Origin of the sequence: Streptomyces sp. NBC_00647 (assembly GCF_045207245.1) — a bacterium.
Taxonomy (GTDB): domain Bacteria; phylum Actinomycetota; class Actinomycetes; order Streptomycetales; family Streptomycetaceae; genus Streptomyces.
The window spans coordinates 7,044,862-7,102,532 of record NZ_CP109040.1 but is presented as its reverse complement, the minus strand read 5'-3'; the positions used below and the strand labels follow the sequence as shown (position 1 = coordinate 7,102,532).

General features: G+C 71.2%; 44 protein-coding genes (2 of these 44 only partly in view). 16 read left to right on the top strand and 28 right to left on the bottom strand.

Annotated features, from left to right (window positions below; translation table 11 throughout):
• Together OG788_RS31355 and OG788_RS31350 are read right to left on the bottom strand one after the other, a co-directional pair.
• Positions 1-166, bottom strand: the start of a protein-coding gene (locus tag OG788_RS31355; RefSeq protein ID WP_351545095.1) for an acyl-CoA carboxylase subunit beta. 1,442 nt of this gene lie to the left of the window's left edge; the window shows 166 of its 1,608 coding nt (coding positions 1-166); its start codon is at positions 164-166; its stop codon lies off the left edge, out of view.
• A gap of 250 nt (positions 167-416) precedes the next feature.
• Positions 417-914, bottom strand: coding sequence for a hypothetical protein (locus OG788_RS31350; protein ID WP_356751615.1), 498 nt, complete (start codon positions 912-914; stop codon positions 417-419).
• Between the two features lie 291 nt (positions 915-1,205).
• Between OG788_RS31350 and OG788_RS31345 the strand changes: the two genes are divergently transcribed.
• Positions 1,206-1,826, top strand: a complete 621-nt coding sequence (locus OG788_RS31345) for a YceI family protein (RefSeq protein ID WP_406374631.1) — start codon at positions 1,206-1,208, stop codon at positions 1,824-1,826.
• Between the two features lie 170 nt (positions 1,827-1,996).
• On the opposite strand, the gene OG788_RS31340 is transcribed toward OG788_RS31345, so the two are convergent.
• The gene (locus tag OG788_RS31340) at positions 1,997-2,587 is read right to left on the bottom strand and encodes a YdeI family protein (protein WP_406374630.1); all 591 of its coding nucleotides are present in this window, start codon (positions 2,585-2,587) and stop codon (positions 1,997-1,999) included.
• Between the two features lie 260 nt (positions 2,588-2,847).
• Between OG788_RS31340 and OG788_RS31335 the strand changes: the two genes are divergently transcribed.
• Together OG788_RS31335 and OG788_RS31330 are read left to right on the top strand one after the other, a co-directional pair.
• Positions 2,848-4,455, top strand: a complete 1,608-nt coding sequence (locus OG788_RS31335; protein WP_406376896.1) for a subtype B tannase — start codon at positions 2,848-2,850, stop codon at positions 4,453-4,455.
• 128 nt (positions 4,456-4,583) lie between these two features.
• On the top strand, positions 4,584-5,075 hold the full coding sequence (locus OG788_RS31330) for an N-acetyltransferase (RefSeq protein ID WP_406374629.1): 492 nt from the start codon (positions 4,584-4,586) through the stop codon (positions 5,073-5,075).
• Between the two features lie 253 nt (positions 5,076-5,328).
• On the opposite strand, the gene OG788_RS31325 is transcribed toward OG788_RS31330, so the two are convergent.
• A complete protein-coding gene (locus OG788_RS31325; protein WP_406374628.1) occupies positions 5,329-6,681 on the bottom strand; it encodes a hypothetical protein in 1,353 nt (450 codons plus the stop codon).
• Positions 6,682-6,798: 117 nt separating this feature from the next.
• Positions 6,799-9,840, bottom strand: coding sequence for a glycoside hydrolase family 3 protein (locus tag OG788_RS31320; RefSeq protein ID WP_406374627.1), 3,042 nt, complete (start codon positions 9,838-9,840; stop codon positions 6,799-6,801).
• 256 nt (positions 9,841-10,096) lie between these two features.
• Between OG788_RS31320 and OG788_RS31315 the strand changes: the two genes are divergently transcribed.
• Together OG788_RS31315 and OG788_RS31310 are read left to right on the top strand one after the other, a co-directional pair.
• Entirely contained in the window at positions 10,097-11,971 is a 1,875-nt protein-coding gene (locus OG788_RS31315; protein ID WP_406374626.1) for a lectin, read from the top strand.
• Between the two features lie 37 nt (positions 11,972-12,008).
• Entirely contained in the window at positions 12,009-12,497 is a 489-nt protein-coding gene (locus tag OG788_RS31310) for a hypothetical protein (protein ID WP_406374625.1), read from the top strand.
• A gap of 7 nt (positions 12,498-12,504) precedes the next feature.
• Here the strand turns inward: OG788_RS31310 and cimA are convergent, their stop codons facing one another.
• From cimA to ureA, 5 genes are all read right to left on the bottom strand, one after another.
• Positions 12,505-14,109, bottom strand: coding sequence for a citramalate synthase (cimA, locus tag OG788_RS31305; protein WP_351541732.1), 1,605 nt, complete (start codon positions 14,107-14,109; stop codon positions 12,505-12,507).
• A 482-nt stretch (positions 14,110-14,591) separates the two neighbouring features.
• Entirely contained in the window at positions 14,592-15,182 is a 591-nt protein-coding gene (locus OG788_RS31300; RefSeq protein ID WP_351541733.1) for a TetR/AcrR family transcriptional regulator, read from the bottom strand.
• Between the two features lie 15 nt (positions 15,183-15,197).
• Positions 15,198-16,235, bottom strand: a complete 1,038-nt coding sequence (locus OG788_RS31295; RefSeq protein ID WP_406374624.1) for an agmatine/peptidylarginine deiminase — start codon at positions 16,233-16,235, stop codon at positions 15,198-15,200.
• Positions 16,236-16,260: 25 nt separating this feature from the next.
• On the bottom strand, positions 16,261-17,937 hold the full coding sequence (locus OG788_RS31290) for an urease subunit alpha (RefSeq protein ID WP_406374623.1): 1,677 nt from the start codon (positions 17,935-17,937) through the stop codon (positions 16,261-16,263).
• Positions 17,934-18,623, bottom strand: coding sequence for an urease subunit gamma (ureA, locus tag OG788_RS31285; RefSeq protein ID WP_351541736.1), 690 nt, complete (start codon positions 18,621-18,623; stop codon positions 17,934-17,936). The genes OG788_RS31290 and ureA overlap by 4 nt, the downstream gene beginning before the upstream one ends.
• 165 nt (positions 18,624-18,788) lie before the next feature.
• Between ureA and OG788_RS31280 the strand changes: the two genes are divergently transcribed.
• Positions 18,789-20,222, top strand: a complete 1,434-nt coding sequence (locus OG788_RS31280; RefSeq protein WP_406374622.1) for a cytosine permease — start codon at positions 18,789-18,791, stop codon at positions 20,220-20,222.
• Here the strand turns inward: OG788_RS31280 and OG788_RS31275 are convergent.
• The 4 genes from OG788_RS31275 to OG788_RS31260 all read right to left on the bottom strand — a co-directional run bounded on the left by OG788_RS31275 (position 20,169) and on the right by OG788_RS31260 (position 25,149).
• The gene (locus tag OG788_RS31275; RefSeq protein WP_406374621.1) at positions 20,169-21,479 is read right to left on the bottom strand and encodes a KamA family radical SAM protein; all 1,311 of its coding nucleotides are present in this window, start codon (positions 21,477-21,479) and stop codon (positions 20,169-20,171) included. The two genes, OG788_RS31280 and OG788_RS31275, sit on opposite strands and share 54 nt — an antisense overlap.
• A 45-nt stretch (positions 21,480-21,524) precedes the next feature.
• Positions 21,525-22,595 (bottom strand): hypothetical protein, encoded by a 1,071-nt coding sequence (locus OG788_RS31270; RefSeq protein WP_406374620.1) that lies wholly within the window; start codon positions 22,593-22,595, stop codon positions 21,525-21,527.
• A 155-nt stretch (positions 22,596-22,750) separates the two neighbouring features.
• Positions 22,751-23,839 (bottom strand): branched-chain amino acid aminotransferase, encoded by a 1,089-nt coding sequence (locus tag OG788_RS31265; RefSeq protein ID WP_351541740.1) that lies wholly within the window; start codon positions 23,837-23,839, stop codon positions 22,751-22,753.
• 266 nt (positions 23,840-24,105) lie between these two features.
• On the bottom strand, positions 24,106-25,149 hold the full coding sequence (locus tag OG788_RS31260; protein WP_406374619.1) for a 3-isopropylmalate dehydrogenase: 1,044 nt from the start codon (positions 25,147-25,149) through the stop codon (positions 24,106-24,108).
• Positions 25,150-25,291: 142 nt separating this feature from the next.
• Here OG788_RS31260 and OG788_RS31255 point away from each other — a divergent pair, with 142 nt between their 5' ends.
• A complete protein-coding gene (locus tag OG788_RS31255) occupies positions 25,292-26,905 on the top strand; it encodes a purple acid phosphatase family protein (protein WP_406374618.1) in 1,614 nt (537 codons plus the stop codon).
• Between the two features lie 96 nt (positions 26,906-27,001).
• Here the strand turns inward: OG788_RS31255 and OG788_RS31250 are convergent, their stop codons facing one another.
• Together OG788_RS31250 and OG788_RS31245 are read right to left on the bottom strand one after the other, a co-directional pair.
• Entirely contained in the window at positions 27,002-27,133 is a 132-nt protein-coding gene (locus OG788_RS31250) for a hypothetical protein (protein WP_103550476.1), read from the bottom strand.
• Between the two features lie 204 nt (positions 27,134-27,337).
• Complete coding sequence (locus tag OG788_RS31245; protein ID WP_406374617.1) at positions 27,338-28,771, bottom strand: MFS transporter; 1,434 nt, start codon at positions 28,769-28,771, stop codon at positions 27,338-27,340.
• Between the two features lie 124 nt (positions 28,772-28,895).
• On the opposite strand from OG788_RS31245, the gene OG788_RS31240 reads away from it, so the two are divergent.
• Positions 28,896-29,810, top strand: coding sequence for a LysR family transcriptional regulator (locus OG788_RS31240; RefSeq protein ID WP_406374616.1), 915 nt, complete (start codon positions 28,896-28,898; stop codon positions 29,808-29,810).
• A 139-nt stretch (positions 29,811-29,949) separates the two neighbouring features.
• Here OG788_RS31240 and OG788_RS31235 read toward each other — a convergent pair whose 3' ends face one another.
• Positions 29,950-30,492 (bottom strand): GNAT family N-acetyltransferase, encoded by a 543-nt coding sequence (locus OG788_RS31235; protein ID WP_351541745.1) that lies wholly within the window; start codon positions 30,490-30,492, stop codon positions 29,950-29,952.
• Between the two features lie 175 nt (positions 30,493-30,667).
• Here OG788_RS31235 and OG788_RS31230 point away from each other — a divergent pair, with 175 nt between their 5' ends.
• Complete coding sequence (locus tag OG788_RS31230; protein ID WP_406374615.1) at positions 30,668-31,573, top strand: alpha/beta fold hydrolase; 906 nt, start codon at positions 30,668-30,670, stop codon at positions 31,571-31,573.
• Between the two features lie 52 nt (positions 31,574-31,625).
• Entirely contained in the window at positions 31,626-31,832 is a 207-nt protein-coding gene (locus OG788_RS31225) for a DUF5988 family protein (RefSeq protein ID WP_351541747.1), read from the top strand.
• 115 nt (positions 31,833-31,947) lie between these two features.
• Here the strand turns inward: OG788_RS31225 and pruA are convergent, their stop codons facing one another.
• Positions 31,948-33,579, bottom strand: a complete 1,632-nt coding sequence (gene pruA, locus OG788_RS31220; RefSeq protein ID WP_351541748.1) for an L-glutamate gamma-semialdehyde dehydrogenase — start codon at positions 33,577-33,579, stop codon at positions 31,948-31,950.
• 39 nt (positions 33,580-33,618) lie between these two features.
• Positions 33,619-34,545 carry a proline dehydrogenase family protein gene (locus OG788_RS31215; protein WP_351541749.1) on the bottom strand — a complete coding sequence of 309 codons (927 nt, stop codon included), beginning with the start codon at positions 34,543-34,545 and terminating at the stop codon, positions 33,619-33,621.
• Between the two features lie 164 nt (positions 34,546-34,709).
• On the opposite strand from OG788_RS31215, the gene OG788_RS31210 reads away from it, so the two are divergent.
• A complete protein-coding gene (locus tag OG788_RS31210) occupies positions 34,710-36,113 on the top strand; it encodes a PucR family transcriptional regulator (protein WP_406374614.1) in 1,404 nt (467 codons plus the stop codon).
• Between the two features lie 54 nt (positions 36,114-36,167).
• Here OG788_RS31210 and OG788_RS31205 read toward each other — a convergent pair whose 3' ends face one another.
• Positions 36,168-37,595, bottom strand: a complete 1,428-nt coding sequence (locus OG788_RS31205; RefSeq protein ID WP_406374613.1) for a PLP-dependent aminotransferase family protein — start codon at positions 37,593-37,595, stop codon at positions 36,168-36,170.
• A gap of 443 nt (positions 37,596-38,038) precedes the next feature.
• Between OG788_RS31205 and OG788_RS31200 the strand changes: the two genes are divergently transcribed.
• A complete protein-coding gene (locus OG788_RS31200; RefSeq protein ID WP_406376895.1) occupies positions 38,039-39,148 on the top strand; it encodes an MFS transporter in 1,110 nt (369 codons plus the stop codon).
• 240 nt (positions 39,149-39,388) lie between these two features.
• Here the strand turns inward: OG788_RS31200 and OG788_RS31195 are convergent, their stop codons facing one another.
• Complete coding sequence (locus OG788_RS31195; protein ID WP_351541753.1) at positions 39,389-39,973, bottom strand: TetR/AcrR family transcriptional regulator; 585 nt, start codon at positions 39,971-39,973, stop codon at positions 39,389-39,391.
• Positions 39,974-40,083: 110 nt separating this feature from the next.
• Here OG788_RS31195 and OG788_RS31190 point away from each other — a divergent pair, with 110 nt between their 5' ends.
• Together OG788_RS31190 and OG788_RS31185 are read left to right on the top strand one after the other, a co-directional pair.
• Positions 40,084-41,652 carry an MFS transporter gene (locus OG788_RS31190; RefSeq protein ID WP_406374612.1) on the top strand — a complete coding sequence of 523 codons (1,569 nt, stop codon included), beginning with the start codon at positions 40,084-40,086 and terminating at the stop codon, positions 41,650-41,652.
• A gap of 312 nt (positions 41,653-41,964) precedes the next feature.
• On the top strand, positions 41,965-44,937 hold the full coding sequence (locus OG788_RS31185; protein ID WP_406374611.1) for an AAA family ATPase: 2,973 nt from the start codon (positions 41,965-41,967) through the stop codon (positions 44,935-44,937).
• 83 nt (positions 44,938-45,020) lie between these two features.
• Here the strand turns inward: OG788_RS31185 and serA are convergent, their stop codons facing one another.
• The 6 genes from serA to OG788_RS31155 all read right to left on the bottom strand — a co-directional run bounded on the left by serA (position 45,021) and on the right by OG788_RS31155 (position 55,126).
• Entirely contained in the window at positions 45,021-46,610 is a 1,590-nt protein-coding gene (gene serA, locus OG788_RS31180) for a phosphoglycerate dehydrogenase (protein WP_406374610.1), read from the bottom strand.
• Between the two features lie 310 nt (positions 46,611-46,920).
• A complete protein-coding gene (gene ilvC, locus OG788_RS31175; protein WP_326785360.1) occupies positions 46,921-47,922 on the bottom strand; it encodes a ketol-acid reductoisomerase in 1,002 nt (333 codons plus the stop codon).
• Positions 47,923-48,057: 135 nt separating this feature from the next.
• The gene (ilvN, locus tag OG788_RS31170; protein ID WP_261705560.1) at positions 48,058-48,585 is read right to left on the bottom strand and encodes an acetolactate synthase small subunit; all 528 of its coding nucleotides are present in this window, start codon (positions 48,583-48,585) and stop codon (positions 48,058-48,060) included.
• Positions 48,586-48,605: 20 nt separating this feature from the next.
• A complete protein-coding gene (locus OG788_RS31165) occupies positions 48,606-50,462 on the bottom strand; it encodes an acetolactate synthase large subunit (protein WP_406374609.1) in 1,857 nt (618 codons plus the stop codon).
• A gap of 227 nt (positions 50,463-50,689) precedes the next feature.
• Positions 50,690-53,794: an EAL domain-containing protein gene (locus OG788_RS31160; RefSeq protein WP_406374608.1), complete on the bottom strand. Its 3,105-nt coding sequence runs from the start codon at positions 53,792-53,794 to the stop codon at positions 50,690-50,692.
• Positions 53,795-54,184: 390 nt separating this feature from the next.
• Positions 54,185-55,126, bottom strand: coding sequence for a 2-hydroxyacid dehydrogenase (locus OG788_RS31155; RefSeq protein ID WP_351541758.1), 942 nt, complete (start codon positions 55,124-55,126; stop codon positions 54,185-54,187).
• A gap of 76 nt (positions 55,127-55,202) precedes the next feature.
• Between OG788_RS31155 and OG788_RS31150 the strand changes: the two genes are divergently transcribed.
• On the top strand, positions 55,203-56,210 hold the full coding sequence (locus OG788_RS31150; protein ID WP_266763059.1) for an aldo/keto reductase: 1,008 nt from the start codon (positions 55,203-55,205) through the stop codon (positions 56,208-56,210).
• Positions 56,211-56,327: 117 nt separating this feature from the next.
• Entirely contained in the window at positions 56,328-57,500 is a 1,173-nt protein-coding gene (locus OG788_RS31145) for a PQQ-dependent sugar dehydrogenase (RefSeq protein ID WP_406374607.1), read from the top strand.
• A 95-nt stretch (positions 57,501-57,595) separates the two neighbouring features.
• Here OG788_RS31145 and OG788_RS31140 read toward each other — a convergent pair whose 3' ends face one another.
• A protein-coding gene (locus OG788_RS31140; protein WP_406376893.1) for a DUF6191 domain-containing protein crosses the window boundary here: on the bottom strand, positions 57,596-57,671 show its 3' end. 230 nt of this gene lie beyond the right edge of the window; 76 of the gene's 306 nt are visible here — the last part of the coding sequence; its start codon lies off the right edge, out of view — the gene reads right to left on this strand; the stop codon is at positions 57,596-57,598.

The following is a 57,671-nucleotide window of genomic DNA, read 5'->3' as shown; positions in this document are numbered from 1 at the left end:
CGGTCAGCTTGCCCTTGGCGTGCTGCGCCGCGGTCGCCTTCTCGCTGGGGCCCCGCAGCGCTTCCGCACGGATGGCGTGCAGTTCCGCCACACGTCCGCGCGCGTCCGTCGGTTCGCCTGTGGGGCTCGTGGAGGTTGCGGTGTCGGCCTCGTCCAAAACGGTCATGTAGTGACCTTACGAAGTCCACCAAGGAAAGAGGCCCGTCGACTCTGCACAGTCTCCGGACCGTTTTCCTGGTACCCCTGAACAGAACCGCCACCACATGCAGGCGATCTGACTGCTCAGAGGGGCCTGAGCTTGTAGAGATCACACAAACTCCTCGGCCGAGAGCCACCTCACATTCACGTGAGGCACATGCCATCGCCAGGGTGACGCGGACCTCCGTTCGAGGGTCCGCGCACCCCGTGGCGACGGATCAGCAGCCGCCGCAGTTGTAGTAGAGGACGTCCCAGTGGTTGCCCTCGTCGGCGTAGATGTTGCCGGCGCCGGACTTGTACTGCGGGGCGCCGTCGCCGCGCAGGCCAATGTAGGTGAAGTTGTTCTTGATGTAGGCGGTGACGCAGGTGTTCTTGCCGTAGTCGAGCTTGTAGCCGTTCCAGTGCGAGTACGTACCGCCGGCGTGGCCGGTCTCGGTGCCGCCGGTGATGTTGAGCGCGCAGCCGCTGGACCCCTTGAGCGTCTGGGCGCCCTGCGCGGTGGCGAGGTTGAGCTGCTCGAACGACGTACAGGTGGAGTTGTTGCGGTCGGAGCAGCCACCGGAGGAGGACCAGGTGACGCCGACCTGGCGGAACATCGAGGTCGCGGTGGCGTGACTGATCTTGGTGACGGCGAAGGCGTCGGTGGCGGTGCCGACGACGGCGACACCGGGGGCCACGACGAGGGCGAGAGCGGTCAGCGCGGACCTGAACTTCATATGGGGGGACCTTTCCTGCGGAGGACCGTCGGGCGGCCGTACGGACGTACGGCCGTGCTTCCTGTGGGGCGGCTGTGCAGGGGGTGCACGCAGATGGTGCCCGAGTTCTACGCGCGTCCGCCAGAGGGCGGACAGAGGTGACCCACCGTGACGCAGGAAGCACGCTCCGGATGATGTTGAAACTTGAACGGAATAGGTCTACGGTTGCCCTTGTTGAGCTCGTTGAACATTCAACAGATTGACGCCGTGGCTCGGAACCGGACCGCGGCCCGTCCCCCCAAGGAGCACGTCATGGGCATCTTCGGCCGCAAGACCACCGACACCGCCGAGTCCTCGGCCACCGCGACGGCCACCGCCGTCAACCCGGACCTGGCCGCGCTGACCGGCGACTACACCATCGACCCGGCGCACTCGACGATCGGCTTCGTGGCGCGGCACGCGATGGTCACGAACGTCAAGGGCAAGTTCAACGACTTCGAGGGCACGCTGCACCTGGACGGCGGCGACCCGGCCAGGTCGACGGCCACCCTCGACGTCAAGATGGACAGCATCGACACCGGGTCCGCGGACCGCGACGGTCACCTGAAGAGCGCCGACTTCTTCAAGACCGACGAGTTCCCGGCGATGACCTTCCGCTCCGTCAAGGCGGAGGCCCTGGGCGGCGACGACTACCGGATCACCGGCGACCTGGAGATCCTCGGCACCACCAAGCAGATCTCCATCGACCTGGAGTTCAACGGCGCCGCGAAGGACCCGTTCGGCAACGAGCGCGTGGGCTTCGAGGGCAAGGCCGAGATCCTGCGCTCCGAGTGGGGCCTCACCTGGAACGCGGCCCTGGAGACCGGTGGCGTCCTCGTCTCCGACAAGATCAAGCTGAACTTCGACATCTCGGCGATCAAGAACGCCGGCTGAGCCGTCGGCTCCCGTCGGCGCCCGCGCCGGCCGAACCGTTCGCTCCGGCGACACCCCGAGCGCGCCCGCCCTCCTGCTCCCCTTACGGAGAGGGCGGGCGCTCCGGCGTCCCGGCACGCGAGGGCGGGTGTCCGCGGCCCCGCGGCCGGCGCTCCGCCGTCCACGTGCCGTCACGTCACCCGACGCCCCGCCTCCAGTTCACCGATCACCGCCCGCAGGCGCGCGGCTCTGGTCTCCGGCGTGCGTGCCCTCAGCAGGCCCACCACGGCCAGGTACCGATCGGTCCTGCCGAGGCCGTCGAAGAACCGCCGGGCCCGCGGGTTCTCCCGCAGCGCCGCGGCGAGATCGTCCGGCACCGTGGCCTCGCTCTGCGACGCGTACGCGGCCGCCCTTCTGCCGTCCGCCCGCGCGGCCTCGACCTCCGCCAGGCCGCCGGGCCGCATGCGCCCGGCCGCGGTGAGCTCCTCGACCCGCCGCACGTTCACCGACGACCACAGGCTGCCCGGCCGGCGTGGGGTGATCCGCTGGAGGAAGTACGCGTCGTCGAACCCCTTGCGGTGACCGGTGATCCAGCCGTGGCAGAGCGCCACGTCGTTGACGTCCGCCGCGCTCACGGAGACCAGGCCGGTCCCCTTCTTCGCGATCTTCACCCACACGGCGGAGCGGTGTCCCGCGTGGACCGTCAGCCACGCGTCCAGCCGGTCCGCGTCCGCGAAGGTCTCGATCCCTGACGCGCTCTCTGTCCCCTCGATGTCGGCCATGGAGGAACGCTAGGACTTCTTCAGGTCGATTCCTGTCCTCAAGGAGCCCGAATTCCGCCGCGTTCTCTGTGAGTCCGCTGAGAATCATGAGTGTTCACAATGAACTCAACAGAATTGTTGACACTTTTGCGGACAGCGAATTACGTTCGCGGAACAAGAGCGAACAGGGCGCCGGCAGATCGAATGTGCCGCGAAGACGAAGATGCGCGAAGGGGAGAAATCTCAGTGAAGCACAGGGCAGTGAAGCGCAGGACCGTGGTCTGGGCATCGGAGCGACCGCTGGAATCGCGGCGGCCGGCGGCTTCGCCCTGAACGCGAACGCGACCGGCACGTCCACCGCGAAATCGGCGGGCACCCTGGTCTTCGACAAGGACGCCTACACCGAACTGACGACGACCATCACGGATGCCGGCGGCAAGGACCGCGAGGTGGTCTACCACTTCTGGAAGGCCCTCACCTATGTCGCGAACCCGGTGGACGCGAAGTACCAGAGCCTGAACGTCAGCGTCCCCGTCTCGATCGACGGCACCGCCGTGGACGCGACCGACGCGCCCATCGTCTTCGCCAACTCGGTCGGCGGCTACATGCCCTCGTCCGTGGCGGACGCCACCGGCGTGGGCGGCGCGGGCATGACCGGCGGACCCGGCGGCGGTACCGGCGGCCCTTCCGCGTCCGCGAGCGCCTCGGCGTCCGCGAGCGGCGGGACCGGCGAGGTCCAGTCCGGCGGCAACGCGATGGTGAACGCCCAGGGCGGCATGGTCAACCTCGGCAAGCTGGGCCTCGCGGCGGGCTACGTCGTCGTGGAACCGGGCGCACGCGGCCGTACGCTCACCGACGCGGACCATGTCTACTACGGCACCGCGCCCGCCGCGATCGTCGACCTCAAGGCCGCGGTGCGCTACGTCCGCGCCAACAAGGGCGTCATCCCCGGCGACACCGACCGGATCGTGTCCACCGGCACCAGCGCGGGCGGCGCGCTGTCGTCGCTGCTGGGCGCGTCCGGCGACAGCCGCATCTACGACTCCTACCTGAAGGAGCTCGGCGCCGCCGACGCGAGCGACGCGATCTTCGCGACCGGTGCCTGGTGCCCGATCACCGACCTGGAGCACGCCGACGGCGCCTACGAGTGGAACTGGGGCACCAACGTCACCGCGAGCACCGGCAAGGTCGTCGACCAGACCGTCTCCAAGGCGCTCCGGTCGCAGTTCGCCGAGTACCAGGCCGGCCTGAAACTGCGCGGTCCGAACGGCTTCGGCCCGCTGAACGCCCGCAACCTCGACGCCTACCTGGTCACGACGTATCTGGAGCCCTCGGCCGGCAAGTACCTCACGGACCTTTCGGACGCGGACCGCGCGACCTATCTGGCCGCCAACCCCTTCATCACCTGGTCCGGCGGCAAAGCGACGTTCACGTGGGAGGACTTCCTGACCCACGTGGGCGCCCGCAAGAAGACGACGCCGGCCTTCGACGCCTTCGACCTCTCCGCGGGCGAGAACAACGAGTTCGGCAAGGACCAGGTGGAGGCCCGTCATTTCACGGCGTACGGCCTGAAGAACGACACCACCGGCGTGACCGGCAAGCGGCTCGAGAGCGACATCCCCGAGAAGCTGAACCTGATGAACCCGATGTACCACCTCCAGCGGCACAACCCGGGCCGCTCCAGGCACTGGTGGATCCGTCTCGGTACCAAGGACTCCGACACCTCGCTGACGGTCTCGGCGAACCTCGCGGCCGCGGCGCGGAATCTGGGCGACGACGTGGACCACTTCTACTACTGGGACGAGGGCCACGGCTCGAACGTCGACCCGGGCGATTTCCTCACCTGGATCGCCAAGGTCACGGGCCACCGGCAGGGCACCGCCAAGTAGCGCCACCGCACGGCCAAGTACCTTTCCCCGGCGCCGAGTTCCCCGCACACAGGAACTCGGCGCCGCGGCGGTCCACGGGCCGCGATTAACCCGGTGCGCGGCGACGGTCCGGTCGTTAACCTCCGGGTATGAGCTGGCTTCCCACCGATTTCGTCCATCCGTCACGCGTCGAGGTGCCCGGCGGATGCCATCTGCGTCCGATCACCGGGGCCGACGCCGCCGTCGACTATCCGACCGTCATGGGGTCGCGGGAGCGGCTGTGGTCGATCTTCGGCGAGGCGTGGGGCTGGCCCTCGGCGACGATGACGTACGAGGCGAATCTGAAGGACCTGGAGCGGCACGAGGCGGAGATCGCCGCCCACCAGTCCTTCAACTACGTGCTGTTCGACACCGCCGGCACCACCGAGTACGGCTGTGTCTACATCGACCCGCCGGAGAAGGCGGGCGCCGACGCCGAGATCTCGTGGTGGGTGGTGGACGAGCGGGTCGGTACGGCGCTGGAGCGGGACCTGGATCTGCTCGTGCCGCGGTGGATCGCCGAGGCCTGGCCCTTCCAGCGGCCTCGGTTCATCGGCCGCGATCTGTCCTGGCACGACTGGCTGGCGCTGCCGGACGCGTAGAGCCGAGGTCTTGAGCCATGGACGCGTAGGGCCGAGGCCTGGAGCCGGAGGTCCGGAGCCGGAGGCCCTGAGCCGGAGGCCCTGAGCCGGAGGCCCTGAGCCGGAGGCCCTGAGCCGGAGGCCCTGAGCCGGAGGCCCTGAGCCGGAGGTCCTGAGCCGGAGGTCCTGAGCCTGGCGCCTCCCCGGGGACCGGAGCGGACGCCTCCCCGGGGACCGGGGCGGGCTCCCCGCCTCCTCGGAAGCTCAAGCTCCCTCAGAAGCCCCCGCCGAAGTCTCCGCCGCCACCGAAGTCGCCTCCCCCGCCGCCCCCGAAGCCGCCGCCGAAGTCGCCCGCGTCGAAGTCGGCACCGGAGACGTCGCCGCCGTCGTAACCGCCGCCGAAGTCGCCGTACCCGGTGCCGTAGGCGGCCCCGTACGAGGGGCTCGCCATCATGCTGCCGAGCACGGTGCCGACGAGAAGGCCGGGCAGCAGGCCGCCGCCGAAGTAGCCGCCCGCCCAGGGGCCGTACGCCGGGCCCGCGTCCCAGTACGGGCGGCGGCCGTACTCCGTCTCGACCTCGCGGACCGCCGGGTCCTCGCCGTCGGCGAGACGGATCCAGTCCGCCTTGCAGACCGGGACCTCACGGGACGCGCCCCCGGCGGGCGTCCACGCCGCGTCGGCGACCGACGGGCCGTGCCGGGGGTCGAAGAAGCAGGGCGCGCGGCGCTCGGGGACCGGGCGGCCCTCGCGGCGCGCGGCCAGCACGGCGAGGGAGAAGCGGCCCTCCTCCAGGGACTGCGTGACACCGCGTACGTCCTCGGGGCGCTGGGCCGCGGCCATGAAGGACTTCGCCTGCTCGTAGGCGTCCAGGGCGCGTTCGTAGTCGGCGCGCATCGCGTCGTCGGCGCCCGCCTCCGCGGGGTGGAAGTCGAGACGGTCCAGTTCCTCGCCGAAGGCGGTGATGTCCTCGTCCACGACCACGCGGAGCCTGTCGAGCGCGGCCCGCTGCTCCTCCTCCTTGCGGCGCCGGTTGCGGCGTACGACCGTGTACGCGCCCGCGCCGCCGACGAGGGCCACCACGCCGACCGCGACCAGCGCGCCCGTGGAGACGCCTCCGTCGCCCGTGCCGCCGCCCCAGCTCGCGGGGGCCGAACCGCGGATGTTGGTGAGGGCGCGGTCCGTGAAGTCGTTCAGCTGGGTGTTCGCGTCCTTCACGCCCTGGACGCTGGTGACGAGGTTCTGCACCGCGGAGCGGGACATCACCGCGGAGTCGGCGCGGGCGTCGAAGCGGTCACCGAGCCTGACCTCGTAGAGGCCGGTGATCCCGGTGGCGGTGCGCAGGTTCTGGAAGAGGTTCTGGGTGGGGAAGTCCGCGGGGAGCACGGCGACGAAGACGGGCTTGTCCGCCTTCTTGATCTTGGCGGCGAGAGCGTCGGCCTCCGGCGCCGAGAGCTGGGCGGAGGCGGCCGGGTCCACGTAGACAGGGCTCTCGCGAAGGGCCGCCGCGACGGTGGAGACGTCGGTGGCCGCGTGGGCCCGGGGCGCCGGGAACCACAGCGCCGCCAGGGCCGCGAGCGCCAGTGCGACCAACAGGCCCGGAAGTCCTCGGGTGCGTGCGACCCTCATGCCTTCGAAGCTACCTGAAACAGAACAAAACTGGGCATCGGGAAGGTGGCGGCTTACCACGCGCGCCGGCCGGGGCTGATGCTCAGCCCCGGCCGGCGCTTCACTGTCCCGGGTGCCTCACCCGGCTCGGTACGCCTCCGTCAGCTTGGCCACCGCCTGCGCGTAGTGGCCGGTCAGCAGGAGATGGTCCGCGTCCGCGAAGGGCTTCGCCGAGGCCGCGGTGACCGACGAGCCGATCTTCTGCTGGACGAGCAGACGGGCCTTCGTCACGGCCGTGCGGGCGACCTCGTCGGCGCCGGACCGCTCCGCCGCCGAGGCGACCAGGGCGAGCGTCCGCAGGGTGGCGGTGCCACCGCCCGGTGTCTTCGTGAGCGTCGTCAGACCCCACCCGTACGGGAACTGCGGGTCGTAGGACGCGTCACCGACGTTGATCGGCAGCTGCGACTCCGTCTTGGGCCAGGTGACCGGAAGCTGCCCGGTGAAGGCGCGCCGCCCGTAGAGGACGTCCGCGACGCCGTCGCCCTCCGTGCCCGGCAGCCAGGAGGCGACGAGCGCGTCGACGGCGCCGAGGCGGTCGCCGATGAGCTGCGGACGGCCCGAGACGATCAGCACCGCGCACTTCATGGCCGCGCACACCTTGTCGACGGCCGCCCTGTCGGCCGCGGTCAGCTCCAGGTCGTTGCCGTTGCCGACATCTCCGACGCCCTCCGCGTACGGGGTCTCGCCGACGACGACCACACCGACGTCGTAGCCGCCGGTCGGGGCGGAGGCGTCCTTCGAGTACGTGACGTCACCGCCGGCCTTGCGCATGCCCTGGAGGATCGTCGTGCCCTGGGTGATGTTCCCGGACGAGCCCTGCCAGGTGATGGTCCAGCCGCCGGTCTGGTTGCCGATGTCGTCGGCGTTGGAACCCGCGACGTACACCTTCTGCGACTTCCTCAGCGGCAGTACACCGTCCGCGTTCTTCAGCAGGACCTGGGACTCGGCCGCCGCCTGCCGCGCCACGGCCCGGTGCGCGGCCGAGCCGATCTCCGAAGCGCCGCTCGTGTCCGCGTACGGCTTCTCGAAGAGGCCCAGCTTGAACTTCTGCGTGAGGATGCGCGCCACGGCGTCGTCGATCCGCCGCTCGCTGACGCGACCGGCCTTCGCCTCGTCCATGAGCGTCGTGCGGAAGTCCTTGTACGAGTACGGCACCATCATCATGTCCACACCCGCGTTGACCGAGCTGCGGACGTGGGACGCGTAGTCGCCGGGGAGCTGGTCGATGGCGTTCCAGTCACTGATCACGAAGCCGTCGAAGCCCATCCGGCCCTTGAGCACGCCGTTGATCATGTCGGCGCGGGCATGCATCTTCACCGGGCCCTGGCCGTCGCCGACGATGTCCAGCGAGGAGTAGGACGGCATGACCGAGCCGACGCCGCGGTCGACCGCCGACTGGTACGGGGCCAGGTGCACGGCCTCCAGCTGCTGCCGGGTGACCTTGGTGACGCCCTGGTCGATGGTGTACGAGCCCGTCGTGGACGTGCCGTACCCGGTGCCGCCGTCGCCGACGAAGTGCTTGGCGGTGGCGAGGACCTTGTCGTCGTCCTTCAGGTCCTTGCCGTCGGCGGCGCCCTGGAGACCCCGGACGACCGTCTCCATGGACTCGACGAGCGCCGGGTCCTCGCCGAAGGACTCGTAGGAACGGCCCCAGCGCTCGTCGCGGGTCACGCACAGGCAGGGCGCGAAGTCCCAGGGGATGCCGGTGGCGCGGACCTCGGCGGCGGTCACCGCGCCGGTCCGCTCCGCGAGCCGGGGGTCACGGGTGGCGCCGATGCCGATGTTGTGGGGCATGACCGTGGCACCGGTGAGGTTGTTGTGGCCGTGCACCGCGTCCACGCCGTAGATCAGCGGGATCTGGAACCGCGTCGCCTGCGACCGGAGTTGGTAGCCGTCGATCATCTTCGCCCAGGCGGCGGCGGTGTTGGGGGTCGGCGTGGAGCCGCCGCCGGAGAGCAGTGAGCCGAGGTCGTAGGCGGCGATGTCACCGCCCGTGCCGATCGCTCCGCGCTCCGCCTGGGTCATCTGCCCGGCCTTCTCCTCCAGGGACATCCGGGAGACGAGGTCGGCGACCCGCTTCTTCACGGGCAGTTTCGGATCGAGGTACGGGAGTCCGTGGGCGTCGATGACGACCTGCGGGGTCTCGGTGGGAGCCTTGGCGCCGGTCACCGTGAGCTTGAGGGGGATCGTCTCGGCCGCTTCGGCGGACCGGTCGCGCAGGGTCGGGATCTTGATGGTGCGGCTCGTGCCGGACGCCGTGCCCGCGGGGAAGGTGATCTCGCCCTTGACCGGGGTGTAGTCCTTGCCCGGCTCGGCGGAGCCGCCCGCGCTCTCGTATCCGACGGTCACGGGCTCGTCGATCGGGGCGGCGCCGGTGGTTGCCACGGAGACCTTCACGGCGGCCGCGGAGCCCTCCTTCACCGTGTGGACGGCGGCGTCGGTGGTGACGGAGGCGCGCAGGGACTGGTCGGCCCTGCCGTACAGCTCGACGTCGTCCATGGCGAACCGCCCCTGGACGCCGACCGGGAGGGTGAGGGCGTATCCCCACATCTGGTTCAGGCCGAGGACCTGGTCGATGCCGCCGACGGGCTGGTAGTCCGTGCGATAGACGAAGTCGGTGAAGGGGATCTCGATCTGTTTCCAGCCGGTGAAGTCGTCGGTGAAGGAGGTCGTCCACAGCTCGGAGGCCTCGCCGTTGGCGCCGCCGTCCTTGATCTCGAAAGCGATCTTCTTGGCGTTGTCGCGGCCGTCCCACCAGAAGCGGATGCCCTTGTGCGCGGACCAGTCGTGGGCCGGCTGGTCCGCCGCGTAGTCGTGGGTGAAGCCTCCGTAGCCGCTGATGTCGTAGTCGCCGGTGAGGACCTTGGCCCCCTCGGGCGCGTCGGTCCTTTCGGTCAGGGCCAGTCGGGGCGGGTCGTCACTGTCGCCGCCCCAGGTGAAGATGCCCTCGGCGGGCTGGCTCGCGAAGGGCACCTCGCCCTCGAAGCGGTCGACCGGGACGGGTGCGGGATCGTCGGCCGCCGCCGTTCCCGCCGACGCGAGCGGAAGCAGTCCGGCGATCAGCGCGGCACCGGCCAGCAGAGCGGTTCTTCGTACGGAATTCCGATCGAGCCTGGTCATGGGGTCCCCCCTCGACTCTCACGCGACTTCTGACGGCTCTTGACGTCTTACGACTTAGATCACGGCGTGAGTTAACTGGCGCCCCGGCAACCCGTCAAGACTTCACGTCAGAACCGGTACACACCCAAGTCACGGCCGGATCAGTGCAGTTGTTCCTTCAGCCTGTGAACGCGCGACCCCTTGACGCGGGTCCGTGGCCGTCATTTACTCACGCCTCGCACGCCTCCCACCCCCACCTCCAGAAGGGCGGCGCTCCATGAGGAGATCCACCAGGAGATCCACTCGGGCGGTCCGGCTGATCGTCGCCGGGCTGCTCACCACCGCGGGATTCACGGCGGCCGCGCCCGCGCACGCCGCGGGCGAACAGGTCACCGCCTATCTGACGACGACGGACGACGCCGGCGGACGCCATGTCGTCCGCGGCCTCCAGGCCCAGGCTCCGTTCGCCTTCCAGTCGGGCAGCGGCGGCAGCGGCGAGAACATCACCGTCGACGAGAACACCCGGTACCAGACCTTCACCGGCGGCGGCGCGTCCTTCACGGACACCGCGGCGTGGCTGATGAACAGCAGCGGCGCCCTGTCGCAGAGCACCCGCGACGCGACGATGCGCAAGCTGTTCTCCCCGACGGACGGGATCGGACTGTCCTTCCTGCGCAATCCGATGGGCGCCTCGGACCTCGCGCGCTTCGGCTACACCTACGACGACGTGCCGGCCGGGCAGAGCGACCCGAACCTCACGCAGTTCTCCATCGCGCACGACCTGGCCGACGTGGTGCCGCTGACCAGACAGGCACTCCAGCTCAACCCCTCCCTGACGGTGATGGCATCCCCCTGGACGGCCCCCGCCTGGATGAAGGACAGCGGGCAGCTCAACGGCGGCTGGCTGAAGGCGGAGAACTACGGCGCGTACGCCGCGTACTTCGTGAAGTACCTTCAGGCGTACCGGGATCAGGGCGTCCCCGTCTCGTACGTCACCGCGCAGAACGAGCCGACCTGCTGTTCGGGCTACCCGTCGATGAGCTGGAACGGCTCGGGGCTCGCCTACTTCACGAAGAGCGAGCTGCTGCCCAGACTCCAGGCGGCCGGCCTGTCCACCAAGGTGCTCGCCCACGACTGGAACTGGGACGTGTACGACTCCTACGCCGCGGGGACCGTCGACGACGCGGCGGTCCGCTCGCACCCGAACTTCGGCGGGATCGCCTGGCACGGGTACGGCGGTGACATCGCCAAGCAGACGAGCGTGCACAACCAGTACCCGGGCCTCGACGCCTTCGGCACCGAGCACTCCGGCGGCACCTGGATCGCGAACCAGCAGCGCGAGGACATGCTCAACATCGTCGACTACACCCGCAACTGGGCGAAGTCGGTGACCAAGTGGTCGCTCGCCGTGGACCAGAACAAGGGCCCTCACAACGGGGGTTGCGGCACCTGCACCGGGCTGATCACCGTGCACAACGGGGACGGGGCGAGCGGGACGGTCGACTACACGGTCGAGTACTACACGATGGGGCACCTGACGAAGTTCGTCCGGCCCGGGGCACAGCGGATCGCCTCCACGGCGTCGTCGGCCGTCCCGAACGTCGCCTGGCGCAACCCGGACGGGTCGAAGGCGCTGATCGCCTACAACGACGGCTCGGCCGCGAAGACCATCACCGTCAACTGGGGCTCCCAGCACGCCACTTACTCCCTGCCGGGCAAGACCTCGGCGACGTTCACCTGGTCCGGGACGCAGTCGGGCGGGGGCAGCCAGTCGGGGGCGTTCGTCGGGCTGGCCGGCAAGTGCCTGGACGTGGCGGGCGGTTCGACCGCCAACGGCGCGGCGGTGCAGCTCTACGACTGCAACGGGTCCGCCGCGCAGTCCTGGACCGTCCAGACAGACGGATCGGTGCGCTCGCTCGGGAAGTGCCTCGACGTCACGTCGGGGTCGACGGCCGACGGCGCGAAGGTGCAGTTGTACGACTGCAACGGAACCGCCGCACAGCGGTGGTCGTACAACTCCGCCACCGGTGATGTGGTGAATACGGCGGCGAACAAGTGCCTGGACGTCACGGACAACTCGTCGGCGAACGGCGCACGGGCACAGATCTGGTCGTGCACGGGGGCCGCAAACCAGAAGTGGCACTTGCAGTAGGGCGGGTCGTGTCCCGCCCTCGACCGGGGGGCGGGACATGAAACGTGCCGTAGTGGCGGTTGTGGGTGTGGTGGCCGGGTGTCTGCTGCTCGGCGGGTGCGGGCCGGAGATACGGCCGCTGGCCGCCGTACGCCTGGATACGGAAGGGGCACCGCGGGCGGTCCTGCGGCCCTGCGGTGACGACCTGATCCGGGGGCTCTCGCTCGTCGGGGCGCCGGCCGGCACGGACTCCGGCCGGAACCGTTCCGGCTGGAAGGTGCCGGGCAAGCGGCACGGCACCCGCGCCGAGTTCCCGCTCTTCTCACCGCTGTCCGCGTGGCGGGCCCGCGCCTCGGGACAGCAGCGGCTGGTGCCGGACTACACGTACCGACTCGGCTTCGGGAAAGCCGAGTTCAACAACGAGTACACCGGCACCGTCACCTTCCGCGCGGCGGACCTCGCCACGCTGAAGCCCGGCCAGGTGTGGGCCGACGACCGGGCGAGGAGCCTCGGCGAGTTCGAGAGGCTCGCCGAGGACTCCTGCTGAGGCGGGCCTACGCGGCCGGCTCGACGCCCGCGCGCAGCAGCCCGAAGGTGTACGCGTCCTCCAGGGCCTGCCAGGACGCGGCGATGACGTTCTCCGCCACGCCGACCGTGGACCACTCCCCCGTGCCGTCGGAGGTGGAGATGAGGACGCGGGTGGTGGAGGACGTGCCGTGCTTGCCCTCCAGGATGCGGACCTTGTAGTCGACCAGCTCCAGCTTGGCGAGCTGGGGGTAGAGCGTCTCCAGGGCCACCCGCAGAGCGCGGTCGAGGGCGTTGACCGGGCCGTTGCCCTCGGCGGTGGCGACGATGCGCTCGCCCTTGGCGAAAAGCTTGACCGTGGCCTCGTTGGCGTGGCTGCCGTCGGGGCGGTCCTCGACGATGGCCCGCCAGGACTCGACCTCGAAGTACGAACGGGCCTTGCCCTCGGCCTCGGCGCGCAGCAGGAGTTCGAAGCTCGCGTCGGCGGCCTCGTACGTGTAGCCCTTGAGCTCACGTTCCTTGACCCGCTCGACGACGCGGCCGACCAGTTCGCGGTCGTCGCTGATGTCGACGCCCAGTTCCTTGCCCTTGAGCTCGATCGAGGCCCGGCCCGCCATGTCGGAGACCAGCATCCGCATGGTGTTGCCGACCTGCTCGGGGTCGATGTGCTGGTACAGGTCCGGGTCGACCTTGATCGCCGAGGCGTGCAGGCCCGCCTTGTGGGCGAACGCCGACACTCCCACGTACGGCTGATGGGTGGAGGGCGTGAGGTTGACGACCTCCGCGATCGCGTGCGAGATCCTGGTCATCTCCCGCAGCGCGCCCTCGGGGAGCACCTTCTTGCCGTACTTCAGCTCCAGGGCGGCGACGACGGGGAACAGGTTGGAGTTGCCGACCCGCTCGCCGTAGCCGTTGGCCGTGCACTGGACGTGGGTGGCGCCCGCGTCGACCGCCGCCAGCGTGTTGGCGACGGCGCAGCCCGTGTCGTCCTGGGCGTGGATGCCGAGCCGGGCGCCGGTGTCCGCGAGGACGGTGGCGACGACGGCCTGGACCTGTGCCGGGAGCATGCCCCCGTTGGTGTCGCACAGGACCACGACGTCGGCGCCGGCCTCCGCGGCGGCGCTGACGACCGCCTTGGCGTACCCGGGGTTCGCGCGGTAGCCGTCGAAAAAGTGCTCGCAGTCGACGAAGACGCGGCGGCCCTGGGAGCGCAGGTAGGAGACGGTGTCGCGGACCATCTCCAGGTTCTCGTCGAGCGTGGTGCGCAGAGCCAGCTCGACGTGCCGGTCGTGGGACTTGGCGACCAGGGTGATCACCGCGGCCCCCGAGTCCAGGAGTGCCTTGACCTGCGGGTCCTCCGAGGCCTTGCCACCGGCCCGGCGGGTCGCTCCGAAGGCCACGAGCTGGGCGTGCTTGAAGTCGATCTCCTGCCGGGCGCGGGCGAAGAACTCGGTGTCGCGGGGGTTGGCGCCGGGCCACCCGCCCTCGATGAAGCCCACCCCGAAGTCGTCCAGGTGCCGCGTGATGGCCAGCTTGTCCGCCACGGTGAGGTTGATGCCCTCGCGCTGCGCGCCGTCGCGCAGCGTCGTGTCGAAGACGTGGAAAGCATCGTCGAGCTCGCTGGTTTCCGTCATGGTCTCAAGGCTCCTGTATTGAATCTCGGTCTACCGGAATGACCGGCTCCACCGTCCCCCAATGATCCCTCGCGCTGCGCTCCCGGCTGAAGGTGGGCCAGAAATGCGAAAAACCCCTCGCGGGTGCGAGAGGTCTGCGCGCGGGTCGAGAACGACGGTGTCCGCCCGTACCTGGTCGTACGTGGCGGTCACTGCGGACCGGCGCGCCTGCTGCCAATAATCGTGGCGAACGAGAGCACGGGGGCAGTCTGGCACATACCGGCCCCTTGCTCACGGGGTGTCTCAGGATGCGAGCACTGGGCTACATGGTCAGCGCGGATGTACGGCGAACACGTCCGCGACCCGAAGGTGCCGCCGGGCAGCGGATGCCCGGCGGTGGAGGAGAGGACGACGGCACGGCCGTGCCGGGCCGCCGCGCCGGAGAGCCGCTCACCCCCGCCGGGCCTTGCCCAGGCGTCCGGACGGCTGTCCGCGAGCGCCGTTCAGCCCAGCGACGCGTCGAGGAACTCTCTTACGTGGGAGATGACCTGGTCGCGGCCGGTGCCGCGGAGGCCGATCGCCACATGGATGGAGAAGCCGTCGAGCAGGGCTCGCAGCCGGGCGCCGAAGCGGTCCGGGTCGACGGCGCGGAACTCGCCGCGCGAGACGCCCTCGGCGAGCAGGGCGACGAGATCCCGGTGCCAGGCGCCCTCGATGGCGACCTGCCGTTCCCGGGCGTCGTCGTCCGCGTTCTGCGAGCGGTTCCAGACCTCCAGCCAGAGCGTCCAGTGCGGGTCGCGGTGGCCGTCGGGGACGTACAGGTCGACGTAGGCGTCGAGGCGCTCGCGGGCGGTCCCGCGCGCGGCGAGCAGCCGGCCCCGCTCGGCGCCGAGGCGGCCCTCGCTCCACTCCAGGGTGCGCAGCAGCAGCTCGTCCTTGGAGTGGAAGTAGTAGAGGAGATGGCCACTGCTCATGCCGACCTCACGGCCGAGTGCCGCCATGGTGAGCTTCTCCAGACCGCGCTCGGCGATCATCTCCATGGCGACGGCGAGGACCTCCTCGCGCGGTGGCGCGTTCTTCCGCGCACCGGCCATCCGTGACTCCCGTTTTCAGACCTTCGGCTGCTGCTGGGTGATGCAGTGGATGCCACCGCCGCCCGCGAAGATCGTACGTGCGTCCACCAGCGTCACGGTCCGCTCGGGGAAGAGCCGGCGGAAGATGCCCGCCGCGATCTCGTCGCGCGGGTCGTCGAAGCCGCAGAGGACGACGCCGCCGTTGCAGAGGTAGTGGTTGATGTAGGAGTAGTCGGCCCAGTGGCCGTCGGCCTCCAGGGCCGTCGGGGCCGGGACCTCGACGACCTCGATGCGGCGACCGCGGGCGTCGGTCTGCGCCTTGAGCCGCCCGATGACCTCTTGGCTGACCTCGTGGTCGGGGTGCGCCGGGTCCTGCTGGGAGTGCGCGACGATCACGCCGGGCCGGGCGAAGGCGGCGACGATGTCGACATGGCCGAGCGTGCCGAATCCGTACGGGGGGTAGTCGCCGGTCAGGCCGCGCGGCAGCCAGATCGCCTTGCTGGTGCCGAGCTGGGCGTGGATCTCCGTCTCGACCTGCTCGCGGGTCCAGCCGGGGTTGCGCTCCGGGCCGAGCTGCACGGTCTCGGTGAGCAGCACGGTGCCCTCGCCGTCGACATGGATCGCGCCGCCCTCGTTCACCAGCCGTGAGGCGTACGTCTTCGCCCCCGCCAGGTGCGCGACCTCGGCGCCGATCTTCGCGTCGTGCTCCCAGCGGGCCCAGGCCTGGGCGCCCCAGCCGTTGAACGTCCAGTCCACGGCGGCGAGTCCGCCCTGTCCGTCGGTGAGGAAGGTGGGGCCGATGTCGCGCATCCAGGCGTCGTCGAGTTCCCGCTCGACGGTGTCGATGCCGGGGCCGAGGAGTTCGGCGGCCGGTGCGGACTGGCCCGGGCCGCACACCACGGTGACCGGTTCGAAGCGGCGCACCACGCGGGCCACCGCCGCCCAGGCCGCGCGCGACTCGGCGAGGTCCTCCGGGTTGTCGAAGGTGGGGTTGGGGCCCGGCCACGCCATCCAGGTGCGTTCGTGCGGGGTCCATTCGGCGGGCATACGGAAGCCGTCGGCGGCAGCAGACATCGGTGATCCTTTCAGGCTGTGTCGATTACAGGAAGTACAGACGGTTGAGGGAGACCGAGTCGGCGGGTTCGGAGCGCAGCGGGTCGCCGTCGAGGGTGACCAGACCGGTGCGCTGGTCCACGTCGACCGCTCCGGTACGGGAGTTGAGGCGCAGGTCGGCGGGGCCGATGCCGCGGGTGCCGCGGACCGCGACGCGGCGGCGGCGGGTCGGCATGGTGTCGTTGCCCTGGTCGAGCGCGGCCTGCGCGACGAAGGCCACCGAGATCTCGGCGGGGGTCGCGCCGTGCGCCCCGAACTGCGGCCCGAGGAGCAGGGGTTCACAGGTGTCGGTGGCGGCGTTGGGGTCGCCGACGACGCCGTACGCCGGGAAGCCGGACTTCAGCACGAGCTGCGGCTTGGCGCCGAAGTACTCGGGGCGCCACAGCACGATGTCGGCGAGCTTGCCGGTCTCGATGGAGCCGACCTCGTGGGAAAGCCCGTGCGCGATGGCCGGGTTGATCGTCAGCTTGGCCATGTAGCGCAGGACGCGTTCGTTGTCGTGGTCCTCGGGGGCGCCGAACTGGGCCTTCATCTTCCCGGCCATGGCGAAGGTCCGGCGCACCGTCTCCCCGGCGCGGCCCATGCCCTGGGCGTCCGAGGAGGTGATGCCGATCGCGCCCAGGTCGTGCAGCACGTCCTCGGCGCCCATGGTCCCGGAGCGGATGCGGTCGCGGGCCATGGCGGCGTCGCCGGGCAGGTCGGTCTTCAGGTCGTGGACGGAGACGATCATGCCGTAGTGCTCGGCGACCGCGTCCCGGCCGAAGGGCAGGGTCGGGTTGGTGGACGAGCCGATGACGTTCGGGACGCCCGCCATCTTCAGGACGTTGGGCACGTGTCCGCCGCCGCAGCCCTCGATGTGGAAGGCGTGGATGGTGCGCCCTTCGAGCACTCTGAGGGTGTCCTCGACGGACAGACACTCGTTCAGCCCGTCGCTGTGCAGGGCCACTTGGACGTCGTGCTCCTCGGCGACGCGCAGCGCGGTGTCGAGCGCGCGGGTGTGGGCGCCCATGTCCTCGTGCACCTTGAAGCCGCTCGCGCCGCCCTCGGCGAGCGCCTCGATCAGCGGTGCGCCGTCGGAGGACGAACCCCGGCCCAGGAAGCCGATGTTGACGGGCCAGGCGTCGAAGGCGCCGAAGGCGTGCCGCAGCGCCCAGGGCGAGTTGACGCCGACGCCCCACACCGGCCCGAACTCCTGGCCGATGATCGTGGTGACACCGGAGGCGAGCGAGGCTTCCATGATGCGCGGCGAGAGCAGGTGGACGTGGGTGTCGACGGCTCCGGCGGTGGCGATGAGTCCCTCGCCGGAGACGATGGAGGTGCCGGTGCCGACCACGACGTCGACGCCGTCGAGGGTGTCGGGGTTGCCGGCCCGCCCGATCGAGCAGATCCGGCCCTCGCGGATGCCGATGGACACCTTGCGGATGCCCTGGACGGCGTCGATCACCACCACGTTGCTGATCACGACGTCGCAGGTGTCCCGGACGGCGGCGGCCTTGAGGTGCAGTCCGTCGCGGGCGGTCTTGCCGAATCCGGCGAGGAACTCGTCGCCGGGGAGCTGGGCGTCGGACTCGACACGGATGGTCAACCCGGAGTCGCCGAGCCGGACCCGGTCGCCGGCCCGGGGACCGTGGGTGGCGGCGTAGGCATGGGGGTCGATGCTCATCGGCCGGCTCCTTCGGTTCCGAGGTATCCGCAGGCGGCGGCCCTGCGCAGGGCCTCTTCCTTGGCTCCGGGCGCGTCCAGGGGGCCGTCGACCAGACCGGCGAAGCCGATCGCGATCCGTTCGCCCCCGATCGGCACGAATCCGACCTCGGCACTCTCGCCGGGACCGAAGCGGACGGAGGACCCCGCGGGCACGGCTAGCCGCATCCCGTAGACGGCGGCACGGTCGAAGTCGAGCCGCGGGTTGGCCTCGAAGAAGTGGAAGTGGGAGGTCACGGAGACGGGCACGGTCGCGGTGTTGGTGACCGTCAGCCGCAGAACCGCCGCGGGCTCGGTGTGCGCGGGCGCCGGCAGCAGCGCGCCCGGGGCCCGGTCGCCGAGTCCGCCGCCGATGGGGCCGGAGACGACCGCGAGCCGGGAGCCGTCGTCGAAGACGGCCTCGACGTGCACCTCGGTGACGACGTCCGCGACGCCGGGCAGGACGTCGTCGGGGCCGAGGACGGACCGGGCGGCCTCGATGGCCTCCGCCAGCCGCCTGCCGTCGCGGGCGGCCTCGCAGACGGTGTCCGCGATCAGGGCGGTGGCCTCCGGCACGTTGAGCCGCAGTCCGCGCGCCTTGCGGGCCCGGGCCAGCTCGGCGGCCGAGAACAGCAGCAGTCGGTCACGCTCCGTTGGGGTCAGTCTCACGCCACGACACCTCCTCGCCTTCCTCCGTTTAGAGCATCACTCTAAACGCCGGATTCATGGATGGGAAACATTGACGGGCAACCGTCGGAGACGCCACATTGAACGTCGCTCTAACACCTGGTGCTTCCCGCACCACTGCCAGGCGGCCGTCAAAGGAGACCAGCCATGCCGATCGAACAGCGCGGAGTCGACACCATCCCCGACGAGGAACGCACCAGCGGACCGCGCGACCTGGTGTCGATCCTGCTCGGCTCCAACCTGTGCCTCGGAGTGATCATCTTCGGCTGGCTGCCGCCCTCCTTCGGACTCGACTGGTGGTCCTCGGTCAGCGCGATCGTGGCAGGCACGGTCGTCGGCACCGCGCTCACCGCGCCGCTGGCCCTGGTGTCCCTGCGGACGGGCACGAACCTCTCCACCTCCTCCGGCGCGCAGTTCGGCGTACGGGGACGGCTGGTCGGCTCGGTCGTCGGTCTGCTTCTCGCGCTCGGCTACACCGCGCTGACCGTGTGGATCGGCGGGGACGTGATGGTGAGCGTCCTCGGCCGCCTCTTCGGACTGGAGGCGAGCGGACTGTCGTACGCCGTCGTGTACGCGCTGCTGGCCGCCGCCACCGTCGCGGGCGCCGTCTACGGCTACCGTGTGCTGCTCGCCATGTCCCGCGCCCTCGCGGTCGGCATGACGGCCCTGCTGGTGGTCGGCGTGATCGCGTACGCCCCGCACTTCACCACCGCGGCGCTCCCGGAGGCCGGCGGCTATCTGCTCGGCTCGTTCTGGCCGACCTGGCTGCTCGCCGCGGTGGCGGCCGGTCTGTCGGGCCCGATCGCGTTCATCACGCTGCTCGGCGACTACACGCGCTACATCTCCCCCGCCCGCCATTCCTCCCCTACGGTCCTGCACGCCACCTGGCTCGGTCTGATCGCCGGTCTGCTGGTCCCCCAGCTCTTCGGCACCTTCACGGCGTACGCGGCCCACGCGGCCCTGGACTACGCGGGCCCGCTGGTGTCCGCGTCCCCCGCCTGGTACCTGGTCCCGCTGCTGCTGGCCGCCTCAGCGGGCTCGGTGGGCAACGCCGGTCTGATGCTCTACTCGATGGGCCTCGACCTCGACGCGATCCTGCCCCGCGCCTCGCGCGCCCGCGCCACCTGCGCGGTCGCCGTCGTCGCCATGCTCTGCGTGTTCGTCGGCCACTACGCCTGGAACGCCCAGTCCGCGATGACGTCCTTCGTCCTGCTGCTGACCGCGATCGGCACCCCGTGGGCGGTCATCACGCTGATCGGCTTCGTCCGCTGCCGCGGCGTCTACGACCCCGACGCCCTCCAGGTCTTCAACCGCCGCTCCCACGGCGGGATCTACTGGTACCGGGCCGGCTGGAACCTCCGGGCCACGGCGGCCTGGGCCCTCGGCGCTCTCGTCGGTCTCCTGGCCGTCTCCCTGCCGTCGTACGAGGGGCCGCTGCTGTCCCTCACGGGCGGGGTGGACTGCAGTTTCGTCCTGTCGGGGCTGGTCGGCGGCATCGTGTACCTGGCGCTCTCACCCGAGCAGGCGTCAGACGGGATCGAGACCGGGCAGGAAACGGCTCGCGCCGAAAGCGGGCTTTAGGTCGCTGAACCAGGTGGCGCGCTCGTCGTACTCGGCGAAGAACGGGCGGCCCACCAGGTCCGGATCGCGGGCCTGGATGAGGTGGAGCACGAAGACCTTCTGGCCGGCCACCTCCGCCGTCCCGTCCACGCAGACCTTGCCCGGCATCGCCGACATGACCGGGCCGCGCACGGTCCGCGCGAGCCCGGACACCTGGGCGTAGGCGTCACGGAAGATCTGGTGGCCGCGGGCGAGCGGCACCCCGAAGTAGCCCTGCGGGCCGGTGTCCCGCTCCACGAACTGGTAGTAGGGCACCGCCCCCAGCGCCGTCGTCTCGTTCCACAGCTCGGCCCACGCCCCGGCGCTGTCGTTGATCCCCTTGACCAGCGGCCCCTGACAGCGGATCACGGCACCCGTGTCGCGCACCCGGCTCATCGCCGCGCGCACGGCCGGGGGCCGCAGTTCCTGGGGATGCGTGAAGTGGGCCATCAGCGCGAGGTGACGGCCGCTCGCCACCACCTTCTCCAGCAGACGCAGCAGCTCGTCGGCGTCGCGGTCGGTGAGGAAGCGGTACGGCCAGAAGGCCAGCGCCTTGGTGCCGATCCGGATCGAGCGGATCGTGTCGATCTCCAGGAGCGGTTCGACGTACCGGCGCAGCACCTCGGTGCTCATCACCATCGGGTCGCCGCCGGTGATGAGCGCGCTCGTGACCTCGGGGTGGGCGCGCAGATAGGCGGACGTGGTGGCGATGTCGTCGGTGGCGATGCGCAGGTCGGACTCGCCGACGAACTGGGGCCAGCGGAAGCAGTACGTGCAGTAGGCGTGGCAGCTCTGCCCCTGGCGCGGGAAGATCAGCACCGTCTCCGGGTACTTGTGCTGGAGACCGGTCAGGCGCAGGCCCTCGTGCACGGGGACGTTGGCGTCGAGCTGGCCGGAGGGATGCGGGTTGAGCCTCATCCGGATCTCGTGGGCCGCGCGCAGGACGTCGGCCTTCGGAGCCTCCTGGGCGAGCAGGTCCGCCATCTGCTTGAGGTCGGGCTCGGGCAGCATCCCGGCCTGCGGGAACGTCAGGCGGAAGATCGGGTCCTCGGGCACGGCCGACCAGTCGATCAACTCGTCGACCACGAAGCTGTTCGTTCGGAACGGCAGGACGGCCGCCACCGCCCGCAGGGCGAGCCGCTCGGCGGGCGCCAGTGACACGCGCTGGAGCAGGCCGTCCAGGTCACGGGGTGTGAAGGCACGGAAGCGAGGGCCCGTGTGCGCGGATCGGGGGCTCACGTCCGGAGCCGGGTGGAGCGCTGAACTCATCGGGTGCCAGGGCCTCTATTCCGTGACGAGAGCCGGCGGCCGCAATTCGACGAAAGCGGTCGCCGACGCATCGTACTTCTCCGCGAAGTGCTGGATGAGCAGCCCGTGCAGCTCACTTTCGTCGTCCACCACGACCAGTTCGTGCGCTCCGGGCGCGCTCAAGGCCTCACTGTGCGCGGACAGTTGATCCAACCGATGGCGTGCCATGTACGAGACGAGGTCGTGCCCGGCGACGTACAGGCAGTCGTCCACGAGGACGAAGCGGCAGCTGAACTCCCGGCGCCCGTCGGTCGCGTCGACCAGGGTCACCGGCAGATGGGTGAACCGTTCCATCGGCTTGCTCTGCTGCCACAGCTCGTCGAAGCGCTGTTCGACGAAGACACCGAGCGGGGAACGGACGGCGACTTCGAGCTGGACGCCTTCGCCGGAGAGGCGGCCGACGGTGAGGAAGGAGACCAGGGAGCGGTCGTCCCAGCGGTAGAGGGTCACTCCGGGGGACGTGGAGCACAGGCGTACTTCGAGGAGCTGACGGCAGTCCTCGTCGAGCCTGCGCGCGAACCGGTCCAGGGTGCGCAGGTTGCGCATGATGTCGCGGCGGATGTCGGCGCTCCGTTCGCCCAGTTCACGGCCGCGCAGGATGACCGCCAGGGAGTCGGGCTCCAGGAGCAGGATCTGCACGCGGGCACCGTGCGCGGTGGCCGCCTTGATGCCCCGGAACAGACGCTCGGAGAACTGCGGGCCGAAGACGCTGGAGAAGGTGTCGAGGACCTTGACGTTCGAGGTCGAGCCGTAGACCTGCGCGCTGAACCACTCGTAGTCCAGCCGGGTGTGTTCGCGGACCCGGCCCTCCTGGGCGCGGCTGATCAGCGGGCCGATCACGAAGACGGTGACGACGACGCCGACGATGTCGGTGCCGAGGTTGAGGGCGAGATTCTCCTCGTAGTTGTCCATCCGCGAGCTGCTCCAGAGCAGCAGCGCTGCGACGGCGGCGAGCAGCGCGAGGACCGTGAGGCTCTGCGGACGGCGTGGGGTGCGCAGGGTACGCACCAGCCAGCGCGGCCGTGACAGCGGCGACCTTGCGCTCACCTGCGCTCCCTCCGTGACCCGTGCGGGCACACAGGAGGACACGCTCCCCCCGTGGAATCAGTGGATACCCGTGTCACGGAAGCGCTACGCGTCGAACGAACAGCCGGTCCCCGCACGCCAGTTGGCAAGAGGAGGACCGGCCACGCGTCGGTGTGCTAGCCCAGCGGGTGCATCCAGCCGTGCTTGTCCTCGGTGATGCCGCGCTGGATGTCGAGCAGGGCCTCACGGAGTCGGAGGGTGACCTCGCCGGGCTCGCCGCCGGACTGCCGCCACTCGGTGCCGGTGCGCTTGACCGTGCCGACGGGGGTGATGACGGCGGCCGTGCCGCAGGCGAAGACCTCGGTGAGGGTGCCGTTCTCGGCGTCGGTCTGCCACTGGTCGATGGAGACGCGGCCCTCCTCGGCGGTGTAGCCGAGGTCGCGGGCGACGGTCAGCAGGGAGTCGCGGGTGACGCCCTCCAGGATGGAGCCGGTGAGGGACGGGGTGACGATCCTGTCGCCGTACACGAAGTACAGGTTCATGCCGCCGAGTTCCTCGATCCACTTGTGCTCGACCGCGTCGAGGTAGCAGACCTGGTCGCAGCCCTTGGCGGCGGCCTCCTTCTGGGCGAGGAGCGAGGCGGCGTAGTTGCCGCCCGTCTTGGCGTCGCCCATGCCACCGGGAACGGCGCGGACGCGGTCCTCGGAGAGCCAGATCGACACCGGCTTCACGCCGCCCGCGAAGTAGGCACCTGCGGGCGAGGCGATGACGAGGAAGAGGTACTCGTTGGCGGGCTTCACGCCGAGGCCGACCTCGGTCGCGATCATGAAGGGGCGCAGGTAGAGGGACTCCTCGCCGCCGTGCGCGGGGACCCAGTCGCGGTCCTGGCGGACCAGCGCGTCACAGGCCTCGATGAAGGTCTCCACCGGCAGCTCGGGCATGCCGAGCCGGCGGGCGGAGGCCTGGAAGCGCTTGGCGTTCTTGTCGGGCCGGAAGGTGGCGACGGAGCCGTCGGGCCGGCGGTAGGCCTTGAGTCCCTCGAAGATCTCCTGCGCGTAGTGCAGGGTCATGTTCGCCGGGTCGAGGGAGAGCGGGCCGTACGGAACGAGCTGGCCGTCGTGCCAGCCGCGGCCCTCCGTCCACTTGATGGTCACCATGTGATCGGTGAAGTGCCGGCCGAACCCGGGGTTGACCAGGATCGCCTCGCGCTCGGCGGCGGAGAGCGGGCTGGCGGACGGCTTGAGCTCGATCGTGGGCTGCGTCATGAGTGGTTTTGTCCTTCACCGGTTGTATGTGACGGGCCGCGCTCACGCCCGCACTGCCAGTGGCCAGTGATAGGACGTCCGAGCATTCCCTCATTCCGCGGCTCCGCGTTCGATTATCGCGCGCGGAGGACCGTGGACGAAACGGTGTGAATACGGCCCAGGGGATTGCCCAGGGGTTGATGGTGGCACCCGGCGAGGGCATAGCAAAAGCCGCCGGGTGCGGATGCGACCCGGCGGCTGCTACGGAACGTAGGCGGAGCGGCGGGTCAGCCGGCTACTCGCAGGGCCAGCGCGTCGCCGATTTCCTCGGTGCTGCGGGCGGGCTTGCCGACCCGCTCGGCGAGATCTGCGGACACCGCGTCCTCGATGCGGGCGGCCTCTGCCTCGTAACCGAGGTGACGCAGCAGAAGGGCGACGGACAGGACCGTGGCGCTGGGGTCGGCCTTGCCCTGGCCCGCGATGTCGGGCGCCGAGCCGTGCACGGGCTCGAACATCGAGGGGAACTCGCCGCTCGGGTTGATGTTGCCGGAGGCGGCGACGCCGATGCCGCCGGAGACGGCCGCGGCGAGGTCGGTGATGATGTCGCCGAAGAGGTTGTCGGTGACGATCACGTCGAAGCGCTCGGGCTGCGTGACGAGGTAGATCGTCGCCGCGTCCACGTGGATGTAGTCGGTGGTGACCTCGGGGAACTCCTCGGCCACCTTGTTGAAGACGTTGGTCCAGAGGTGGCCCGCGAAGGTCAGCACGTTGTTCTTGTGGACCAGCGTCAGCTTCTTGCGCGGACGGGCCTGCGCACGGGCGAAGGCGTCACGGACGACACGCTCGACACCGAACGCCGTGTTGACGGAGACCTCGGTGGCGACCTCGTGCGGAGTGCCCTTGCGGATGGTGCCGCCGTTGCCGGTGTACGGACCCTCGGTGCCCTCACGGACCACCACGAAGTCGATCTCGGGCTGACCGGCGAGCGGGGTCTCGACACCCGGGAGGAGCTTCGAGGGACGCAGGTTGACGTGGTGGTCGAACGCGAAGCGGAGCTTGAGCAGGAAGCCGCGCTCCAGAACGCCCGACGGGACCGAGGGGTCACCGATCGCACCGAGCAGGATGGCGTCGTGCGGCTTCAGGGCGTCGAGGTCGGCGTCGGTGAGGGTCTCACCGGTGGCGTGGTAGCGCCGGGCGCCGAAGTCGAATTCCTTGGTCTCCAGCTTCACGTCCTGCGGAAGGACGCCGGAGAGGACTTTGAGCCCCTGGGCCACGACTTCCTGGCCGATGCCGTCACCGGGGATCACTGCGAGATCGATGCTGCGAGACATGTCGGCACCGTACTCCTTGTCCCATGGGATGACACGCTATGTCCGCCATACGGACAAGTCGGTGCCGGAGAACTCCTACCCTTCGACCCATGTTCACCCGTACGTACGACGGCTGTCGGCGCACGCTGGGAAGTTTCCAGACATGACCGCTGCCTCCAGGGGGACTCCCCCCGGACTCCCCGTCCCCGACGTCGGCATTCCGCTCGAGCTCGCACGCGACATGAGCATGGCCGAGCAGTACGAATACCTGCGGACGAAGTTCACACGGCGCCGCGCGCTCGTGGCGGCGAGCGCCTTCACGGGCGCCTTCGCGGGCGGCGGGCTGCTGACCGGCTGCGCCTCGGGCACCGAGGCCCCCGCACGGACGGCGGCCGGCTCGTCGCCGCACCCGGCCACCGGCCGCGTGTCCGGCTCCGCCGTCACGCCGTTCGGCCGCCACCTCGCCTTCGGCGCGGATCCGAAGACCCAGATGCGGGTCTCCTGGCAGGTGCCGTTCGCGGTCAGGAAGCCGTTCATCCGGGTGGGCCCGACGCCCTGGTCGCTGAGCCGCAGGATCGAGGCCGAGGTCCGCCACCTGCGCACACCGGGAGTCGCCGGACAGCGGATGGCGCTGGACCAGTACTACGTGCACGCGGCCCTCGACCGGCTGCGCCCCGGGACGACGTACTACTACGGCGTCGGCCACGAGGGCTTCGACCCGGCGAGCAAGGCGCGGCACTCCACGATCGGCCGCTTCCGCACGGCGCCCGCGCACCCCGAGAAGTTCGTGTTCACCGCCTTCGGCGACCAGGGCGTCACGCCCGACGCGCTCGCCAACGACAAGGTGCTCCTCGGCCGCGGCCCGGCCTTCCACCTGCACGCGGGCGACATCTGCTATGCGGACGGGACCGGGCACGGCGAGGACTCGGACATCTACGACCCGGGCGCGTGGGACCTGTTCCTCAAGCAGACCGAGACCGTCGCGAAGTCGGTGCCGTGGATGGTGACGACCGGCAACCACGACATGGAGGCCTGGTACTCGCCGAACGGCTACGGCGGCCAGTCCGCCCGCTGGACGCTCCCCGGCAACGGCTTCGACTCCGCGCACGCGCCGGGCGTCTACTCCTTCGTCTACGGCAACGTCGGCGTCGTCGCGCTGGACGCCAACGACGTGTCGTACGAGATCCCCGCCAACAAGGGCTACTCGGGCGGCAGGCAGACGGCCTGGCTCGACAAGCGGCTCGGGGAGCTGCGCGGACAGGTCGACTTCATCGTCGTCTTCTTCCACCACTGCGCCTACTCGACGTCGACGCACGCCTCCGACGGGGGTGTGCGCGACGCCTGGGTCCCGCTGTTCGCCAAGCACCAGGTGGACCTGGTGATCAACGGACACAACCATGTGTACGAGCGCACCGACGCCATCAAGGGCGGCAGGGTGGGCAAGCAGGTGCCGGTGGGCGCCTCGACCGATCCGACCCGGGACGGGATCGTGTACGTCACGGCGGGCGGGGCGGGCAAGAGCCTCTACCGGTTCCCCGCCGGGGTCAAGGACAGCTTCGAGGGGAAGGTCACGCGCCGCGAGTCCGTCGAGACCTTCCACTGGACGAAGTCGCAGCGGCAGAAGGCGGACACCGTGGAGTGGTCGCGGGTGCGGTACACCGGCTTCTCCTTCCTCTCGGTGGAGGCGGAGGCCGGCTCCTCGCCCCGGCTCAAGGTGTCGGCGCTCGCACAGAGCGGCGAGCGCATCGACCACTTCGAGGTGCGGCGCGGGAGCTGAGCGCGGCGCGACTCAGCACGTCGAGGTGCGGCGCGGGGCGTGACCCCGCGCCGCACCCCTGCGGGTGCGGCTCCCGGTCGGAAGGGGCGGCGGGCCTCAGTGGCCCGTCGCGCCGCCGTTGTCCCTGCGGTCCAGGGCACGCTGGAGCGCCGCGGCGGCGTTCTTGCGGTCGGACTCGCTGCTCGTACGGGAGAGGTGACGGACTCGGCGGACGGTCGTCTCGGCCATGATGAATCGACTCCTTGCCTCCGGCGAAGCCCACACGGGCGGCCGGAAGTGCGGTGAGGGATTTACGAGACGCCGGAAGGGGCGGGGAGCGGTGCCGCAGGGGTTGCCTGCCAGGGGCTCCGGCTCACGACCGCCATTCGCTTGGTCGAGCGAGACGTTCGGCTCCTACAAAACTAGGCGAGGACCGGGCATCTGTCTCCACAATTACTCGGACTTCCTACTATCTGAGACGGCGGATTGCGTCACACCGCTCCGACCAGGGACGACGGTCCGGACGGCGTCACCCGCCCCGGGGTGCAGCCGCAGGGCTCCCACCGTCGGCAGCAGGCACAGCGCGCCCAGCACCACGAACGCGACGGCGTACGGCGGCCGCGCTCCGCCCGTCAGGGCCTCGCCCCCGCGCAGCGCGACGGTGGCGATCGCGATCCCGAGCCCCGCGGCCAGTTGGTGCGAGGTCGCGAAGAGGGCGTTCGCGTCGCGCAGCCGCTCCTCCCCCGTCTCGCTGAACGCGATCGTCGCGTAGCCGCTGAGTCCGACCGAACGGGCGACACCGCCGACGGCCACGACGACCCCGATCACCGCGACCGGCGTCGCCGCCGTGAACAGCGCGCAGCCCGCGGTGGTCACGGCGAGCCCCAGGGTCGAGACGACGAGCAGCGGCCGGAATCCGAACCGGTTGATCAGATACGTCGTCGCCGGCTTGATGCCGATGTTGCCCACGAAGACGAACAGGATCACGGCGCCCGACTTCACCGCACTCCACCCGAAGACCTCCTGGAAGAGCAGGGGCAGCAGGAAGGGGAGGGCGGAGACGACCGCCATGTAGAGGGAGCCGTCGAGCGCCGCGGCCCGGAAGGACGGGACGTCCAGGGTGCGCAGGTTGACCAGCGGATGTGCGGTGCGCAGCAGATGGCGTACGGCCGCCGCCAGGGCCACGACCGCGACGGCACCGGCCACGGCCGTCTCCGCCGGGCCGCTCCGGTCTGCGGACACCAGATGCGCGGTCCAGGTCAGGGCGGCGAGACCGACGCAGGTGAGCAGCATGCCGGGCACGTCGAGCGGCGGCGCTCCGCCCGGCGTGCCCGGCGCGATGAGCCGGCGGGCGACGAGCAGGGCGAGCACCCCGAGCGGCACGTTCAGGAGGAAGATCCAGTGCCAGGAGGCGTACGTGGTGATCACGCCGCCGAGCAGCGGCGCGACGACCGGGGCGGCGAGGCCCGGCCACACGATGTAGGCGACCGCGCGCGGGAGATCCCGCTTGTCGATCCCGGCGACCACGACGAGCCGGCCGACCGGCACCATCATCGCGCCGCCCGCGCCCTGGAGGACCCGGGTCACGACGAGGACGCCGAGGCCGGGCGCGAGGGCGCAGGCCAGCGAGGCGAGGGTGAAGACCGTGATCGCGGCGAGGAGGACGCGGCGCGGACCGAAGCGGGCGGTGAGCCAGCCGGAGAGAGGGACGAGGACGGCGAGGGTGACGAGGTAGGCCGTCACGACCAGGCCGACCGAGGCGGGTGTGGTGTGCAGGTCGGCGGCTATCTGCGGGGCGGCCGTCGACACGATCGTGCCGTCCAGCATCTCCATGAAGAAGCAGCCCGCGACCAGCAGCGCGGTGCCGCGCTGACGCGAATCCATCATGGATCCAGATTCGGGGTGGACCACTCCTGCACACAAGGTCCGATTGCTTCACGTAGCATTGCGCCCCATGCAGCATTCACGCCCAGCTCCTCCCGCGCGGGACGGGGCGTCCCCCCTCCCGGACATGAACCTGCTCCCCGCTCTCGACGCCCTTCTGCGCGCGGGCGGCGTCGCGGGCGCGGCGGCCGAACTGAGCGTGTCCCCCTCGGCGATGAGCCGCACCCTGGGCCGGCTGCGCCGGGTCGTCGGCGACCCGCTCCTCGTCCCGTCGGGCCGGGGCCTGACCCTCACGCCCCGCGCGCGGGAGATGCAGCCCGGGGTACAGGCGGCGCTCGCGGCCGCCGTGGCCGCCCTCCACCCGCCCCGCGACATCGAACTCGCGACCCTGCGGAGGGAGTTCAGGATCCGCACGAACGACGGGGTCGCGATGTCCCTGGGTGCCCCGCTGCTGGAACTGGCGGCGCGGGAGGCACCCGGCGTGCGACTGCGGCTGCTGCCGGAGGGCGACGAGGACCCGGCGGACCTGCGCACCCATGTCGACCTGGACGTGGGCGAGTTGCCGGAGGAACTGCCGCACGACGTGCGCAGCGCCGCCCTCAGGGTTCACCGGTACGTGGCCGTCGCGCGCGCCGACGCCCCGTTCGCCCAGGGCCCGTTGACCGCCGCCCGCTTCGCCGCACTGCCCCACATCACGGTCACCCGGCGCGGCCGCACGCGCAGCGTGGTGGACGAACGTCTCGCCGAACTCGGCCTGAGCCGCGACGTCCTGGCCACCGCCCCCACCTACGGCGCGGCCTGCTTCTTCGCCCTGCGCACCGACGCACTGGCCCTGGTCCCCTCGGAGGTCGCGACCGAGGCGTGCCGGGCGATGCCGCTCGTGGTCCTGGAGATTCCGCTGGACCTGCCGGAGGTCGTGTCGGCGCAGGCGTGGCACGTGCGGCTGGACACCGATCCGGCGCACCGGTGGCTCCGTGGGGCACTCACCCGCGTGGCCGGGGAGACCGGCCCCGCCGTGGACGGGTCCCCCGCGACCGGCTGACCGGGGCGCGGCGTGCCGCGGCCGACCCACGGCGGCGCCGGTCCACCGCGGCGCCGACGGACCCCGGTGGACCGGCCGCGGTGAAGCGACCGAGGTGGACCGGCCGGTACGACAGGCGCTCCGCCGGCACCCGCTCCGGTCAGAGCACGTCGCCGTCCCGCCAGTCGAAGACCAGCTCGTGCTCCGGGTCGAGGGGGCCCACGGCCGCGCCGGGACGGACGAAGGTGATGCCCTCCTCCTCGGGGAGGCGGACGACACCGTCCGGGGCCAGGACGCAGACGCGGCCGGGCCAGAGCTGCCAGCCCCGGACCGCGTACAGGGCGGCCCCGTCCTCGCTCGCGGAGAGCGCGCCGAGCCCGTAGGCGCTCTCGATGATCCGTTCCACCTCCGCCATCACGCGCCCGCCGAGCCCTGTGCGCCGCACGTCCGCGCGAACGCCGACCGCCTCCACGTATCCGACGCGCAGCGAGCGGCCGCGGTGCAGGACGCGCCGCTGGATCACCGAGCCGTGCGCCGCGAGGCCCCGGCCGTCATGCACCAGGACGTGCATTCCGCCGAGTCCGTGGTCCCAGTCCTCGTCCCTGAAGTCCCCGTCGAAGGCGTCCTCCAACAGGGCACGGGCGGCGCGGAGTTCGGCGGGGGCGAGGTCCGCGGTGTGGGCGGTCCGCAGTCGGGTGGCCATCCGGCCAGTATTCACACGGGGGCCAGGAATCCCAGCCCTCTCACCGCGCCGCCCCGGGGGCGACGGCAACCGCACACCGACGCCTAACCCTTAAAAACTACTTGACCGGTTAGGAAGCCACATGATGGACTGCCTTCACCGCCAAAGACACTTTCAGGGGTTAGGGGATCCGATCATGAGCAGCCACCCGGTCCACCACCGCACCACCACCGTCCGCGGCCACCGGATCGCCTACCGCGAGGCCGGCCCCTCGGACGCGCCCGTCCTGCTCCTCCTGCACGGCTTCCCGAGCAGCTCGCACATGTTCCGGGACCTGCTGCCGCTGCTCGCCGACCGCTACCACCTGGTCGCCCCCGACCACCTCGGCTTCGGCCGCTCGGACGCCCCCGCGGCCGCCGACTTCCCGTACTCCTTCGACCGGCTGGCCGAGATCACCGAAGAGTTCACCGAGCAGCTCGGCCTCAAGGAATACGCGCTCTACATCCAGGACTACGGCGCCCCGATCGGTCTGCGCCTCGCGCTCGCGCACCCCGATCGGGTGACCGCGATCATCACGCAGAACGGCAACGCGTACGAGGAGGGGCTGGGCGCGGACGCCTGGGCTCCGGTCCTTGCACTGATCGCGGAGCGCACACCCGAGACCGAGGCGCCGGTCCGCGCCATCAGCGGCCCGGACGGCATCCAGTGGCAGTACCTGACCGGCGTGCCGGACCCGACGCTGGTCAGCCCCGACGCCTACGAGCACGACGCGGCCCTGATGGCCCGCCCCGGCCAGCCGGAGATCCAGCTCGACCTGATCGGCGACTACGGCTCCAACTTCGCGCTCTACCCGGCGTTCCAGGAGTACTTCCGCACCAGCCAGGTCCCGCTCCTGGCCGTCTGGGGAGGCGGCGACGAGATCTTCGTCCCGGAAGGCGCGCTCGCCTTCCGCCGCGACCTCCCGGACGCGGAGATCCATCTGCTCCCCACGGGGCACTTCGCCCTGGAGACGCACGCGGACCAGATCGCGGCCCTCGTCCGGGACTTCCTCGACCGCGGCGCGACGGCCGACGGCCGCGAAGCGCATCACCCGCACGGCTGATCCTCGGCGCGGCATGCCACATCGGGCTCCGGCAACGGGAAACGGTGACGGCATGAACGACACGACCAGAGCACTGCTTGAGGGCGGCCCGGACGATCTGCCCGAACGGATCGTCCCGGCCCCGGACCCCGGATCGGACGTGAAGATCGAGTTGCGCGGTGGATACGAACACTTCAGGCCGACCCCGCGTCACGCGGACTCGCCGGAGGGCAGGCTGCCCGTGTACGAGTGGTGGGAGCGGACGGAGTTGCCCGGATAGCTCCGCGGGGCCGGGAACTGGAACCGCCCCCGCTCCACGGACGGGGGAGACCGTGGGGCGGGGGCGGAGTGGGTGACGGGCGGCCGGCCCGGGGGCCGGCGGCCGCGTTCGGCTGTCAGCCCATGTGCGGGTAGCCGTAGTCGGTCGGCGGAACCAGCGTCTCCTTGATGGCGCGGGTCAGCGTCCAGCGCATCAGGTTCTGCGGGGCGCCCGCCTTGTCGTTGGTGCCGGAGGCACGGCCGCCGCCGAAGGGCTGCTGGCCGACGACGGCGCCGGTCGACTTGTCGTTGATGTAGAAGTTGCCCGCCGCGTAGCGGAGCTTCTCCATCGTGTACGCGGCCGCCGCGCGGTCGCCGGAGATGACCGCGCCGGTGAGCGCGTAGTCGGATGCCGACTCCATCTGGGTCAGCATCTCGTCGTACTTGTCGTCCTCGTAGACGTGCACGGCGAGGAAGGGGCCGAAGTACTCGGTCGTGAAGACCTCGTTCTCCGGGTCCGAGCACTCGACGACGGTCGGGCGCACGAAGTAGCCGACGGAGTCGTCGTACGAGCCGCCCGCGACGATCGTGCAGGTCGGGTCGGCCTTCGCGCGGTCGATGGCCGCCTTGTTCTTGGCGAAGGACCGCTCGTCGATGACCGCGCCGATGAAGTTCGACAGGTCGGTGACGTCACCCATGGTCAGGTAGTCGACCTCGGCCGCGAACTCCTCCTTGAAACCGGAGTTCCAGATGGAGGCCGGGATGTAGGCGCGGGAGCTCGCCGAGCACTTCTGGCCCTGGTACTCGAAGGAACCGCGGGTCAGGGCGGTCTTGAGGACCGCGCGGTCGGCCGACGGGTGGGCGACCACGAAGTCCTTGCCGCCGGTCTCGCCGACCAGACGCGGGTAGGAGCGGTACTTCTCGATGTTGTTGCCGACCGTCTTCCACAGGTACTGGAAGGTCTTGGTCGAGCCGGTGAAGTGGATGCCGGCGAGGTCGCGGTGCTCCAGGGCGACCTTGGAGACCTCGATGCCGTCACCGGTGACGAGGTTGATGACGCCCTTGGGCAGGCCCGCCTCCTCCAGGAGCTGCATCAGCAGCACGGCGGCGTGGGTCTGCGTCGGGGACGGCTTCCACACGACGACGTTGCCCATGAGCGCCGGAGCGGTGGGCAGGTTGCCCGCGATCGCCGTGAAGTTGAAGGGCGTGATCGCGTAGACGAAGCCCTCCAGCGGACGGTGGTCCATCCGGTTCCACACGCCCGGGGAGTTCGCCGGCGGCTGCTCGGCGAGGATCTGGCGGGCGTAGTGGACGTTGAAGCGCCAGAAGTCGACGAGCTCGCAGGGGGTGTCGATCTCGGCCTGCTGGGCGGTCTTCGACTGGCCGAGCATGGTGGAGGCGGCCAGCGTCTCGCGCCAGGGACCGGCCAGCAGCTCGGCGGCGCGCAGAATGATCGCGGCGCGGTCGTCGAAGGCCATCGCGCGCCAGGCGGGAGCGGCGGCGAGGGCCGCGTCGACGGCGTCCTGGGCGTCCGCCTGCGTGGCGTTGGCGTAGGTGCCGATGCGCGCCTTGTGGTTGTGCGGCTGCACGACGTCGAAACGGTCGCCGCCGCCCATGCGCCGCTCGCCGCCGATGGTCATCGGCAGGTCGATCGGGTTCTCGGCCAGCTCCTTGAGCTTGGCCTCGAGGCGGACACGCTCGGCCGAGCCGGGGGCGTAGCCGTGCACCGGCTCGTTGACGGGGGTGGGGACCTGGGTCACAGCGTCCATTTTTTCCGTAACTCCTTGAGTCGAGCGGGTGGTTCGGTCTCAGCCCTTGGTGAGGATCGAGCGGGCGAAGAAGAGCAGGTTGGCCGGCTTCTCCGCCAGGCGACGCATGAAGTAGCCGTACCAGTCGGTGCCGTACGCGGTGTAGACGCGCATGCGGTGGCCCTCGGCGGCGAGCCGCAGGTGCTCGTCGCTGCGGATGCCGTAGAGCATCTGGAACTCGTACTCGTCCAGTTTGCGCCCGGCTGTGCGGGCGAGCTCCTGGGCGATGGAGATCAGGCGCGGGTCGTGGGACCCGATCATCGGGTACCCCTCGCCCTCCATCAGGATCTTCAGGATGCGGACGTACGCCTTGTCGGTCTCGGCCTTCTGCTGGTACGCGACCTCGGCGGGCTCCTTGTAGGCGCCCTTCACCAGACGGACGCGGCTGCCGCTCTCGGCGAGGCGGCGGGCGTCGGCCTCGGTGCGGAAGAGGTAGGCCTGGATCACACAGCCGGTCTGCGGGAAGTCCTTCCGCAGCTCCTCGTGGATGGCGAACATCGAGTCGAGCGTGGTGTGGTCCTCGGCGTCCAGCGTGACGGTGGTACCGATGGCGGCGGCGGCCTCGACGACCGGGCGGACGTTCGCGAGGGCCAGCTCATGGCCACCCTCCAGCGCCTGTCCGAACATCGACAGCTTGATCGACATCTCGGCCTTGGTGCCGAGGTCCAGCTGCTTCAGCCGCTCGATGAGTTCCAGATACGCGTCACGGGCCGCGTACGACTGCTCGGGGGTCGTGATGTCCTCGCCGACGACGTCCATCGTGACTTCCAGGCCCTTGCCCGTGAGGTCCTGGATGATCGGGACGACCTGGTCGACGGTCTCACCGGGGATGAACCGGTCGACGACCGGCTTGGTCACCGGGGCCGCCGAGATCAGACGGCGCATCTTGTCGCTGCGCGAGGCGGCGAGAATCACGGGACCCAGCACGGGGCACCTCCACAACGAAGCCAGCAGGAGGCCGAATCCCGACGATTCGGGTACGGCACGGAGAACCACCGTGAAACCTAAGGATCTCTCCGATCCTCGGCCATCGACAGCTGTCACGCATCCGTGCCCCGGATCTCAGACATATGTATGAAGGGCTCGCGGAAATGCGCGAGAATGCCCGGGTGAGCGGTGAATACAGAGGCGACTACCAAGAGCTGGTCGACGAGATCTCGGCGCTCCTCGGCGTCCCCGCGACGCTGGAGAACCGTGATTTCGAGCTGATCGCCTTCGGCGCGTACGACAGCGAGGGCGACCTCGATCCCTCCGCCCTCGACCCCGTGCGCACCCGCTCGATCCTCACCCGCCGCTCCACCACGGCGGTCCGCACCTGGTTCGAGGGCTTCGGCATCACCCGCGCCACCGGGCCCGTCCGCATCCCGCCGACCCCGGAGGCCGGCGTCTACCGAGGGCGGATCTGTCTCCCGGTGCGCCATCGGGGCATCGTCCTCGGCTACGTCTGGCTGCTGGACGACGACCCGGGTCCCACCGACGCCCAGCTGACCGCCGCCATGCAGGTGGCCTCCCGCATCGGCGCCCTGCTCGCGGACGAGGCGCAGGCCGGCGCGGATCTCACCCGCGAGCTGCGCGCCGTCCTGACCGCCGAGCGCGGCTGGCAGCGCGACATGGCGGTGGCGGAGCTGCGCACGGCACTCGGCCCGCGCGGCGACGGACTGCACACGGTGGTGTGCGTGGCGCCGTGGCCCTCGGCCGACCCGGACGACGCACCTTCCGCCCGTACGGTGCCGGGCGCGACCGCGCTGTGCACCATCCCCTGGGGCTCGACGGGCCAGAGCCTGGCCCTGCTGGTCCGGCTGCGTTCGCCGGACGTACTGACGCCCGCGCTCACGGCGGCCGCCCGGTTCGTGCGGGAGGCGGCGGGCGGGCGCGGCGCGGCCGGGTCCACCGGGTCCGGCCGTCCGGGCGGTGCGGCGGGACCGGCCCGGAAGGGCGCCGCTTCGACGTCCGCGTCTCCCGGCGGTGCCAGTGCCTCGGACGTCTCCGGACTCCCTGGCGGGACGGTGGCAGCCGCCTCCTCCCACGGCGCCCCGGGAGCCGCTTCCCCGGGCGCCGCCGCGGGAGCCGCTTCCCACGGCGGGACGGCGGCTGCCGGGATCGCCGGGGCCCGGGTGGGACTCGGGGAACTGGGGGCCGCCTGGCACGAGGCGGCCGCCGCCGCGCGTGCGGTGCTGGCCGAACCCCGGCTCGGCCCGGTCGCCGAGTGGGGGGCCATCGGCCCCTTCCGGCTCCTCACCGCCTTGCCCCGGGAGGTGGCTCACGACCCCGTCGTACGCGCCCTGTTGGCACCGGCGCACAGCGAACTCGCGCGCACCGCCGAGGTGTTCCTCGACCGGGCGGGCCAGGCCGGCCGCACGGCCGCCGAGTTGGGCATCCACCGCCAGACGCTCTACTACCGCCTGTCCCGGGTGGAACAGCTCACAGGCCTCGACCTGGACGACGGCGAGGACCGGCTCCTGCTGCACATGGCGCTGAAGGGCGCGCGGCTCTAGCTCGCGGGGCCCCTCGATCTCCGGAAGGGCTCGGGCTCGTCCCGTGCCGCCACCTCAGGACCGACCGGCCGGCCTCGCGTCCGGTGTCAGCAGATCACCGACCGCCGCCATCCCCTCGGCGATCGCCCGCTCCCCCACATCGCCGAAGCCGAGCACCAGTTGGGCCGGTGTCGACGCGTGGCCGGAGCGGCAGGCACTCATGCCGTACAGGCCGACGGAGCGATCCCGGGCCGCGGCGACGACGGACCGTTCGTCGGCCGTCGCCGCCAGGTGCAGGACCGCGTGGAACCCGGCGGCCAGTCCGGTGAGCCGGATCTCCGGAGCGTGCGTGGCGAGCGCGGTGACCAGGGCCGTGCGCCGGGCCGCGTAGACGGTGCGCATCCGGCGCAGGTGGCGGTCGTAGCGGCCGGACTCGATCAGCTTCGCGAGGGCGAGCTGGTCCAGGGTCGGGGAGCCGCGGTCGGTGAGCCGCTTGGCCTCCGCGACCGGGACGGCGAGCGCGGGCGGGCACAGCAGCCAGCCGATGCGCAGCGCCGGGGCGAGCGACTTGCTGACGGTGCCGATCGAGACCACCCGGTCCGCGGCCAGCCCCTGGAGCGCGCCCACCGGCTCCCGGTCGTAGCGGAACTCGGCGTCGTAGTCGTCCTCGATGACGTACGCGTCCCGCCGCGTCGCCCACTCGATGAGGGCGAGCCGGCGCGCGGGGGCGAGGACGACCCCGGTGGGCCACTGGTGCGCCGGGGTGACGATGACGGCGCGGGCTCCGGTCGCGTCGAGGGCCCGTACGTCGATGCCGTCCTCGTCCACCGGCACAGGCACGGCCGTCAGTCCCGCGGCCCCGGCGGCGGCCGACGCGGTGGCGGGACCGCCCGGATCCTCGTACGCCACCACTCGCACACCGGCGAGCGCCAGGCTGCGCAGCGTCAGCCCGAGCCCCTGCGCGTAGCCGGAGCAGACGACGATCCGCTCGGGGTCGGCCGCGGCCGCCCGTACCCGGCGCAGATAGCCGGCCACGACCTCGCGCAGCACCGAACTCCCGCGCGGGTCCCCGTAGTCCAGATCCGCCGTCGGCATGGCGCGGCCCGCCTCGCGCGTCGCCCAGAGCCAGTCGGCGAGCGGGAAGCTTCCCAAGTCCGGTACGCCGTGCCGGAAGTCCGCGATCAGGCGCGGGGCGGCCGGGTCCGGGGAGGCGGGCCCGGGCGGCACATGGGCTCCCGCCGCGACCCGCGTGGCGGAACCGACGCGGGTCACCAGATAGCCCTCCGACTGGAGTTGGGCGTAGCAGTCCTGGACGAGGCCGCGCGACAGACCGAGCTCGCGGGCGAGTTCACGGGAGGACGGAAGGCGCTCACCGGCGCCGAGGCGGCCGGTGCGGATCGCGTCGCGGACCTGCCGCTCCAGCTGGGCGCGGAGCTGCTCGCCGCTGTCCCGGTCGACGGACAGCAGCAGCTCGGGCGACAGACCGGCCCACTGCGGAGGCATGAAATTGGAGCTTACCGGCGGTCCGGCCGGATTCTAACGTCGTCCCCATGACGACTCCCTCGATGCCGCAGCCGCCCCGGACGACTCCGAGTCCGGCTACGGGTCCGGCTCCGAGTCCGGATGTGGGTCCGGATGTGAGCCCGGCTCCGAGCCCGGATGTGGGTCCGGATGCGAGAGCGGCTCCGAGCCCGGCTCCGAGTCCGGACGCGAGGACGGCTACGGGTCCGGACGCGAGTACGGGTCCGGACGCGATGCCCTCACCGGCCCCGGCCCCAGCCCCGGCGCCCGCGCCCGCGCCGACCACTTCTGTCGTGCCTGCCAGGCCCGCTCCGTCGGATCAGGTGTCCGTTACGGCGGCTCCGACGACAGTGACGGCTCCGGCCTGCGGGTCCGCCGCCCGGCCGCCGCTGCTCACCCGGCCCCTGATGCTCCGCTTCGTGAGCATGATCGGCGCCTCGGTGAGCTTCTTCCTGCTGCTCTCGGTCGTCCCCGCGTACGCCACGGCTTCGGGCGCGGGCCCGGCCACCGGTGCCCTGATGCTGTCCACGGTCCTCGGCGAACTCGCCGCTCCCCGCTTCGTGGCGCGCTACGGATACCGCGTGGCGCTGATCGCCGGCCTCGCCCTGCTCGGCGCGCCCGCCCTCGTCCTCACCGTCTCGCACTCCCTGGCGTGGATCGTGCTGGTCTGCCTGGTCCGCGGCCTCGGTTTCGCGCTCACGCTGGTGGCGGGCGGCGCGCTCACCGCCTCGCTGATCCCGGCCGAACGGCGGGGTGAGGGTCTGGCGCTGGTGGGCGTGGTCTCCGGGGTACCGTCGCTGATCGCCCTGCCCCTGGGCGTGTGGCTGGCCGCGCACGTGGGCTGCACCCCGGTCGCCGTCGCCGCGGGCGTGGCCGCGCTGGCCGCCGTCGCGTCGGTGCCGGGCCTGCCCGACCGGGAGGCGACGTCGGAGAAGCCGGTGGGGATGGTGGCCGCCCTGCGGACCGGCGCCCTGGCCCGGCCCGCGATCGTCTTCGCGACCACCGCCCTGGCCACCGGGATCATCGTCACCTTCCTGCCGCTGGCGGTCCCCGCCGCCGCTTCCGGGGTCGTCGCGGTGGCCCTCTTCACGCAGCCCGCCGCATCGACCGCGGCCCGTTGGGCGGCGGGCCGGTACGGCGACCGGCACGGACCGGCGCGGCTCGTGCTGCCAAGCCTGCTCCTGTCGGCCGGCGGCATGCTGATCACCGCGTTCACCGGGAGCCCGGTCGCCGTCGTGGCCGGGGTGGCCGTCTTCGGCGTCGGCTTCGGCATCGCCCAGAACGCGACCCTGACCCTGATGTACGCACGGGTCCCGGCCTCCGGCTACGGCACGGTCAGCGCGCTGTGGAATCTGGCGTACGACGGTGGCATGGGCGTCGGCGCGGTCGGCTTCGGCACCCTGGCCGGACCGGCGGGCTACGCTGCCGCCTTCGCCATCACCGGCGCGTTGATGCTGGTGGCGCTGGTCCCGGCCGTCCGGGACCTGCGCACCCCCGCCCCCAAGGGGTGCCCGGCCGGTCCGGCGGGCGCATGACGACCGGGTGGGCGAGCGGCCCGATCGGGCGCATGACGACCGGGCGCATGACGACCGGGTGCGCGAGCGGCCCGATGGGCACATGACCACCGGGTGCGCGAGCGGGCGGTGGCCTCGGGGACGACCACCGCGCGGAGGTTCGCCGCGCTGAGGTTCGCCGCGCGGAGGCCCGCCGCGCGGAGGTTCGCCGCGCCGCCCGGAGGCCGGCCTCACGGAAGCCCGCCGCGCGGCCGGCCGGGCTCACTTCGCCTCGCGCGCCCCGTCGATCACGCGGCGCAGCCCGTCGGTGAGTTCGTCGGCCGTGGACGCGCTCGCCGGGTCGAAGAGCCACTGCACCATCAGGCCGTTGAGCAGCGCCTGATAGAAGCCGCCGAGCGACTTCACCGTCGCCTCGTCGAGCGTCTCCTCGTCCCGCCCGGTGAACATCGCGACCAGCCCGGACCGTCCCTCGATCTGGGCCTTCGCCATCAGGTCCCGCAGCTCCGGCACCCGGTCCCCCTGCGTCGCGATCTCCATGCTGGCCGCCCACAGGGGCCGGAAGTCCTCGAAGGACTCCAGCATCCGCGCCCACACACTGCGGAAACGCTCCACGGAGCCCCCGGGCTCGACCTCGCGCGCCGACTCCGGGTCGAACTTCTCGCCCCACTCCTGGATCAGCTCCACGAAGGCCTGCGTGAGCAGTGCGTCCTTAGACCCGTAGTGGTAGCCGATGGACGCCAGATTCGTCCCCGACTCCTTGACGATGTCGCGCGCCGTGGTGCGCACGAAGCCCTTCTCCAGCAGGCAGCGCTTGGCGCCTTCGAGCAGATCCTCACGGTGTCCCATGCCGGCCAGCGTACCCGGAATTCAGACAACCGTCCCATACGAACGTCAAGGACGGGCGTATTAAACGCTCGTACTAGACAGGCGTTTAAGACGTGCGTACAGTCCCTGCCATGACGAACCCGACGAGCACGACACCCACCTCCGGCGCCCCCGGCGCGCTGGCCGGCCGCCGTGAATGGACCGCCCTCGGCGTGCTGATGCTTCCGCTGCTCCTGGTCTCGATGGATGTCTCGGTCCTCTACTTCGCGATCCCCTCGATCAGCGCGGACCTGGAGCCGAGCGGGACCCAGCAGCTGTGGATCTTCGACATCTACGCGTTCGTGCTCGCCGGGCTGCTGATGACGATGGGCTCGCTAGGTGACCGCATCGGGCGCCGCAAGCTGCTCCTGTTCGGCGCCGCCGCCTTCGGCACCGCCTCGGTGCTCGCGGCCTACGCGAACAGCGCCGAGATGCTGATCGCGGCCCGCGCGGTCCTCGGCATCGGCGGCGCGACCCTGATGCCGTCGACGATGGCGATCATCCGCACGATGTTCACGGACCCCGGCCAGCGCGCGAAGGCCATCGGCATGTGGTCCGGCGTCATGACCGGTGGTATCGCGCTCGGTTCGGTGATGAGCGGTGTCCTCGTCCAGTACTTCTGGTGGGGCTCGGTCTTCCTCGTCAACCTGCCCGCCATGGTGCTGCTGCTGGTCCTCGGCCCGATCCTGCTCCCCGAGTCCAGGAACCCGGAGCCCGGCCGCTTCGACCTGCTCAGCGTGCCGCTGTCCATGGCCGCCGTGCTGCCCGTGATCTACGGCATCAAGGAGATCCCGTCCGAGGGCTGGAAGACCGAGTACGTCGTCTCGGTCCTCGTCGGACTGGTCTTCGCCGCCCTGTTCGTCCACCGCCAGCGCACCGCGAAGTCCCCGCTGATCTCCCCCGCCCTGTTCCGCGGCCGCGGCTTCGCGCCCGCCGTCGTGCTCAACCTGATCGCCTCGTTCGGCATGCTGGGCTCGGCGTACTTCACCACCCAGTACCTCCAGTCGGTGCTCGGCAAGAGCTCCATGGAGGCCGCCCTGTGGGCCCTGCTCCCCACCGTCCTGGTCGGAGTGGCCGCACCGGTCTCCGCGCAGCTCGTGCAGAAGGGCGTGGACCGCGCCCATGTCGTCTCCGGCGGCTTCGTGACCGCCGCCTGCGGTTACGGCCTGCTGACCCTCGCCGGCACCGACTCCCTGTGGCTCGTGCTGGCCGGCGCGGGCGTCCTCGCCGCCGGCATCGTCACCGTGATGTCGCAGATGATGGACCTGGCCCTCGGCACCGTCCCCGTCGGCAACGCGGGCTCGGCCTCCTCCCTGCTGGAGACCGGTGCCGAGTTCGGCGGCGCCCTCGGCATGGCCGTCCTGGGCTCCATCGGTACGGCGGTCTACCGCCAGGACATCCCGGCCGGCGTCCCCACCGCGGCCCACGAGACGCTGGGCGGCGCGCTCGCCGTGGCCGGACACCTGCCGGGCGACGCGGGCCAGGCCCTGGCGCGGGCCGCACGGGAGGCGTTCACCAACGGCATGCAGGCGGCGGCGATCGCGGGCGTGATCCTCCTGCTGGGCGCCGCGGCGCTCGCCGGCGCCACCCTGCGCAAGGTGCCGGTGCGCGAGACCGAGGAGGCACCGGAAGCGGTGGCCCCCGAGCAGGCGACGGCCTGACACCCACCCGCCGGGCGGCCGACGCCCGCACCCACCCACCCACCGGGCGGGCCGGACGACTCCGGCCCGCCCGGCATCGGCACGGGTCGAAACTCCGGCCGCCGCCCCCGGCACGCCGGGGGGGAACCCGTCCGTCGTGCCGGCCCGCCCCGCATCGGCACGGGTGCGGCGCCCGGCACCGCTCGGCGTCCGGGCGCGACAGGGGCGTCGGGGTGGCGCGGGCGCGGACTCGGCCGAGGGGGCCAGTACGGAACGGGTCCCCGGGAGGCCGGCACCGGGGAGTTGTCGGTGGAGCGTGCCAGGATGGGTGTCGTGGCACAGACATTCGGTACGCCGTTCATCGGCCGGGGGGACGAACTCGCCCGGCTCACCGGCGTGCTGGAGCGGGCCATGGACGGCGACCCCCGTGCCGTCCTGGTGGCCGGAGACGCCGGCGTCGGCAAGACCCGCACGCTCACGGAAGCCGCGGCGCACGCCGCAGCCGCCGGGATGACGGTCGTGACCGGCCACTGCGTGGACCTCGGAGACGTGGGCCTGCCGTACCTCCCGTTCACGGAGATCCTCGGTGCCCTGGCCGCCGACGACCGCTTCGCCCCGGCCCTCGCGGCCCACCCGGCGGTGCACCGGCTGACCGGCGGCGGATCGGGCGCCGGCACCGCACCGGACCCCGGCAGCCGCCTCCAGCTCTTCGAGGGCATCGCGCTTCTCCTCGCCGACCTGTCCGATGTCGCCCCGCTCCTGCTGATCCTCGAAGACCTCCACTGGGCGGACCAGTCCTCCCGCGACCTGCTCCGTTTCCTGCTCAGCCGGGGCGTCCTCCAGCGGCCCGCGCCCGGCGGCCCCGCCCGCCGCCTGGCCGTCTTCGCCTCGTACCGCGCGGACGACCTGCACCGCCGCCACCCGCTGCGCCCCCTGCTCGCCGAGCTGATCCGGCTGCCCGCCGTCGACCGGCTGGAGCTGCGGCCGATGGCCGACGCCGACGTGGCCCGGCTCGTGCGCGCGCTGCGCACCGGCCCCGTCTCCGACACCACGGTCCGCCGCATCGTCGACCGCGCCGAGGGCAACGCCTTCTACGCCGAGGAGTTGCTCGCCGCGCTGCCCGGTGACGACGGCCCCGGCTCCCCCGCCATGCCCAGCGGACTGGCCGACGTCCTCCTCATCCGCATCGAGCAACTCTCCGAGACCGCCCAGCAGGTGCTGCGCACGGCGGCCGTCGCGGGGCGCCGCGTCGAGCACGACCTGCTGCGTGACGCCGTACAACTGCCGCAGGACGAGCTGGAGTCGGCGCTGCGGGAGGCCGTCGGCCACCAGCTGCTGCTGCCCGGTGGCGACGCGACGTACTCGTTCCGGCACGCGCTCACCCGGGAGGCCGTGTACGCGGACCTGCTGCCCGGCGAGCGGGTCCGGCTGCACGGGCTGTTCGCCAAACTCCTCGCGGGGAAAGCCCGTTCGGCGAAGAACGCGGCGGAGCGCGCCCATCACTCGCGCGAGAGCCACGACCTGGCCGACGCGCTCACCGCCTCCCTCGAAGCCGCCGACCACGCCCAGGGCGTCGGCGCGCCCGCCGAGGAGCTGCGCCATCTGGAGACCGCGCTCGAACTGTGGCCCGCGGTGGACGCCGCCGCCCGCCCCGAGGGCGGCACGGTCGCCCTCACCCTGCGTGCCTCGGCGGCAGCCGCCCGCGCCGGCGAGTCCCATCGCGCGGTCCACCTCACCCGCGACGCGCTCGCCCGGGCCGGCTCGGACGCCGACTCCGAGCTCGCCGCCCGGGTGCGGTACACCCTCGCGGGCCATCTGATGCGGATCGACAGCCTGAAGGCCGCGTTCACGTACAGCAGCGAGGCGCTCGCGATGATCCCCGCCGAGCCGCCCTCGTACACCTGGGTGTGGGCGGCCGCGACCCATGTCATGGCCGCCCGCTATGTGGGACGGGACGAGGACGCGGAGCGGGTCGCCCGGCAGGCGCTGGCCACCGCCGAGCGGCTCGGACTGGTCGACGCCCAGGCCGACCTGACGATCTCTCTGGTCGGCATGGACGCGCACAACCGGCGCACCCCGAAGGGCCGCGACCGGCTGAGCCGGGCCCGCGAACTGGCCCGCGGCGCGGGGAACCTCCCGGTGGAGATGCGGGCACTGTTCAACCTCGCCATCGGGTGCTACGAATCCGGCGACCTGGACGAGTGCCTGACCTGGCTGGACGACGGCCTCGGCCGTGCCCGCCGCGCCGGTCTCCTCTCCTCTCCGTACGCCCTGGAGCTGCGCTATCTCCAGTCCCTGGTGCTCTACACGCTGGGCCGCTGGGACGAGTGCGCGCGAGCCGCCGCCGAGGACTCCGAACTGCTGCCGTCGGCGGGCGGGTTCGCGACGGGCCCCGCCCTGTACGTCGCTCTGGCCCGCGGCGAGCACGACGCGGCGGTCACCGGGGCCCGCGCACTGCTCGACCGGCCGTTCGACTGGATGGCGACGCTCGTCGCGAGCATCGTGCTGACCGACGGGGCGGCGCTGCGCGGCGACGCCGAGGAGTCCGTACGGCGGCTGCACACCGCGGCCGATGCCCTCACGGACGTCTCGGGCACCGACCGGCCCCCCGTCGTGGTGCGGCTCGCCGCGCTCGCCCTGTCCGCGGTCGCGGACACGGCCGAGGAGTCCCGCCGGTCCGGCGACCCGACGGGCGCCGACCGCTGGGCGGACACCGCGTCCGAGCTGGTGGAGCTGGCCCGGGGCACGGCGGCCCAGAGCGGGGACGCCACCGAGCAGGGACCCGAGGGACTGGCCTGGCTCGCCCGCGCCGAGGCGGAGGGGCTGCGCGCCCGCACCGGTCCGGACGTCGCGGCCTGGGAGCGGGCCGTGACGGCGTTCGGCTACGGCGATCCGTACGAGCTGGCCCGCAGCAGGAGGCGGCTCGCGGAAGCCCTCCTCGCGGCCGGCCGCCGGGAGGAGGCCGCCGAACAGGCCCGCGCGGCCCGTGAGACCGCCCTGCGCCTCGGTGCGGTGCCGCTGTGCGAGGCCCTGGACGCGCTCATCCGGCGCGGTCGCCTCGCCGGGTCACCCGCCGCCGGGGAGCGCATCGCCGCGCTCACCGCCCGGGAGAGCGATGTGCTGCGGCTGCTCGGCCGGGGGCGCACCAACCGCCAGATCGGTGAGGAACTGTTCATCACCGGCAAGACCGCGAGCGTCCATGTCTCCAACATCCTGGGCAAACTGGGCGCGGCGAGCCGTACCGAGGCCGTGGCCATCGCCTATCGCGAGGGCCTGATCGAGCCGGAGACGACACCGTCCGCGTGAGGCGGCGCAGGACGCGCGAGGGCCGGGACACCCTCGGGTGTCCCGGCCCTGTGCTCACGTGACGGAAGCGTCGCGGGAGAACCTCAGACGAGGTTCACCGATCGCGCCGACGTCGCGCCGATCTCGTCGGAGAGCTCGGTGAGGACGCCCTGCGGCACCGTGTCGTCGACGGTGAGGACCGCGAGGGCCTCGCCACCGACGGCAGCGCGGGCGACCTGCATGCCGGCGATGTTGATGCCGGACTCGCCGAGGATGCGGCCGACGGTGCCGACCACGCCGGGACGGTCCTCGTAGCTCAGCACGACCATGTGGTCGGCGAGCGCGAGGTCCACGTCGTACTCGCCGACGGCGACGATCTTCTGCAGGTGCTTCGGGCCGGCCAGCGTGCCGGAGACCGAGACCTCCTGGCCGTCGCCGAGCGTGCCGCGCACGGTGACCACGTTGCGGTGGTCGGGGGACTCCGAGCTCGTGGTCAGACGGACCTCGACGCCGCGCTCCTGCGCGAACAGCGGGGCGTTGACGTACGAGACCGTCTCGTCGACGACGTCCTCGAACACGCCCTTGAGCGCGGAGAGTTCGAGCACCTTCACGTCGTGCTGGGTGATCTCGCCGTACACCTCGACGTCGAGGCGGACCGCGACCTCGCCGACGAGGGCGGTGAAGATGCGGCCGAGCTTCTCGGCGAGCGGCAGACCGGGCTTGACGTCCTCGGCGATGACGCCGCCCTGGACGTTGACCGCGTCGGGGACGAGCTCACCGGCGAGGGCGAGGCGCACCGAGCGCGCGACGGAGATGCCCGCCTTCTCCTGCGCCTCGTCCGTGGAGGCGCCGAGGTGCGGGGTGCAGACGACCTCGTCGAGCTCGAACAGCGGGGAGTCCGTGCAGGGCTCCTTCGCGTACACGTCGAGGCCGGCGCCGGCGACGCGGCCCTCCTTGAGCGCCGCGTACAGCGCCTCCTCGTCGACGATCCCGCCGCGCGCGGCGTTGACGATGCGCACCGTCGGCTTGACCTTGTGCAGCGCCTCGTGACCGATGAGACCGAGGGTCTCGGGGGTCTTGGGCAGGTGCACGGTGATGAAGTCCGAGACCTCGAGCAGCTCGTCGAGGGTGAGGATCTTGACGCCCATCTGCGCGGCCCGCGCGGGCTGGATGTACGGGTCGTAGGCGACGACCTTCATGCCGAACGCGGACATGCGCTGCGCGACGAGCGCGCCGATGCGGCCGAGGCCGACGACACCGAGGGTCTTCTCGGCGAGCTCGACACCGGTGTACTTGCTGCGCTTCCACTCGCCGTTCTTCAGGGCCGTGTTGGCCTGCGGGATGTGGCGCGCGGTGGCGAGGAGGAGACCGCAGGCCAGCTCGGCCGCGGTCACGATGTTGGAGGTGGGGGCGTTGACGACCATGACGCCGGCCTTGGTGGCGGCGGAGACGTCGACGTTGTCCAGGCCGACGCCGGCTCGTGCGACGACCTTCAGCTTCTTGGCGGCGGCGACGGCCTCGGCGTCGACCTTGGTGGCCGAGCGGATCAGAATGGCGTCGACGTCGGCGATGGCCGGCAGCAGCTCGGCGCGGTCCGCGCCGTTCACATGCCGGATCTCGAAGTCCGGGCCCAGGGCGTCTACGGTCGCGGGCGACAGCTCTTCAGCGATGAGTACGACAGGTTTCGAGCTCACGTGAGTCCTCACAAGTCCAATGCGGACGGCCGTCCCGACGGCCGCAGGCGGTGGAGGGTTTGTAGCGGCCCCGGGGCGTGCCTGCACTTCTTGGGGGGTCGCTTGAGCCGCGTGGAAGACGCACGACGCTGTGGGCCTGACGCGTTGTTGATGTGGAGCAGTGTAGTGGCGCCGCCGAGGTCGTCCTGCGCCTCCGCGGAAGGATCACCCGTCCGTGGCTGGACGGGATGTCCAACACCGTGTCCACGGGCGTTACCCGCGGTTCGGCGAAGGGGCCGGAGCATGCCGCCCCGGCCCCCCGTCGTACGGCTTACGCCTCGTCGTCGTTCACCCACGACATGAGCTTGCGCAGCTCCTTGCCGGTGGTCTCCAGGAGGTGGTTCTCGTCCTGGGTCTTGTACTCGTTGTACTTCTTCAGACCCGAGTGGTACTCGTCCATCCAGTTACGGGCGAACGTGCCGTCCTGGATCTCGGCGAGGACCTTCTTCATCTCGGCCTTGGTGGCGTCCGTGATGATGCGCGGGCCGGTGATGTAGTCGCCCCACTCGGCGGTCTCGGAGACGGACCAGCGCATCTTCTCCAGGCCGCCCTCGTACATGAGGTCGACGATGAGCTTCAGCTCGTGCAGGCACTCGAAGTACGCGATCTCCGGCTGGTAGCCGGCCTCGGTCAGCGTCTCGAAACCGGCCTTGACCAGGGCGGCGGTGCCACCGCAGAGGACGGCCTGCTCACCGAACAGGTCGGTCTCGGTCTCCTCGGTGAAGGTCGTCTTGATGACGCCGGCGCGGGTGCCGCCGATGGCCTTGGCGTACGAGAGGGTGAGGGCGAAGGCGTTGCCGGTCGCGTCCTGCTCGACGGCCGCGATGCAGGGAACGCCGCGACCCTCCTCGTACTGGCGGCGCACGAGGTGGCCCGGGCCCTTGGGGGCGACCATGCAGACGTCGATGCCGGCCGGGGGCTTGATGAAGCCGTAGCGGATGTTCAGGCCGTGGCCGAAGAACAGCGCGTCGCCGTCGTTGAGGTTGTCCTTGATGGACTCCTCGTAGACCTGGGACTGGATCGGGTCCGGCACCAGGATCATGATGACGTCGGCCTCGGCCGCGGCCTCCGACGGCGTCACCACGCGCAGGCCCTGCTCCTCGGCCTTCGCCTTGGACTTGGAGCCCTCGTGCAGACCGACGCGGACGTCGACACCCGAGTCGCGCAGCGACAGCGCGTGGGCGTGGCCCTGGCTGCCGTAGCCGATGACCGCGACCTTGCGGCCCTGGATGATGGACAGGTCGGCGTCGTCGTCGTAGAACAGCTCGGCCACTGGGGTTCTCCTTGTTTTCCGGTATTTCCGGTGTTGCGTCCCACCGTACGGCGGGCGGGGGAAGGGAAGTTTTCGGGTCTCGGTATACGGGCGGACGGTGGTCGCCGCCCGCCCGCGTACCGACGCTTTCCTGACTTAGGCCGACCGGTCCAGTGCGCGCAGCGACCGGTCCGTGATCGAACGCGCCCCGCGCCCGATCGCGATCGTGCCGGACTGGACGAGCTCCTTGATGCCGTACGGCTCCAGCATCTTGAGCATGGCCTCCAGCTTGTCGGCGCCGCCGGTGGCCTCGATGGTGACGGCCTCCGGGGAGACGTCGACGGTCTTGGCGCGGAAGAGCTGGACGATCTCGACGATCTGGGAGCGCGTCTCGTTGTCGGCGCGCACCTTCACCAGAACGAGTTCCCGCTGAACGGCGGAACCGGGCTCCAGCTCGACGATCTTCAAGACGTTGACGAGCTTGTTGAGCTGCTTGGTGACCTGTTCGAGCGGGAGTTCCTCGATCACGTTCACCACGATGGTGATGCGGGAGATCTCGGGGTGCTCGGTGACACCGACGGCGAGGGAGTCGATGTTGAAGCCGCGCCGGGAGAACAGGGCGGTGATCCGGGCGAGGACACCGGGCTTGTTCTCGACGAGGACGGAGAGGGTGTGCTTGCTCATGGGTCTGACTCGGCTCTCTCTCAGTCGTCTTCGTTGTCGCCGAAGTCGGGGCGGACGTCCCGGGCGAACATGACCTCGTCGTTGGAGGTGCCGGCGGCGACCATCGGCCACACCATCGCGTCTTCGTGGACGATGAAGTCGACCACGACCGGACGGTCGTTGATCGAGTTCGCCTCCTCGATCACCTTGTCGAGGTCGTCCGGGGACTCGCAGCGGATGGCGTAGCAGCCCATGGCCTCCGACAGCTTGACGAAGTCGGGGACGCGGGTGCCGGCGCTCGGCTGCTTGCCGTCGGCGTCCGGACCGCTGTGCAGCACGGTGTTGGAGTAGCGCTGGTTGTAGAAGAGGGTCTGCCACTGGCGGACCATCCCGAGGGCGCCGTTGTTGATGATGGCGACCTTGATCGGGATGTTGTTCAGGGCGCAGGTCGTGAGTTCCTGGTTGGTCATCTGGAAGCAGCCGTCGCCGTCGACCGCCCAGACCGTGCGGTCCGGCTGTCCGGCCTTGGCGCCCATCGCGGCCGGGACCGCGTAGCCCATGGTTCCGGCGCCGCCGGAGTTCAGCCAGGTCGAGGGCTGCTCGTACTGGATGTAGTGCGCGGCCCACATCTGGTGCTGGCCGACGCCCGCCGCGAAGATCGTGCCCTCCGGGGCGAGCTGCCCGATGCGCTCGATGACCTGCTGCGGCGACAGCGAGCCGTTGTCGGGCTGCTCGTAGCCGAGCGGGTACGTCTCGCGCCAGCGGTTGAGGTCGTTCCACCAGGCGGTGTAGTCGCCGGTGTTGCCCTCGCCGTGCTCCTTCTGCACCGCCTGGACCAGGTCGGCGATGACCTCGCGGGCGTCTCCGACGATCGGCACGTCGGCGGCGCGGTTCTTGCCGATCTCGGCCGGGTCGATGTCGGCGTGGACGATCTTGGCGAACGGGGCGAAGCTGTCCAGCTTGCCGGTGACGCGGTCGTCGAAGCGGGCTCCGAGGGCGACGATCAGGTCGGCCTTCTGCAGCGCGGTGACGGCGGTGACCGAACCGTGCATGCCCGGCATTCCCACGTGCAGCGGGTGGCTGTCGGGGAACGCGCCGAGCGCCATCAGCGTGGTGGTGACGGGCGCTCCGGTGAGTTCTGCGAGGACCTTCAGCTCGGCGGTGGCGTGCGCCTTGAGGACGCCGCCGCCGACGTACAGCACCGGTCGCTTCGCCTGGGTGAGCAGCTTGGCGGCCTCGCGGATCTGCTTGGCGTGCGGCTTGGTCACCGGGCGGTAGCCGGGCAGGTCCTGGGTGGGCGGCCACTGGAAGGTGGTCCGCGCCTGGAGGGCGTCCTTGGCGATGTCGACGAGGACCGGGCCCGGGCGGCCGGTGGAGGCGATGTGGAAGGCCTCCGCGATCGTCCGCGGGATGTCCTCGGCCTTGGTCACCAGGAAGTTGTGCTTGGTGATCGGCATCGTGATGCCGACGATGTCCGCCTCCTGGAAGGCGTCCGTGCCGATCGCCTTGGACGCGACCTGTCCGGTGATCGCCACGAGCGGCACCGAGTCCATGTGGGCGTCGGCGATCGGCGTGACCAGGTTGGTCGCTCCGGGGCCGCTGGTCGCCATGCAGACGCCGACCTTGCCGGTGGCCTGGGCGTATCCGGTGGCCGCGTGGCCGGCGCCCTGCTCGTGCCGCACGAGCACGTGCCGCACACGGCGGGAGTCCATCAGCGGGTCGTACGCCGGAAGGATCGCACCGCCGGGGATACCGAATACCGTCTCGGCCCCGACCTCCTCGAGCGAGCGGATGAGGGACTGCGCACCCGTGACGTGCTCGGGGGCGGACTGGTGTCCTCCGGAACGGGGCCGCGGCTGCGGATGGTGGGCCCCGGTGGCCTGCTCGGTCATCGGCATTCTCTTCTCGATGCTGAGGGTTTTTGCGACTTTTGTGCGATGTACGACTGGTGCCTGTGCAACAAAAAACCCCTCGTGCCGTGAGGCAAGCGAGGGGAGCGCGCCGGGTGCGGTCGCTGGGTGTTCCGGACCTTTCCGGTGACCACCTAGCTTCAGCCGACGCGCTTTCCAAGTACGAGAATTCGGGTGCGCATGGCATTGACCCTCCCCCCGGCACGCACCGACTGTCAAGTGGGTGGGACGGGAGTCTCATTATGTGAGCGGAGGGCTGTTCCACCCCTCAGAACAACGGGCACACCACTCGTATACACCCCCGCGCCGCCACCGCCCGCGAACACGGGCTCGGCCGGGCCGTTGGGCACCGGAAAATGTCCGGAAGAGAGCGCCCTGCGCAGTCGGTACTCGTCCAGCGGTCCGGAGAACGCCATGCCCTGGCCGTGGGTGCAGCCCATCGCGCGCAGGGCGACGACCTGTTCCGGAAGGTCCACCCCGTCGGCCACGGACTGCAGCCCCAGATCGGTGGCGATCCGCAGCAGGCCGCTGGTGATCTTGTGCAACCGGGCGGACTCGACGACTCCCTCGACAAGACTCCTGTCGAGCCGCAGTACGTCGACGGGGAGCCGCCGGAGCGCCGTGATCGCCGCGTAGCCGCTGCCGAAGCCGTCCAGGGCGATCCGCACACCCAGGCGCCTGAGCGCGTTCAGCCGGCGCTCCAGCTCGTCCAGGGAGACGCGGGGGTCGGTGTCGGACAGCTCGACGATCAGACCGCCCGAGGCGAGCCCGTGCCGGGTGAGCAGGGACTCCACGGAGCCCAGCGGCATCGACCGGTCCAGCAGACGCCGGGCCGTCATCCTGACCGCGACCGGCACCGCGACGCCCGCGGCGGTCCGCTCGGCCGCCTGCTCGACGGCCTCGTCGAGCATCCAGCGGCCCAGTTCGGCGGTCCTGTCGCTGTCCTCGGCGACGCGCAGGAACTCGGCGGGCGTGAAGAGCACTCCCTGGGAGGAACGCCAGCGCGCCTGCGCGGTGACCGAGGCGATCCGGCCGTTCTCCAGCGACACCACGGGCTGGTGCAGCAGGGCGAACTCGCCGTCCTGGAGCGCGGAGCGCAGCCGGGTCGCCAGTTCCGCCTTGCGGACCACGTCCTGCTGCATCTGGGGTGCGTACAGCTCGACACGGCCCTTTCCGGCCGCCTTGGCGCGGTACATGGCGAGGTCGGCGTTGCGCAGCAACTCCCCCGCACCCAGGCCGGGTTCGGCGAAGCCGACTCCGATGGACGCGGCGACCCGGACATCGTTGCCGTCGATGCAGTACGGCTGGGAGAGCCTGATCCGCAGACGGTCGGCGAGTTCCAGTATCTGCTGCTCACGGGCGGTACGGTCGCGGCCGCCGTCGCCGACGATGAGGGCCGCGAACTCGTCTCCGCCCAGCCGGGCGGCGGTGTCGCCGTGCCGCACCGAGTCCTGGAGTCTGCGGGCGGCCTGGACGAGCAGTTCGTCGCCGGCCTGGTGCCCGATCGTGTCGTTGACGGCCTTGAAGCCGTCGAGGTCGATGAAGAGGACGGCGGTACCCCGGTCGGAGGAGCGGCGTCCGGACAGGGCCTGCTGGACGCGCCGGGTGAACAGCGCGCGGTTGGGCAGGTCGGTGAGCGGGTCGTGTTCGGCGTTGTGCTGCAACTGCGCCTGGAGCCGCACCCGTTCGGTCACGTCACGGCTGTTGAAGATGAGGCCGCCGTGGTGCCGGTTGACGGTGGACTCCACGTTGAGCCAGCCGCCGTCCCCGGACCGGAAACGGCACTCGATGCGGGTGGTGGGCTCCTCGGCGTGACTGGCCGCGAGGAACCGCCGCACTTCGTGGACCACGCAGCCGAGGTCCTCGGGGTGGATGAGGGAGGCGAGCTCGGAGCCGACGAGTTCCTCGGCGTCGCGGCCGTAGACCCCGGCGGCGGCCGGGCTGACGTACCTCAGGATGCCGTTCGGAGCGGCGATCATGATGACGTCGCTGGAGCCCTGCACCAGGGAGCGGAAGTGGTTCTCCTTCTGGGCCAGCTCCTGGGTGAGGGTGATGTTGTCGAGCAGCATGATGCCCTGGCGCACCACGAGGGCGAGCACGACGAGGCCGGCGGTGACGAGCACCACGCGGTCCACATTGCGCCCGTTCAGGATGTTGTAGAGGATCCCCAACGTGCAGACGGCGGCGGCCAGATAGGGCGTCAGCGCGGCCAGGGAACCGCTGATGGGACGCGTCGCCGGGTATCGGCGCTGCCCCGGACCCTGGGGGTTCCCGTGTGCCTGCCCGCCCGGCTGTCGCTCGTACGGATGTTCCTCCGGCCCGTGCTCCCCCTGACGCCCGCGGGACCCGGGACCCTGCGGACCCCCCGGTGATCCGTGCGACGCCCGAGGCTCCTGGGGTTCGTGCGGCGCGTGGCTCCCCGGGGGGCCGTGCCGGCCCTCCTGGCGCTGTCCGGGGATGTGCTCGTGCACCACGCGCGCGTGCCCGTCCGATCCCTGCTCGTCGGTGTCCGGGTCGGAGTGCCCGTGCCGGGTGACGACCCAGGGGGCGTACGCGAGAAGCAGCGAGCCGGCGAACCAGCCCGCGTCGAGGAGCTGACCCGAGCGGTAGTTGTTGTGCAGGAGGGGCGAGGTGAACAGGGCGTCGCACATGACGGTCAGGGCGAGCGCCCCGATCGCGGTGTTCACCGCCGACCTGTTCACCGACGATCGGCGGAAGTGCAGCGCGAGCACCATGCTGACCAGCGCGATGTCCAGCAGCGGGTACGCCAGCGACAGCGCGGTGTGCGCGACGCTCGGCCCGTCGAACTTCGCGGCCTGGGCGAGCGCCAGGCTCCAGGACAGCGTGAGCAGCGAGCCGCCGATCAGCCAGGCGTCCAGCGCGAGGCACACCCAACCCGCCTTGGTGACGGGCCTCTTGGCGAGCACCAGCAGTCCCACGATGGCGGGCGGCGCGAAGCAGAGGAAGAACAGATCGGCGTAACTCGGGCTGGGGACAGGGCGGTCGAGGACGACCTCGTACCACCCCCAGACCAGATTCCCGAGCGAGGCCATCACCGAGGAGAGCGCGAAGAGCAGCCACGCGGGTCGAAAGCGGCTGCGGCGATGACGGGCGTAGAGGAAGCAGGACACCGCCGCGGTGCCCGCCGCGACGCTCAGACCGAAGTCGCCCATGACCAACGCGAGACTCACGGAGCCCCAGCCGAGCGCGGAACCGACGGCGTATCCCGCGCACACCAGGGCCAGCACGAGTTGCGAGAACAGGCCCGTCCCGCCGTCGAAGACCGGCCGACGGGTCAGCAGCGCCCCTGGGGAGCTCACCGGGCCCACCCGGTCCGTACCCCGGGGTCCCGCTGATCCCGGTGCGCCGGGTGCGCATGCCTCCGGCGGCCTCCGTGCCTGCGGTGGTGATGGCCGCCGTGGCCGCGTCTGTGCGTGGTCGCGCGCCAGGGCCGTCGGCGGCGGCCCCGCCGCGTCGGATCGTTGGTCCATAGGCCGTGCATCGCCCGTCGCCCCCCTCGCAGTCTCAATGTCCGTCCCCGGCGCCGAACGGTGCGCGGCGCAGCCCCTGTCGGGACGATACACCAGTCTCGTCACTCAGGGACATAGTTCCTCTACGCTCCGTGACGACCAGGGACTATGCCGGTACCGCCCGCATTCGGGGAACTGCGGAGGGTGCCCGAAGCGGACGGAGAGCGAACGGGGCGTTGCTCAAGTGCCGGTGGTAAGGACCACGTTCCGCAGCGGCTCGCGGTTCACGAAGAGAGTCAGCTGGTCCGCCAGCAGCCGCTTGGCGCGCGGCCAGAACGCCGAGGTGGGGCCGCCGACATGGGGGCTGATGAGCACGCCGGGCGCGTGCCACAACGGGTGTCCCTGGGGCAGCGGTTCAGGGTCGGTGACGTCGAGGGCCGCGGTGATGCGCCCGCTCTCCAGCTCGGCGAGGAGCGCCTTGGTGTCGACGACGGGGCCGCGGGCCACGTTCACGAGGAGCGCACCGTCCTTCATCCGGGACAGGAAGTCGGCGTTCACCAGGCCACGGGTGCTCTCCGTGAGCGGCGTGGACAGCACGACGATGTCGAATTCGGGGAGCAGGGAAGGCAGTTCCGTGAGGGGGCGCACGGGACCGCGCTCCGTGGCGCGAGCGGAGCGCGCGACGCGCTCCACCCGCGCGAGCTCGAACGGCGCGAGCCGGTCCTCGATGGCGGACCCGATCGACCCGTAGCCCACGATGAGGACGGACTTGTCGGCCAGCGAGGGACGGAACCCCGAGCGCCACTCCTCCTTGTCCTGGCCCCGCACGAAGTCGGGGATCCCGCGCAGCGAGGCGAGGACCAGGGCGAGGGTGAGCTCTCCCGTGCTCGCCTCGTGCACCCCGCGTGCGTTGCACAACACCACGCCGGGACGAAGGGACTTGACACTCGGCAGGACGTGGTCGACGCCGGCGGAGAGCGTCTGCACGACCCGGACCGACGTCATTTCGGACATCGGACGCTGCGAGACGGCGGGCGGCTTCATGTACGGCACGACGTAGAACGCGCAGTCGGCCGGATCCGCGGGAAACTCCTGGTCGCCGTCCCAGAAGCGGTAGTTGAGGCCTTCGGGGAGTCCGTCGATCTCGTCGGCGTGAAAGGGAAGCCACACATCGGAAGTCATGGTCAGGAGGCTATGCCAGGTGCCCATGCGCGCAGAGGTTAGGTTGGGGTGCCAGCACGAGGAGGATTACGGCCAGGTGGAGCGCAGAACGATCGGGGCCGCGGCACTCGATGTCGGGGCGGTCGGGCTCGGATGCATGCCGATGAGCTGGGCCTACACCGGGTCGCGGCAGCGCGGCGAGGAGTCGCTGCGAGCGGTGCACGCGGCGCTCGACCGGGGCTCGACGCTGCTCGACACGGCCGACATGTACGGCCCCTTCACCAATGAACTGCTCCTTGGGCGGGTGCTCAAGGAGCGGCGCTCCGAGGCCTTCGTGTCGACCAAGGTCGGCCTGCTGGTGGGCGACCAGCACATTGTGGCCAACGGCCGCCCCGGCTATGTGAAGCGCGCGTGCGACGCTTCGCTGCGCCGGCTCCAGACGGACGTGATCGATCTCTATCAGCTGCACCGCGCGGACCCGGAGGTACCGGTCGAGGAGACCTGGGGCGCGATGGCCGAACTCGTCTCGGCCGGGAAGGTGCGCTCGCTCGGGCTGTGCGCGGTGGGCGCCCGGTCCGCCCGCCGCTCGGGGGCGCGGCTGCACGACGGAACGATCCGGCAGCTGGAGCGGGTGCAGCAGGTCTTCCCGGTGAGCGCCGTGCAGGCCGAGCTGTCGGTGTGGTCGACGGAGGCGCTGGACGCGCTGCTGCCGTGGTGTGCGGCGCGCGGCGTCGGGTTCCTCGCCGCGATGCCGCTCGGCAACGGCTTCCTGACCGGCACGCTGACCCCCGGCGAGGGCTTCGAGCCCGACGACGTGCGGGCCCGCCATCCCCGTTTCACCGCCGAGATGATGGCCGCGAACCAGCCCGTCGTCGTGGGTCTGCGGCGCATCGCCCGGCGTCACGGGGGCGGCGGCCGTCCCGTCACGCCCGCGCAGGTGGCGCTCGCGTGGGTCCTGGCGCAGGGGCCGCACGTGGTTCCGGTGCCGGGGGCCAAGCGGGAGCGCTGGGTCACCGAGAACGCGGGGGCGGCCGGCCTGCGGCTGACGGCGGAGGACCTCGCGGAGGTGGCGGGGCTGCCGGGGGCGCTGGGATCCTGGGACTGAGCGGCTGTTCCGTGCCGCCGCTTCCGGATCCCGGTGCGGATTGCCCGTCCGTGATCGGGAACCCGTGGAACGCGAGCGGTGTATGAACTGTAGGACCGCCGCGTCGAAGGGACACTGATGGTGCAGGTTCGAGCAGTGACAGCCGTGTTGGCGACGGCAGCGCTTCTGATGACGGCAGGCTGTTCCTCCGGCGACGAAGGGGGCTCGGACGGCTCGGGCGCGTTCCCGGGCCTCGGGAGTACGCCGCCGCAGTCGTCGTCCTCCCGGAGCGCCTCCCCCGAGGAGACACCGCCCGCGAAGGGCTCGGTGAAGGTCCTGCGCACCGTCACCGAGGATCTGGACTCCCCCTGGGGCCTCGCACCGCTGCCCGAGGGCGGACTGCTGGTCTCCTCGCGCGACAAGGGGACGATCACCCGGATCGACGAGAAGACCGGCAAGAAGACCGTACTGGGCGAGGTCCCCGGGGTGGCAGCCGCCGGCGAGGGCGGCCTCCTGGGCATCGCGCTCTCCCCCGGCTACGCCTCCGACCACATGATCTACGCCTATCTGACCACGGCCTCCGACAACCGCATCGTCCGCATGCTGTACGACGAGCGGAAGCCGTCCGGCGAGCAGCTGGGCGCACCGGACACGATATTCCGGGGCATCCCCAAGGGAATGATCCACAACGGCGGCCGGATCGCGTTCGGCCCGGACAAGATGCTGTACGCGGGAGCGGGCGAGACGGGTGACCGGGGTCAGGCGCAGGACAAGAAGGCGCTGGGCGGCAAGATCCTGCGGATGACGCCGGAGGGCGAGCCCGCGCCCGGCAATCCGTTCGACGACTCGGTCGTGTACTCGTACGGGCATCGCAATGTCCAGGGCCTCGCCTGGGACGACAAACAGCGGCTGTGGGCCTCCGAGTTCGGCCAGGACACCTGGGACGAGCTGAACCAGATCAAGCCGGGCGACAACTACGGCTGGCCGGTGGTGGAAGGCATCGGCGACAACGCCAAGTACCACGACCCGGTCGCCCAGTGGCACACCGACGACGCCTCTCCGAGCGGGATCGCGTACGCCGAGGGGTCCCTGTGGATGGCAGGGCTCAAGGGCGAGCGGCTGTGGCGCATCCCGTTGAACGGCACCAAGACGTCCGCGGACCCCGAGGCCTTCCTGAAGGGCAAGTACGGCCGCCTCCGCACGGTCGTCTCCGCGGGCGGCGACAGACTCTGGCTGACCACGAGCGAGACCGACGGCCGCGGCAGCCCCACGAAGGGCGACGACCTGCTTCTGGAAGTGCAGGTGAAGTAGAGGAGAGGGGACAGAGCGCTACGGGGCCTTCGGGGCTCCGGGGCCTGCGTCGGCCCAGGGTCCGATCCCGGCTCCGGCTGGGTATCCGATGCGGGCTAGGTTTCGGGCTCGGGATCGACGCGGGGATTCGGCTCCAGCTCGGGATCGGGCTGGGGCTCGGGATCGGGATCG

What these genes read in the sequence shown, in the direction of transcription:
- OG788_RS31350 (WP_356751615.1), bottom strand. Translation starts at nt 914, where the DNA reads ATGAAGTTCAGGTCCGCGCTGACCGCTCTCGCCCTCGTCGTGGCCCCC.
- OG788_RS31345 (WP_406374631.1), top strand. Translation starts at nt 1,206, where the DNA reads ATGGGCATCTTCGGCCGCAAGACCACCGACACCGCCGAGTCCTCGGCC.
- OG788_RS31340 (WP_406374630.1), bottom strand. Translation starts at nt 2,587, where the DNA reads ATGGCCGACATCGAGGGGACAGAGAGCGCGTCAGGGATCGAGACCTTC.
- OG788_RS31330 (WP_406374629.1), top strand. Translation starts at nt 4,584, where the DNA reads ATGAGCTGGCTTCCCACCGATTTCGTCCATCCGTCACGCGTCGAGGTG.
- OG788_RS31325 (WP_406374628.1), bottom strand. Translation starts at nt 6,681, where the DNA reads ATGAGGGTCGCACGCACCCGAGGACTTCCGGGCCTGTTGGTCGCACTG.
- OG788_RS31320 (WP_406374627.1), bottom strand. Translation starts at nt 9,840, where the DNA reads ATGACCAGGCTCGATCGGAATTCCGTACGAAGAACCGCTCTGCTGGCC.
- OG788_RS31315 (WP_406374626.1), top strand. Translation starts at nt 10,097, where the DNA reads ATGAGGAGATCCACCAGGAGATCCACTCGGGCGGTCCGGCTGATCGTC.
- OG788_RS31310 (WP_406374625.1), top strand. Translation starts at nt 12,009, where the DNA reads ATGAAACGTGCCGTAGTGGCGGTTGTGGGTGTGGTGGCCGGGTGTCTG.
- cimA (WP_351541732.1), bottom strand. Translation starts at nt 14,109, where the DNA reads ATGACGGAAACCAGCGAGCTCGACGATGCTTTCCACGTCTTCGACACG.
- OG788_RS31300 (WP_351541733.1), bottom strand. Translation starts at nt 15,182, where the DNA reads ATGGCCGGTGCGCGGAAGAACGCGCCACCGCGCGAGGAGGTCCTCGCC.
- OG788_RS31295 (WP_406374624.1), bottom strand. Translation starts at nt 16,235, where the DNA reads ATGTCTGCTGCCGCCGACGGCTTCCGTATGCCCGCCGAATGGACCCCG.
- OG788_RS31290 (WP_406374623.1), bottom strand. Translation starts at nt 17,937, where the DNA reads ATGAGCATCGACCCCCATGCCTACGCCGCCACCCACGGTCCCCGGGCC.
- OG788_RS31280 (WP_406374622.1), top strand. Translation starts at nt 18,789, where the DNA reads ATGCCGATCGAACAGCGCGGAGTCGACACCATCCCCGACGAGGAACGC.
- OG788_RS31265 (WP_351541740.1), bottom strand. Translation starts at nt 23,839, where the DNA reads ATGACGCAGCCCACGATCGAGCTCAAGCCGTCCGCCAGCCCGCTCTCC.
- OG788_RS31260 (WP_406374619.1), bottom strand. Translation starts at nt 25,149, where the DNA reads ATGTCTCGCAGCATCGATCTCGCAGTGATCCCCGGTGACGGCATCGGC.
- OG788_RS31255 (WP_406374618.1), top strand. Translation starts at nt 25,292, where the DNA reads ATGACCGCTGCCTCCAGGGGGACTCCCCCCGGACTCCCCGTCCCCGAC.
- OG788_RS31250 (WP_103550476.1), bottom strand. Translation starts at nt 27,133, where the DNA reads ATGGCCGAGACGACCGTCCGCCGAGTCCGTCACCTCTCCCGTACGAGC.
- OG788_RS31245 (WP_406374617.1), bottom strand. Translation starts at nt 28,771, where the DNA reads ATGATGGATTCGCGTCAGCGCGGCACCGCGCTGCTGGTCGCGGGCTGC.
- OG788_RS31240 (WP_406374616.1), top strand. Translation starts at nt 28,896, where the DNA reads ATGAACCTGCTCCCCGCTCTCGACGCCCTTCTGCGCGCGGGCGGCGTC.
- OG788_RS31235 (WP_351541745.1), bottom strand. Translation starts at nt 30,492, where the DNA reads ATGGCCACCCGACTGCGGACCGCCCACACCGCGGACCTCGCCCCCGCC.
- OG788_RS31230 (WP_406374615.1), top strand. Translation starts at nt 30,668, where the DNA reads ATGAGCAGCCACCCGGTCCACCACCGCACCACCACCGTCCGCGGCCAC.
- OG788_RS31225 (WP_351541747.1), top strand. Translation starts at nt 31,626, where the DNA reads ATGAACGACACGACCAGAGCACTGCTTGAGGGCGGCCCGGACGATCTG.
- pruA (WP_351541748.1), bottom strand. Translation starts at nt 33,579, where the DNA reads ATGGACGCTGTGACCCAGGTCCCCACCCCCGTCAACGAGCCGGTGCAC.
- OG788_RS31210 (WP_406374614.1), top strand. Translation starts at nt 34,710, where the DNA reads ATGCGCGAGAATGCCCGGGTGAGCGGTGAATACAGAGGCGACTACCAA.
- OG788_RS31205 (WP_406374613.1), bottom strand. Translation starts at nt 37,595, where the DNA reads ATGCCTCCGCAGTGGGCCGGTCTGTCGCCCGAGCTGCTGCTGTCCGTC.
- OG788_RS31200 (WP_406376895.1), top strand. Translation starts at nt 38,039, where the DNA reads ATGATCGGCGCCTCGGTGAGCTTCTTCCTGCTGCTCTCGGTCGTCCCC.
- OG788_RS31195 (WP_351541753.1), bottom strand. Translation starts at nt 39,973, where the DNA reads ATGGGACACCGTGAGGATCTGCTCGAAGGCGCCAAGCGCTGCCTGCTG.
- OG788_RS31190 (WP_406374612.1), top strand. Translation starts at nt 40,084, where the DNA reads ATGACGAACCCGACGAGCACGACACCCACCTCCGGCGCCCCCGGCGCG.
- ilvN (WP_261705560.1), bottom strand. Translation starts at nt 48,585, where the DNA reads ATGAGCAAGCACACCCTCTCCGTCCTCGTCGAGAACAAGCCCGGTGTC.
- OG788_RS31165 (WP_406374609.1), bottom strand. Translation starts at nt 50,462, where the DNA reads ATGCCGATGACCGAGCAGGCCACCGGGGCCCACCATCCGCAGCCGCGG.
- OG788_RS31155 (WP_351541758.1), bottom strand. Translation starts at nt 55,126, where the DNA reads ATGACTTCCGATGTGTGGCTTCCCTTTCACGCCGACGAGATCGACGGA.
- OG788_RS31145 (WP_406374607.1), top strand. Translation starts at nt 56,328, where the DNA reads ATGGTGCAGGTTCGAGCAGTGACAGCCGTGTTGGCGACGGCAGCGCTT.